Consider the following 56,032-nt stretch of genomic DNA (forward strand, 5'->3'; position numbering starts at 1 on the left):
TCAGCACAAAATGGGGGTCGAGCCCCATCTGTCGGCAGACATAATCCAGTGATTTCCCCTGGCAGGACTGATCGATCCCCAGAGATTCAAGTACCCCCTGCACTTCGGGATGCTCAATCACCCATTCAACGACACTGGATTCAAGTTCAAGACTGGTCATCATTTTCTTCCCTGGTACGGGACCGCGGTTCATCAGAGAAACCTGATTTACATTCTATGATAGCAAATCTGCCGCGGAATCAAACGCGTGTTTCTCTCGGGGCTCAGGAAGCCAGCGCGTCCCGCTTTTCCTGAATCAGTTTGATATGGTGCGGGATATGCCCCGTGATCCGGTCGAGCAGAGTCCACAGCGACAATTCCCCATCACGGGTATGAATGCCCGTGCGTTCGAACTGAGCCGGTTCCAATGTCTTCAGGATTCGTCCCATATGATTCCGTACCGCGGAAATCAGCTGCAGTTCCTCTTCCAGATCGCGCTGCTCATACGCCAGTTTTTCAGCGAACTGATCGGGATCGCCTCCCGGCAATGGTGGATTCTCTTCTACCAGCACCCACTTCATCCGGTCCGCATACACAGGTTCGAAGTCCGCGATGTGACAGACCACCTGTCGCGTCGACCATTTTCCGGGAATTGGGGCAGCATCCAGTTCAGCGTCAGTCATCCCCTCGATGGCCTGTCGTAATTGTTCCGGTCCGGCCAGGTAGTCTTCGATCCGCTGTCTGATATCCATATGAGGTGCTCCTGCAGAATGTGTGACGGGAGTGAAATCGGTTGATCACTGCTGGTGTCGATTATGGGGATCTTATTCCCGTTCATCAACTCTGGCAGCGGTCAGGAGTACAAAACCGGTTCACTCCCCGTCATTACCTGCGGGGCGGACGCTGTCTGCTGCCGAACTCGGATTTACCGATGCCCCCCTTGATGGTGCCATCCGGATTTTCTTCTGCGGTTTTCCCCAGAATGATATCAAAGTTCGCAGCCAGCTCTCCCAGCTTCGAATCGGGCAGCGGTTTGAAATCGACCAGAATCGTTTCCCGCTGCTGAGGATCGCGGATCTGACGGTAGACGCCATCTTCCGCATTCATCTCGTGCCCTTTGACCAACAGCTGCGTAGTCAGAATCCGGTGTCCGTTCTGACTGATGGCAACATGTATGTGCGGCGTACGGAATCCCCGCCCCGCCCGATAGGGAACCGGCTTGATCGTGCGGAAATAATACTTCCCCTTAGAATCAGTCAGGAAGCGGCCGTAGCCCTGAAAGTTGCCGTCACGCCCCTCTTTATTTTCGCCACGCGTGTGAATGTAAGAGGCTTTGTTGTCCACCTGCCAGATTTCGACAAACGCATTCCGCAGGGGATTCCCTTTGCTGTCCAGAACTTTGCCAGTCAGGTGCGTGACCTCTCCCACCGCAGGCGTGATGGAATCGTTAATCACCAGCAGGTCATTGTCCGTATCCAGGGGCATCCGATCCGGGTAGAACGGTCCTTCGGTCATGGATGGCGTCCGGATCAGTTCCTCTGCCATCAACCCGGGGGTGGTAAACGCCGCCAGGCTGAAAGAAGACCATTTAAGAAAATCCCGCCGACCAGCGCTTGTCGATTGACGTTGCATTACATGCTCCCTGTCTCTCAGAGTTAAAAAAGTTTATCTGTCAACCATTTTAACATTTAACGGGTATTTTCGGCGAATGTTTCGTCAAAAAAAGCGATTTCCGGCAAATTCCCAGAAAGATCATCCATCCACAATGGCGGATTTCTTCCGACTTTAAGTATCCCTGTAACGTCCGGTCAGAACTGGGCAGTCAGCTCTTTCATAAGGTCTACGTCAAAGGTGTTTGGAATGGTCACGAGCAGCGTATTATGCCCGTCGTCTTCGAATTTGAGAGAATTACGGGGCATGTTTCCGCCAGCAGCTTTAACGAGAATCACGTTCTTATCCCGGATCAGGAAAAAATGATCTTCCAGCCCCTCTTCACCGACAGTCACAAAGTTGAGCACCCCTTTCTTAAACCTCACAGACTGTACGCGATGGAAGAACGTCGTTTTTGCCAGGGGATGCTTTGTCTCAGCATTGAGAGCGTTATGCCGAGTGGGGAGTTCAACGACGCCCGGCGTGGCGTCGGGTGGGTCTTCGCTCAGAAAAAGGACAGACAGGCAGAACAGGATTACGATCAACGATGAAGTGGTGGTGAGCATATCTTTCATTAAAGCCATTCCCCACTTTCGGTGCCCGCGAAAGTTGATTGAAGTGAAAGTTCAAATGGATTACCCGTACTACGAAACTGCTGTTCTCAGTAAATCACTCCTGTAAGACAATATTCAGATCCCGTGAGTTGCACGTTTTTGTGCATCATTTCCATTTTTTTATTAATCTCAGTAAGTCGCTGTCAGAGTTGTGATTGCCAGCTGACAAATGGAAGTTCGCCGGTTAGGGATCAATCTTAAAAAAAGAAGCGACTTTTTCTGTCATTCGTGAAATCAGCCAGCAGCGAAACATTGTCTCCCGGATTCCGCTGGTTACTACTCCCGCCAGCAGACGTTTGTTAAGATGGCGAAAGAAAATGCGAACTGACCAACGGCCCCTGTGGGATTTCGGGGCTGTGATTCAAACTTATCCCTCGCTCATCTTGAAATAAGGAACTGCACCGTGAAGACCTACCATCGACTCACCTGCCTGGCCCTGATTACCGGTCTCTGCTGGAACCTGGCCAGCACCGGTCCGGCAGACGCCGCACCACCCAAGGCACAGAAAACCCAGATCAGCCGCGCCAGCCGCGAAATGGCCAGCGCCGCCAAACGCTTCCTCGCATCGCTGTCCGCAGAAGAACGCAAAGCGGCGACCTTCAAAATGGACAGCAAAGAACGCGATCAGTGGTACTTCATTCCTGACTTCGCCATCAAAGAAGACGGGGGTCGCACCGGACTGCCGATGACGAAAATGTCACCACAGCAGAAGATCTTCGCTGTCACCCTCCCCGCAACAGCACTCTCGCACCGCGGCTATCTCGAGATGAATTCCATCCGCGCCCTGGAGCAGGTTCTGTTCGAACTGGAAGGGAAAGACTACCGGAACCCGGAACTCTACTACGTCTCCATTTTCGGTAATCCCGATCCCAAGGGAACCTGGGGCTGGCGGTTCGAAGGGCATCACCTCAGCGTGAATGTCACCATCGTCGACGGCGAAAAATTTTCCGTCACCCCCTCCTTCTTCGGATCCAACCCCGCCACCGTCATGCAGGGCCCCCTCAAAGGCGTTGAAGTTCTCAAGGAAGAACAGCAGCTGGCTCTGAATCTGGTCAAATCCTTCAATCCGGATCAGCTGGCCATCGCCACAATTGATACCGCTGAAGTAGACAAGAAACTGCTCGCCAAAAGCGTAATCAAGGAAGTCCTTACCACCGACGATCCTGTCGTCGACAAAGGACTCGTTCCACACAAAGGCATTCAGTACGCCGACCTCGACCCGAAACAGCAGAAAATGCTGCTGCGTCTGGTCAACGCCTACCTGGGCCGCTTCCGTCCGGAACTGCTCAAGGGAACCCGCTATCTCGGGAATCTGCGGGATGGCGACCACCTTTACTTCGCCTGGAGTGGCGGTCAGGCCCGCGGCCAGTTCCACTACTACCGCATCCAGTCCAAGGTCTTCCTGATTGAATTCGCGAACACCCAGAACGATGCCAATCACGTGCATGCGGTCTTCCGCGAATTTGACGGCGATTTTGGTCGCGACCTGCTCAAAGAGCATTACTCGAAGCAGCACAAGAAATAATTCTGAGTTCAAACTTCCCCTCACCAGGCCCGATCCGCGTACTGCGATCGGGCCTGTTTCGTTGAGGAGAAGTCATATGGACGGAATTTGATCTACAGGTTAATTTACCCCCATGGACCAGCGCCCCGCCCCTTCAACCAGCTCGAACGCAAACCAGCCTGCGACTCAGCAGAGAGGTTCGCTACCCCGTCGCGTCCGGATCGGTCCCTGGATCAACGCGATTCTGCTCCTGCTGTTTCTGTTGCTGTTCCCGGTCATCATCGCCACTTATCATGACTGTGCGATCTGCGGCATGAAACAGACGCAATGGCGGGTCGTGGGCACAGGCTGGTTCCTCTCCTCGCGAAATCAGCCGACATCCTGCAGCGACTGGTACCGTACACACGTGGAACCGCAACATCAGCATGTCTGGGTCCGCAGGACCTCCGCGGGTGGGTTCGATCTCTTTGGCTGGCAGGTCGGAACCTGGCAATCAGGCAGGCTGGCTTCAGGACAGTTCAGCTGGCTCCCCCTCGGACCGCACACACAAAAGCAAATCTATCAGAAATGTCCCCACCCGGCCCAGGCCCGAACGTTGTTTCTCAAGCTCGCCCGCTTTGATAAACGCACCGGAACAACCATCAATCACCAGGACGAACTCTTCACCCGCCTCAACACCTGGATCGAATCCGGCCTGCAAGGCCCCTGGCCATTTGAGGAAGCAGATCTGCGTCTCTCCCTGTCGCGCAGTCCATTCAGAAAATAATTCGGTATGACGTTATGTTTTAGAAGTAGCCACGGTGTGCTGACCTCTGTTTATCGTAGAAAATGATCACGCCGTAGGGCCATCTTGCTGTAATGCGCTTTCGTCATCTTCATTGAGGTAGCACTCTCCATGGCAGTATCGACAGGAACGATCGTCGTGACCGCCGGTCGTGTAACGATGATGCGCAGTTTTGTCCAATCCAGTACCTTTACAGACCGGACAAAGACGCCCCTTGCTTCGACTTTTGTTTGACTTACCAGACATCATCTCATTCTAAAGAAATCTGTGAGATTAAAAAGAAATATCTTTCGACGATCCCCGAACAACTTCAATTACATCAAAATTCAACCCGAACCTTTTCCCGGTTCTGTTGTCTGCAGATTATCTCCTGCACTGCCCCGTTCAGGGTAGCCCAACCACTTCCTGCGAAATCAAAACCGGCGGAATGAAGATGAGTCGAACTGTTCGCGAATACCAGGCTGACGATCTGCAAGACCTGCTCGCTGCCTGGGAGAGTGCCACGCGTCTGGCACACCCGTTTCTCACCGATGATTTCCTGGATCAGGAACGGCGGAATATCCCCGAGCTCTATCTGCCCAACGCTGAAACCTGGGTCGTTGAACAGGACCAGCGTGTCATCGGTTTTATCGCTTTGCTCGGCAACGAAGTGGGTGCGATCTTCGTCGATCCCCCACACCAGGGCACCGGGGCCGGTCGGGCGTTGATGGATCAGGCCCGGGAGTTACGGGGAAACCTGGAGGTGGAAGTGTTCGCTGCCAATGCAATCGGACGCCGCTTTTATGAACAGTACGGCTTTCAGCCTCTCTCGGAATCCGTCCACGAACCGACGGGAAAAACACTGCTCAGACTACAATTCCAGACCGCGATCACTTAAGCTGACGCCAACACATCCTTTCGTCTGGAGCCCCCTTCATGCCTGACCACGAGCGTCTCAACTACGTCGAATTCCCTGCCCGGGATCTCCCTGCTACCAAAGCCTTCTTCGAAACCGTCTTCGGCTGGTCGTTCACCGACTATGGCCCGGAATACACGGCCTTCGCGGATGCTGGCCTGGAAGGCGGCTTTTTTCAATCCGACCTCTGCTCCACCACCGATGCGGGCGGAGCACTGCTCGTTTTCTTTAGTCAGAATCTGGAGGAGACGCTCAGTAAAGTGGAAGCAGCGGGGGGCAAGATCGTCAAACCAATCTTCTCCTTTCCCGGCGGCAGGCGTTTCCAGTTTCAGGAACCCTCGGGCAATGAACTGGCCGTCTGGTCGGAGAAGTAACTCCTCTCTCACATCGCTGTCTGTATTCCCAAGACAAATATCGATCCACTGAGACGACTTGCGTAATATTCACGCGAACACTACCATGAAGCCGTCTTAATTTTAGTGTGTCGGACACGGGACTGCTATTGTTTCGGTGTCCCTACTTCTCTCGATTGATCTTTCTTCAGAATACAAACAGTAATGACAGAAGACGAAGAATCAGGCGCAATCCTGGTGCTCGACTCCTACATTGTCGGCCCCTGGTACAAGATTTTCCTGATCACGGAAAGGGAACTGCTGGCTGCCACCATGAAATCAAAATGGCAGCAGGAAGTCCTCGACCAGCTCAACCAGGGATACGATCCGTTTGAAGTTCTCCAGGGGCACTCCCCCCTGGAAAACCCGGTGAGACGGACTCCCCTGGCCGACATTCAGGCCCTGGAATGGTCCGAAGGCTTTTTCGGTCAAATTGCTTTTAAAGGCACCTCCAGCCTGAAGGTGCACTATTACGATACGATCAAACAGAAAAACAGGCGGTTCAACCTCCGCTTCAACACCGTCGACCGACGCAACGCATTCGCTCGCAAACTCAAATTTCATACGGGAGACTGGGACGAAATACAGGCCCCCTTACCGGCCTGGCGGTGTGGGATCCCCGCCTTGATTTTCCTGTTCTTTTTTGGAGTGATCCTAAGCTTCCGGGCGGCATATCGCTTTCTTACCTACGGTCCCCGGCTTTCCGATGTGATGGAGGATCTCGGAGCCAATTTCTTGCCGGCACTCCAGTTCGCCTATGGTGACGAAATCTACCTGCTGGCTGTCATTCTGATTCTGCCACTGATCTGGTGGGCGATTACCTGCGTCAAACGCCCCACACGCACTGTAGCCCGACCAGTCGATCCCGGGTTCTGACCACAAAATCTGGTTTATTCCGGGGAGGTTGACAATGTGTGCTATACTATAGTGAACAGCCCCTGCGATCCCACTTTCGCCCGGCTGAAACAGAACCCGCTCCTGACATCCAAGGAAAACAGAAAGGCTACGCTATGAACTGGTACATGGCTGTCATCCGGAAATATGCTGAATTTAACGGCCGGGCACGTAGAAAAGAATATTGGATGTTCGTATTGATGAACTTCCTGATTGGGATCCTCATCGGAATTGTCGGCGCTATCATTGGAGAAACGGGCGGGCTGATCTCCGTCTCCCTCTCCGGCGTTTACACATTGTTTATCTTCCTGCCCTACTGGGCGGTAACTGTTCGCCGTTTGCACGATACTAATAAAAGTGGCTGGTGGATTCTGATCAATCTGATTCCCGTCTTCGGCCAGATCATCATGTTCATTTTCAAGGTCATCGACAGTGACCCCAACGAGAACGCCTACGGCCCCAATCCTAAGCTGGCCCCCGAGCCGCAGTAAAACGATACCACATTCCCCTGGCAGGTTGTCCGCAGTGTCTCCTGCCGGGGAGGTCGGTCCAGCCTTGGAAAAAAGACCTGCCCTAATTCGGAAAATTTTTCTGATTCCGGACTGGGCAAACCCAAATTTCGACGATATATATGCGCCAGCTTTTTACACATTCAATTCAAAGAGGTGCTCTGTGAAATAAAGACCGTGTGACCGGGGGGCTGCGCAAAGCCACCAACCTGCGGACACACTCCCTGACCGTGTATTTGAGAATTTTCCTATGATACACCCCAAAACTGAGCTGAAATTCATCAGCAACGAAATCGGTTATGGCGTTGTTGCCACCGAATTCATCCCCGCCGGCTCTATCACCTGGGTCCTCGACAAGCTCGATCGCGAGTTCAGTTCGAACGAGTTTCAATCGATGGACGAGATCTACCAGAACATCCTGGATACTTACTCGTTCCGCAATAACAAGGGGAATCTGGTCCTCTGCTGGGACAACGGCCGCTACGTCAACCACAGCTTCAACTCCAACTGTCTCACCACCGCTTACGACTTCGAAATCGCGATCCGGGATATCCACCCCGGCGAACAGTTGACTGACGATTACGGCTACCTGAATATCCCCTCTCCCTTCCGGGGCATCGATGAAGGCACCCGCCGCAAAATCGTGTACCCCAACGACCTGATTAAATACTACAAGGTCTGGGACCGCAAACTGCTCAAAGTCTTTCACCACATTCCCAGCCTGGAACAGCCGCTGAAACAGCTGCTCTCAGACGAGATGTGGGATGAAATTGTGGAAATCTCCCGGGGAAACCAGGAGATGAAGTCGATTCTCACGAATTACTATAACGGCGAGGAAGATCGACAACCCGAACTGCAGGAAGTCTGAACCGACAATCGATTTCCCCTGACCGCCCCCCATTTCTGATCCCGGTACCTGACACAGAAGGCGGCGTGCGTTAGGATGGTTACACCACTATTGTAAACCACCTTACTTACGATTTGCCTCTCTGTTTCAGGAATACCGCCATGCGAGCCTCGTCCCTCACCTCCCTGATTCTGCTGACAACCCTCAGCCTGACTGTCGGGTGTGATAACCAGCCACCCCGCTCGGGTGAGATGGTCGAACGCGAAGGCGAACCCGCAATAACCTACGTCAAATCAGATGATCCGAAAATGGTCGCTGCGATCGATAAGGCCCGCGGCAGCTTCAACCAGTTCCAGACGGCATTCGAGAAACAGCAGCCCGGTCAGGACTTCTTCTCAGTAAAGTTACTCGTGGAAGATGGCGAACACCAGGAACATGTCTGGACGACTCCGGTCCGTATCGAAGCCGGCAAATATTACGGCACCCTGGATAACGAGCCTTATCAGATCAAAAAATATGTCGTGGGTGATGAGATCAACATTCCCGTGGATCAGATTTCAGACTGGATGTACGTGGATGATGGTAAACTGGTCGGCGGATATACCTTACGTGTCGTCCGCGACAGTTTGACCGAAGAACAGCGAAAAGAGTTCGATACGACCATCCCCTTCAAAATTGAATAGCCCCCGCACGGAACCGGTGTCCGTCGACTGACTTTGCCCCTGTGCCCCGCCCGCAGAAAGCAGAGATGAGCGAGTTTCCTTATATCCGTTGCCTGGGTTGTGAAGAGGCCATCTTCGATCCCACCCGCGCTGTCTGCCCCGGCTGCGGTCGCTGTCCGGTATGTGGACTCAGACGCGTAAAACCGGAGATCAAAGACTGCCCGGAGTGCGAACTCCCCTATTGCACCTGTTGTGGCCGCTGCCCCAAATGTGCCGGACTCCGCTACGCAGAAATCGACACTCCCTGCGAATGCGGACACCCCCACAATGCCGAAAAGCTGGAAGATCTGATCCGCTACGAGTCAGTTGTCGGAGCCGAGTCCCGCCCCTTCGACTGGGGTTGCATCCTGGTCATTCTCGCCCTGGTCACGGTCATCCTGCTGATTCTGGCAGCCCTGCGGTAAATCAGGCCTGGAAAATGAACTTATAGAATCTGTACCTCAACTCACTTTATCCTGTTCAACCGAAATTCAGGAAGATGCGAAAACGACTCCGTAAAAAGAAACATCTGGGGGAATTCAAGGAGTGGTGCGTCACGATGGAAGTCCACCTCGATCCGGGAGTCGATTATCAAGCATTTCTCGATGCCTGGATTGAAAGAGCCATTGAAGGCAATCAGTGCCAGTTTGGTGGGGGCGGCAAGTCTCCGCTCCTGGAAGGCATCATTCAGCTTGGTCTGGCAAGTCACGGTCTGCAGGAACGCCTGACTGAAATACGCGACTGGCTGGAGCAGCACTCTGCTGTGCAGGATTATCGATTCGGCCCTCTGGTCGACTGCTGGTATGATTCTGGCGACGCAAACTGAATTCGAATTTTTTTTGAATTATCTCTTGACCAATAACAGACAGGTCTGTATATTTCAATTATGAATAAGACACCCAGAGCATCCAGTGCCCGCAAACGCATCGTCGAAACAGCCGAAAGACTGTTTTATGCAGAGGGTATCCGCGCCGTCGGCATCGACCGGGTGATCGCAGAAGCGGGTGTCGCCAAGATGACACTCTACAATCATTTTGCATCCAAGGACGACCTCGTCCTGGCGGTGCTGAAATATCGGGAGGAACAATTTGACCTGTATATCAAACAACGGATGATGGAACATCAGTCAGCCGGCTTGAAACCGCTGCGTGCCTTCTTCGCTGCCTTAAAAGACTGGTTCGAATGTCCGGATTACCGTGGGTGTGCTTTCATCAACGCCACCTCGGAACTGGCTGACTCGAACCCGGCGGCAACCGAATTCTGTGCCGAGCATAAACGTCGTTTCAAACAGCAACTGACTGACATCATCATCGAGTCCGAAGGAGACCAGGCCGGGGCAGTCGCACCCGCGATTTCCGTCCTCGTCGAAGGGGCCATCGTCACCTCAGCCAGCGAAGGAAATTCCGAGGCAGCTGAAATCGCCGAAGCGGCTGCCTTTCAACTGATTGCCGGTGTGCTCTCGCAGTAAGCTTCACTTTTTATTTTACCACTAATTATACAGACCTGTCTGTTTACAAGAATTTGCGTTTCACTGTTACTTTCACTTTAAAAGGAGAACGATCATGCCACGTTTAACCGCCCTCACCAATGCAGCCGCTACCGACAAAGCCCGCACCTTGCTGGATGCTGTTCAACAGAAACTGGGGATGACTCCCAATCTGATGAGAACCATGGCTCACTCCCCCGCAGTCCTCGAGTCTTATCTGCAGTTCAGCGGACTGTTGAAACAGGGAGCCCTGACAGATCAGCATCGGGAGCAGGTCTCATTGACCGTCGCGGAAGCGAACGAGTGTGACTACTGCCTGGCCGCTCATAGCACCCTGGGGAAGATGGCAGGGCTGAGTCCGGAACAGATCCGGGACAGCCGCGCAGGGGTCGACAGCGATCCGCAGTCGGCTGCCCTGCTCAAGTTCTCCCGGACAATCGTCCACAAACGGGGTCAGGTTTCTGACCAGGATCTGCAGGAAGTACGTGACGCCGGTTTCAGCGACGAACAGGTCGCGGAGATCGCCGCCAATGTGGCCCTCAACATCTTTACGAACTACTTCAACAACATCGCCCAGACCGAAGTCGATTTCCCGGAAGTCGAACCGCTCTGTGCGGGCAACGCCTGCAGTCACTGAGAGTCTGCAGTCATTTTCCGGAAGGGGATTCGCTCTCGAGCGCATTCCCCTTCCCTCTTTTCATCTCTGTTTAGCAGACAGGTATGTCATGCACTCGGTTCCCAGCGATATCGCCTTTACTGAATCAGTCAAAGCATTACAGTCCCGCAACGGTTCCCGCTCCCAGTATGCCCGGATGGAACAGGGGTCAGGCTGGCAGACGAAAATAACCGACGATCTGCAGGACTTTCTGTCGCACCTCGATATGTTTTACCTGGGTACAGCCAGCCGCACCGGGCAGCCTTACATTCAGTATCGGGGCGGTAATCCCGGCTTTCTCAAAGTCCTCGACGAGTCCACACTCGGCTTTGCCGACTTCGCGGGCAACCGTCAGTTCATTACCCTGGGGAATCTCTCAGAGAACCCGCAGGCCTTTCTGTTCCTGATCGATTACGTCCACCGTCGCCGCGTCAAAATCTGGGGCACGGCGCGCGTCGTGGAAGACGACGCAGAACTGCTGACGCATCTGCACGACCCCACATACCCGGGACGGGTCGAACGGGCCATCCTGTTTACGATCTCAGCCTGGGACGTCAACTGCCCGCAGCACATCCATCCTCGTCTGCCCCAGCAGGAGATCCTGCCACTGCTCGAACAGCTGCGCGAAGAAAACCGCCAGCTCAAAACAGAACTGGCCCGACTCCAGTCGCAACCGGAATCAAGCCAGTAAGAAAATCAGAGGTCTGGTTCAACAAACGGTGATATCAGCATTAGAAGCTGTTATCACTGGCGTTACCAGAGCCGGTGTTTGTCCCCGTACCGTTCTGGGGAGTCCTCGATTGCACATCGTAACCCTGCAGGGCATTGTCGATGGCAGAGTTATTCGAGAAGGTTGCGGTGTTAGCACCGGAGAAACTCCAGATCGAGAAACCAGCCCCGCCGTTATTCTGGGCAGTGTTGCCGTCCAGTGTGCCACCGAAGATGGGATCAACAAAGTCAAACCCATACTCCGCATTTCCAATCGAGGTATTATTGCTGAAGGTTCCACTCACGAACGGATCATCAAAGTCAAAACCGTCTTCCTGGTTCCCCTGGGCCAGGTTATTGATAATCGTTCCGCCATTCACATCTTCAAAGTCAAAACCATCATCCAGGTTGTTGAGAGCAGAGTTACCGCTGATCAGGGTTCCCACACCAACGGTATCAGCAAACTTAATCCCGTTGACACCGTTCTGGCTGGCACTGTTTCCGGTGAACGTCGCATTCTCAACATCGTCATTAAACCAGAAACCGTTCAGATTATTCTCGTTGGCCACGTTTCCGCTGAATGTCCCGCCGTTGACATTATCATCAAAGTAGAAACCGGCGTCATTCAGATTCGCAATGTTATCGGTAAAGGTTCCGCCATTGATTTTTCCGTAGAACGCGAAGCCGGCGTAATCATTGCCAATCGCCTGGTTACCACTGATGGTCCCGCCGTCAACACCATAGAAGTCAAAACCAAAGTTATAGTTTTCCCGAGCGATGTTATTTGAGATTTCACCACCGGTCACATCGTCATCGAAGTAGAACCCGTCTTCACCGTTATACTGAGCGGTATTCCCGGTGAGCGTTCCCCCCTCGAAGTGATCGAAATCGAAACCATCGGTCACGTTCAACTCAGCCAGGTTGTTGCTGATCGTCCCCCCGATGACCCGGCTGAAATAATATCCATATTCGTTCGCCCGCGACGTGTTACCCGATACGAGACCACCGGTCATATGTTCGATTTCCAGACCATCGTTGCCGGTCACGACTCCGTTGGCAGTAAATGTGTTATTGGTGATGGTACCATTCGTGTCGCCATCCAGGTGCACACCATCTTCGAACGCCCCATTGATACTGTTGCCGGTAATCGTGAAGCCGCTCAGGTTATTCCCGTAAATCCCGTTGCGACCGCCGGTCAATGTCAATCCCACCATTGTCGAGTTATCCGCCATGGTGAAGATATCATTGATCGTATTCACCCCTCTGACAGTTGGTTGCCCGCCATACTGAAAGCTGGTGACGGCTCCCGAGCTACAACCTACCACATTCACACTGGTACCGCCGGCCAGTGCCAGCTGTCCATCGTTGAAGACAAAACCGGTCGCGGTATCAATCGTGCCGGCACTCCCGTCAAACAGAACCACGCTCTCCGCACCAGCCGCATTGAATACCGCCTCGGCGTTCGCGGTATTGGCATCGATGACGGTGATATTCTCCAGCGACTGACCGTTAAGCTGCAGCTTCGCACATTCCTCTGGTGCCTGTCCCTGATTTAACACGATGTCAATGTCACGCTGAATCGGGTTAACCATCCGACGCTGGAAGCGGGTCAGCTTCTGACTGTCTCCATTGCCGGGCAGCGGAATTCGCACGGTCAACAGCCCTTCCCCCTGCGAACCTCTGACATCGTCATGCTGATACTGTCCCGCCAGTACCACACGCGAACCATTCCCCAGAAAGGGCAGATCGAACATCCGGAATTCCACGCGGGCCCGGGGGCCGGTCATTTTATCGAAGTTGGGGGCATTATTATCAAAGTAGTAACCGCCTACATAACCTCTCAGTTCTGCATCGATCGGCATCTGATCGAAAGTCTTCAGCAGCCGCCCGATTTCCAGATCGGTTCCCCAGTAGGCCCGTTCTTCACCAGCCCGCACGACCACGTTATTCCCACTCAGATAAGCCGTCGAGAGACCATCCACGCGCTGTTGTTTCTGATTGGGGATATAACCGTTTACCCGGAAGTCCCATTCAATGCTCATCAGCTCGATGCCGAAACTTCCCTGGCGGAAGATGTTATTGTACTGACTGCGACGGACATCGTAGAAGCCGTACATGCCCGCGATCCACTGATCGTTGACCATCTTGCGGTAGGCCAGGCCGAAATTCCCCTCAGCAGAAGAATCGTTGAAGATATTCCCGCGGAGATCCGCGAAAAACAGACTTTCCTCGTCTTGTGCCAGTGGAATAAACAGTAGCCCCTGTCCAACATCACGGTAGCCGCCGGCTGCCCCTGAGAAATCAAAATAGGCGCGATACAGATAATCATCTTCCTGGAGCCATTCCGGATCCTGACCATGTGCGTACGCAGGTGCAAACAGACCTGGCGCAGTCAGGAGCAGCAGGGCTAGAAGTCGAGAGGGAACTCTAGCGTTCATTGTCATCCTGTCAGTGGGATTGTTCCGAGATTGATCAATTCCAGTCTGTAACGATTAAAATGGTGGCTCAGGTTCTTCTTCGACTCCTGCGGGATTTCACTCGCTGAAGAAATTTCCAATTATGTATAACTGTTCTCCGACTCCTCTTGCCAGAACCGGTCAGGTAAAATATACCGGTTATAGGGTCGAGGAAATTAAGCAGGCGGATCGTATTCTCAATCCATAATCAAGCGAGGCTTCAATGTCGTTTCCCGCATTACCCCAGATCGAAATCGAACAGAAACTCCTGGCCGTCGTCTCCGAGACATTGGACATTCCTCTGAAAAAACTCTCGCTGGATGATCGCATCATTGAAGATCTGCGTGCCGACAGTCTGGACCTGACGGAACTCATGATGAGCCTGGAAGACGCGTTTCAGATCACGATTCCCTATGATCTCAGCGATCCCATCCATAAAGAGATCTTCACCCGCCAGCCGTTTCGACTCTGTGACCTGGTGGAACTGGTAACCCTGCAGATGGGAACGCGTGCTGTACCTCGTGCCAACTGGTTTCGTCAACCAGCCACTCAACCCGGGAAGGGACAGCGCGTCCCTTTCACTCAACTGGATGGCATCGGCAAACGGTCTGCACTGACGGAACCCGACTTGTTCGTCCCCCTGGATTCCACGCGTCCCTGTACCATGTGGCGCAGACGCACCGATGGCATGCGCTGCATCCACATTCCAGCCGATACCGTATTATTGGGCAGCGACACTCCCACAGCCAACCCCGATGAACGCCCCCTGCATGAGGGGGAACTCGATTCCTTTCTGATCGACGCCGAACCGGTCTCGACCACCGCCTACTGTCGCTTTCTGAACTCCATCGGTCAGCTCCCCGAATCGTTCCTGACCGACTGGTTTGTCCTCGATCCGGAAGATGACCGAGACGAGCATATGTTGATTCAGCATACCTCATCCTACGGCTGGCAGCCACTGCTCGGCACAGAAACCTGGCCGATGATTCTGGTCTCCTGGTATGGCGCGAACGCCTATTCGCTCTGGGCCAACAATCGGCTCTGGAGCAACTACCGCGACGAAGCCAACGATCCCGAGGGAAGTTTTCTCCCCACCGAAGCCCAATGGGAATACGCGGCCCGCGGCGCCACTCCGCGTGTCTATCCCTGGGGTGATGCAGCCCCCACCCCGGAAAAACTGCGCGCCGGCCTGCATCGGCAGAAATCGGATTACACAGCCCAGACGCTCCCCCTGGCTGCTGTCAATGAAGAGTTGGGCATGTCCCCCTTCGGCCTGCATCACATGGCGGGCAACGTCTGGCAATGGTGCCGCGACTGGTACGACGAATCTTTCTACCAGCACCCCGAGGCGACAGAGCCGAATGCCTGGAATCACCATCCCACACGCGTCCGCAGCGAACGGGGCGGCAGCTGGGTCGGCCCGAACCTTCTCTGCCGCAGTTCCTATCGCCGGGGCCGCCCCCCCATCGCCCGCGGCCGCTGCCTCGGCTTCCGCTGCGTCAGCTCGGTTAGTGATCTGCCTGCAGCGCATCCCTGATCACACAAGGTTCCTGCAAGCATTGATCAGACATTAACATAGCGCGAAAACTTGAGCCCCGCTGTCTTTGCCCAGCGACGCAGGACGTTACGCTCTCTCGGATTTGGCAATCGATTCGCCTTACCCCGCACTTCACTGATCAGGTTGTTGTCTTTACGGACCTCAATGGTAATCGCCTTTTTGAAACCCTGCTGAAGCTCAATCTGCATCGACCAGATCGAACTTTCGCCGCCGGTACAATTTCCAATATAACTCGCGACACAATGCTTCATCTGGTTCCCTTCTGTAACCAGATCATCGCTGGTTAATATCTCGCGGATCATCCAGCGATTTTCATCTTCAAAATCAAACTCACGAATTCCGCTAGCATCCCAGGTACATTCGGGAATTTTACTTTTTTGTTCCTGTTCACGGTGCCAGTCGGCAACATCCCGCAATAAAGAACGCGGAGTCCGTCCCTTAATGGAATAATCAGGTGCAGGGGCATCAACTTCATCATACACACCATTATCACCAGGTATTGTGAAGACTCCAAAACGCTGATACCGTAAGAATTCAACGATAGACTGAATCTGTCGGCGATACAGACTTGCATGATGAATCAGCCATTGAATGACCGTGGTCCAAAACTGGTCATTTGATAATTCTTCGGGAAAAGGGGACTGCATGATTGCCCGGCCCAGACCAGGATCTCCGCCCATCCCCAGAACCTGTCCCCAGCGCAGCGCCTGTAAGATCGTAAGATCCTGCGGCGCCTGCATAAAAAAGTGCGCCATTTTTTTCGAATAGGAAACCGGCAAACGGCAGTTTCGGATATTCTGTCCTTGTCCGACTTCGAGATACCACTCCCTCCAGTCCTCGCACTCCGGAGTGTAATTTACCAGCCAGACGGAATCGAAAAAACGAGGCATCTGGTATTTGACGAACAGGTGTCTCAAAAGCGACGAAAACTGTCGCCGGGCGCTTGTACCTCTAGGTTTCCAGGTTTCAATCGGTCGAATCCAGTAACTCGCTTTGGACGCAATGAAAACCAGTGCGTCAATGTATCGCACTCCCCAGGGATATCTCTGCTGAGTTAATGCTACTCGATCCAATATAAACTTCGTTTTACTGCAATACAGGTGGGAGACCAGCCTCATAAATGAATCGCGTGTCATTTCGCTATGGTTGATGCAGGGACTTTCCTGATCATGCAGTTGCCAGATCATTCTCAATACAGGATCAGTAATGGATTTTTTACTGACCTCCTTAGAACAAACAGCCTCCAGCTTATCAACAATCGACCGCTGTTCCTGTTTTCTCTGTCTGAGAGAGTTGATAGCTATCTGGCGACAGAAATAAAGCAGTTCCTCGCGCCGCTGAAACCGCCTCTTTCGGAGACTGGTGCGAAATCCATTCTCGACGCACCACTGGCGATAATCCTCTGGTGTTTCTAAGCCGAGGCTTTGCAGATGCGCGAGCAATTCAGCAGCGGCATTCTGTTTTGTGTACGTTCCTTTTCTGTGGGACATGACTGACTGTCGTTTCTGTAATAAATGAAATCAAATGTTTGAACCTTTGTCTGTGTTTCAGAGTCGATCTGAATAACATCGTTTCCTCCTTTCGAAATAAGAATTGGGGTGAACTTTGATCTACGACACACTACCCGATGGCAGGGTTCACAATTGAGAGGAACAACAATGCAAGCCATCATCTTCACTGGTATTCCAGGCGCCGGAAAAAGCTCTTTTTACCGACAGAAGTTTTTCGCAACCCACGTGCGCATCAGCCTCGATCTCTTGAAGACGCGGGCTCGGGAAACACGTTTCCTGGAAACCTGCCTGCAGATCGGCCAGCAATTCGTGGTCGACAACACGAGCCCGAGCCGCGAAGAACGTGCCAAATACATACAGCTGGCCCGCCAGGCCGGCTTTACCATCACCGGTTATTATTTTGCCTCCCGCGTAGATCCCTGCCTGCAGCGGAATGCAGAACGCGAGCCCCCCGCGCGGGTTCCCGACGTCGCAATCCTGTCTGCAGCCCGACGCTTGCAGCGTCCGTCGCTCGAGGAAGGCTTCGACCAACTGTTTTATGTCAGTCTGCAACAGGGAGTATTCCAGATTGAGGAGTGGAACGATGAACTTTGATGAACTGGATCAGAAGATGCGGGTCTATGAAACCGCTGCGGACACCTGCGTTCTGCCCGATATGTATATGGTCGCCCGGCTGGATGGTCGTGGATTTACCCGGCTCACGAAAGAAGTCTGCGCGTTCGAACGCCCCTTTGAAGCGCAGTTCCGGGACATGATGGTCCGAACCACCAAAGCCTTAATGAACTGCGGATTCCGTATCATCTATGCTTTTACAGAAAGCGACGAAATCTCCCTGCTCTTTGATTGTGAAGAGCGTCTGTTCGGGCGAAAGCTCCGCAAATTGAACTCCCTGCTGGCCGGGGAAGCCAGCGCCCAGTTCTCGCTGCAACTGGGACAGGTCGCCACGTTTGACTGCCGGATTTCACAGCTTCCCAACCGGGGCCGGGTGATCGACTATTTTCGCTGGCGCAGTGCCGATGCGGCTCGCAATGCCTTGAACGCACACTGTTACTGGTGTCTCCGCAAAGAGGGACGCGACGCCCGACAGGCCACCCAGCAGCTATCCGGCCTGACCTTCGGCCAGAAAAACGAACTCCTGTTCCAGCGGGGCATCAACTTCAACGATCTGCCCGCCTGGCAGAAACAGGGAATCGCGGTCTACTGGGAAGAGTTTGACAAACCGGCCGTCAATCCCCTCACCGGGGAAGCGGTTGTCGCCCTCCGACGGCGAATGACCATCAACGATCAGCTGCCCCGTAAAGCAGAGTACACTGAGTTTCTGACGCAACTGCTCGACGCTTCCTGATACACGCTCCCGGCACAACTGCTGCCGGGAGTGTAATTCTGCTGCCTTACACGGTCTCGTTGAATGTCAAATGCTCCTGGTGTGCCCAGCGGTTTAAAACCTTTCGAACCGTCGAGCTCGGCTTACTGTTGTTTTTACCGCGTGCCTCAAAGATCTCCTTCTTCCCTGGCAGAACTTCAATCGTCAACTGACGCCGTCGTCGCTGACCGGCTTTGACTTTCATCGACCAAATCGTCGTTTGTCGCCGGACACATTCATTCAGATACGTCTCCACGCAGTGCTTCATGATCTTGCTTTCAATCTGCAGTTGGCGTGGCGTGAGAACTTCCTCGATACTCCAGATCTGCCCTTCGAGTTCGCACTGGAATTCACCTATCGCGCTTCTCCGCCAGGGGAAATCGAGCGGGTCGACCTCCGGCGGAGGCATCACCCCATTTTCGATCAGATCCGATTTCCAGTGAACCATGTGCCGCCGGAGCGACATCAGCGAACGCCCCTTCAGAGAGAAATCGGGTTGCACCGGAAAGGGACCGGCCCCTTTCCCCCAGACCTTCTCAGCAGGTTCAATTCGTTGCTGAAAAAGAAAATGGACGATTTCGACAATCTCATCCGCAGAAATTGGCTGATGCTTAACCAGAAATCGAAATACCGAATCCCAGAAACGCTGATCTTGCAAGGGATAACAAAGTGGGGTCCGTGAAATCAGAATCCGCGCCAGCCGCTCATCACCTCCCAGTGCCCGAATGCGTGCCCAGTTCAGTGCAGCAAAGGGTGACAGATCAGCGGGGGAGTGCATATACAGGGCCCCCATTTTTTTAGTCAAGCTTTGAAATAATGGATTGGGAAACTGCCGCACACTCCGGCCTTGTGCCAGGTGCAGATAGAGATCCAGTTCCCACGCTGCCTCGTTTTCATTCCACCAGGCGGCGGTCAGAAATTCGGGGACGGGATACTGATCGAACAGATGATGCACCAGAGACCGCAGTTGAACCAGGGGGCTGCCCGCGGGTACTCCCCAATCTTCCGGATGACGGTTCCAGGCAAAGCTACGCCGCGCCATTCTCTTACAGGCTGCGATCACCGCCTGGGCGTTTACGGGAGCCAGAAAACCACCATGCTGCTCAGCGGACAACAGTCTGGTCTGTGAACGAATCACGCGAATCAATCGCCAGTATTTTTTCCGATGCGCTGTTCGCATGGCAGCCGACTGCGCAATCAGCGCATCCACGCAACGGGCGGCGTAGTGTTTTCGGTTTTGAGAATTCATGGTTACCGTACTGAGAAAAAGGAATAATCAGACCTGCGATGCGCATACACCGCCTCCAAAGTCATACCCTTGGCGTAAAACGCCATTGATATGCTCACTTGAGATTCGTCAGATCAAACCCGTATCGATTCGCATGAAGATCACCTCGTGGTGCAGAGTGCCGGACAGGCACTGCAGAGAACCAGGCTCAGGCTCTCGTGTCATTATTGGGGAGTCCCTTTACAACAGGCCTCCATTTTCTCATCGACATAGACACAGACTCCGAACAACGGTTCGGCTTTATCATGAAATCAACCAGGTGAATCCTCCCCCGCAAAGTAGAACGCAACTATGGAAATGCGATCTACGTCACTCCCTGGTTCGGTGATGACAGACAAGACAATGAGTTGCAGCGATTAGCAGCTTATTTACCGAAGTTATGCGCTGTACCAAATCTGCGTCGCATTGAAAAACGGAACTGGAAGAATCGGGAATACTAAAGTGTCACTGGTAACTGAGGTTTGTCTTCAGTTATTATGAAAACAACGTTGTCTTAAAAGAAGCACGATGTACTGCAATGACAGATCCGCATTATCCCGAACTGACGGCTACCGATAGCCTGGCCTTGCTCCTGTGTCAGAAACTGGGCGAGACAGACATCATGCTGCGCGTCGTTCCCTACCAGGAAAGCATAAAAAACCCCTCTCTAGCCCCCGATGAGCAGAGCGTTTTGCTCAAGTATTCCCGTTGGAACGTCACTTTCGCAAACACAGAACGCTCGATCTATCTGACCTGCGCTGCAGACAGACGCTTATTTACCTGTCATTGCAGCGAATACGAAATCCCCAGGGCGCGACTGCAGACGTCACATCTCGAAGAAGTGGCTCATCTGTTCCGGCTCTGGGTACTGCAACAGATGGATTCTGCAGATCTGGCGCATGCACGCGGCGTCGGTTCGGTACAGGTCTTCCCCCGCATATCGGCACACAAAGTTGTCGATGAGCGATGGGCCAAATATGACACGCATCTCGCTGATGATCCCCTCGGCTTGAACCTGTTTGATTTTTATCAGGTCGCAAAAGCCACCCCGGAGTTGCGACAACTCTTCCCCTTTACCAGCATGTGGAACTTATGTTTCAGCCGCTGCACACATTACCCATTCACCCGGGATTGTCCGCACGTCAGAGCCAAACAGAAATTCAAGTCTCATGCAGTGGTCCCGGGTTACTACGAGGTATTTCTACGGGAACGCTATCTGGGAGAAGGTCCCGCGGTCATCGCAGCGCGGATTGTCGTACGCTATCTACCCCGCAACTGTGGCCCCGCCCTGTTATGCACCGAAACGAACTTTCAATATTTCAGCGAACCCCTCTGAAATGCACGTGTCTTCCTTCTCAAACCACTCTGTTCTCTGACCTATCGGAGGTGTGCTATGAACTATTCCGAATTCGATGATCGGCCATTTTTTTGAAACGATGAGCAAACGCCGCACAGGCTTCCCGTCTGAAACACAAGTCAAACGGGGCATCCGCATCGTGCATGGCGACAAGCTGCTCGAAGAAAAACTAGGTCGCAACGATTTATGCCCCTGCGGCTCAGGCCAGCGCTTCATAAAGTGCTGCCTCACGCGGGGCTGCTTTTGACGGCGTGAACCGCAATCACTTTTTTCAGAGAATAACAACCGTGCGCAGGAATTACTGTGCGCCGGTTTTCCGTCACTGAGTTTTCACGTCAGCCGTTTTCTGCCAGAATCGACATAGAGAGTCTGCGCATACTGAAACGGCTGAAGCTGATACATCCCCTTCACTTTTGTTAAAGAGAGTCCGGACCGATGGGCAGTTCCCACGATCAATTTGTGAAATATCCGCGGACACCTCATCTGTTCGGCTCTACGGGGACGGCAGACGACAAACGGCTCAGCGAACAGGCTTCGCTGCAGTTCATTGCCGATCCGTCTCTCATCGTGGAGGAAAAGATTGACGGCACCAACGTCGGACTCCATTTCGCTCCCACAGGAGAACTCGTTCTGCAGTGCCGGGGCCACCTGATTAACGAAGGCATGCACCCGCAATACGATCTGTTCAAACAATGGGCCATGGTCAAACGGCCGGTCCTGGAACAGATGCTGGAAGACCGGTTCATCCTGTTCGGCGAATGGGTCTACGCCCGGCACTCAATTCATTATCGCAGCCTGCCGCACTACTTCTTTGAATTTGACATTTACGATAAAGTACAACAGGTCTTTCTCAGCCTTGCCTGTCGACTGGAACTGCTCGCAGGCACCGGCATCGAAACGGTCCCCGTGATCCATACCGGCCCGCTGGCACGCAAAGACCTGGAGACGCTGATTGGCCAGTCTGCCTTTGACAGTGTCTTTGACAATCCACTTACCAACAACACGGACAACCTGATGGAAGGCGTTTATCTCCGCACCGAAGCGGGCGCAGCCGTCACCGGCAGGTCCAAATTTGTCCGTCTCGAATTTGTAGAAAAAATCAAACAGAGCAGCCACTGGCAACACCAGGCCATGGTTCCCAACCTGCTCTCCAGACAGGCAGATATCTGGTCATGAACTGGCAGACACTGACAACATCGACTCTGGATGAGATCCTGAACTGGGCTGCCACGCAGCCCTGGTGCCAGGCGATGTCGGACTGCGCGCAGGATGCCCGGTGGCACGCCGAAGGGGATGTCTGGACGCATACCCAACTCGTCTGCCGCCAGTTGCCCCAACTGACTGAGTGGTCTGGCTTATCAAACCGGGAACAGTCCATTCTGATCTTCACCGCACTCCTGCACGACGCCGCCAAACCGCTGACCACGCAACTCGATCCCGAAACCGGCCGACTGCGTTCGCCCAAACATGCCGTGAAGGGAGAATACCTGGCGCGAAATGTTCTGCGCGATCTGGACTGCGACCTGGAAACCCGCGAAATCATCTGCCGGCTGGTCCGCTATCATGGTCGTCCCGCTTTTCTGCTGGAAAAACCGAATCCGGAGCAGGAAGTCATTTTCCTCTCCTGGCTGGTCAACCATCGACTGCTCTACCTGTTCGCCCTGACCGACACCCGCGGACGAACCACCGACAGCATGTCGCGTCCCGAAGAACATCTGCGGTTCTGGAAAATGATCGCCGAGGAACAGCACTGCTTCGATCAACCCTACCCGTTCGCCAATGATCAGGCGCGCTTCCTGTTTTATCACTCACCCGAACCGAACGTGCATTATGTGCCTCATGAAGAGTTCAACGGCACGGTCACCATGCTCTCCGGCCTGCCCGGCGCAGGGAAAGACACGTGGCTCTCACGGCACCACACGGATCTGCCCGTCGTCTCGCTGGATGACGTGCGCGATGACCTGGGGGTTGAGCCAACAGACAACCAGGGAGAAGTGGCACAACTCGCCCGGGAACGCTGTCGCGAACTCTTACGGAACAAGGCTGATTTCGCTTTCAACGCCACCAACCTGACCCGGCAGATCAGAAAACGCTGGCTGCAGCTCTTTGCCGACTACGGTGCCCGCATCGAACTGATCTACCTGGAACCGCCGCTGGAGACGATATTGAAACAGAATCGCCAGCGTCCTCAGCCGGTCCCGGAAAATGTCATACGACGCCTGGCAGAAAAAGTCGAACCTCCCACACTGACCGAGGCTCATACAGTGACTTACAATGCACATTGAATCTTTCTCTACAGTTGGAAATCCAACATGCTCTTATCTATCACAACGACACATCAACCCGCCAGTGATCTGAGCTACCTGCTCCACAAACACCCGGACCGCTTTCAGAGCTTTAAACTGAGTTTCGGCAACGCTCACCTGTTTTATCCTACGGTTTCCGAAGAAAAATGCACCGCCTGCCTGCTGCTGGACGTCGATCCGGTGGGGATGGTCCGCGGCAAAGGACATCAGCAGTCGTTCCTGCTCGACCAGTACGTCAACGATCGGCCTTATGTCGCTTCGTCTTTCATGAGTGTCACCCTTTCACAGGTCCTGGGATCCGCGCTTAACGGGCGCTGCAAGGATCGTCCGGAACTGGTCAGCACGCCGATTCCACTTACGGTACAGATCGCCGTCCTCCCCGTACGCGGCGGCGAAGATCTGATTCGCGAAATCTTCGAACCACTGGGTTACGAAGTCGCCATCCAGTCTTATCCACTGGATGAACAGTTCCCGGACTGGGGCGAGAGTCCCTGTTATTCCGTCACACTGACAGGTACGAAAACACTTTCGGAACTGCTCAACCACCTCTACGTCCTGATTCCGGTCTTCGACAACCGCAAACATTACTTCGTCGGCGAGAACGAACTGGAAAAGCTATTAGAGAAAGGGGCGGGCTGGCTGGCCGACCATCCTCTGAAAGACCAGATCAGTCGTCGCTACCTGAAGTTTAAACCGAGCCTGTACCTCACAGCCCTGGCACGTCTGGTCGACGAAACCGAGACCGAAGATCCGGAACTGGAAAACGAAAATGATGAAACAGCAGAAGAACCTCTCGACAAAGCGGTTCCGCTGAACCAGCAGCGACTAGGCAGCGTAATGGCCGTCCTGCGGGCTTCCGGTGCGCAAAGTGTGCTCGACCTGGGCTGTGGCGAAGGAAAGCTGCTCCGCGAACTGCTGTCCGATCGACAGTTCGAACAGATCGTCGGTCTGGATATCTCGGTGCGCTCGCTGGAGATCGCTGCGAAACGTCTCAAACTGAAACGGCTGCCGGAACGACAGGCGCAACGGGTGAAGCTGCTGCACGGCTCGCTCACTTACCGCGATCGTCGGCTCGAAGGTTTCGACGCCGCGGCCCTGGTTGAAGTGATTGAACACCTCGATCCGTCCCGCCTGGCGGCGCTGGAACGGATGCTGTTTGAATTCGCTCGCCCGAAAACCGTCGTGCTCACCACACCGAACCGGGAATATAATGTGATGTGGGAAACCCTGCCCGCCGACCAGCTGCGTCACGCCGACCACCGGTTCGAATGGACGCGGTCCGAATTCCAGACATGGGCCACCGGCATTGCAGATCAATTCGGTTACGCTGTCCGCTTCCTGCCCGTTGGTCCGGAAGACAAAGCGGTGGGTGCACCCACACAAATGGGAGTGTTTGAACGTAATGAGTAAGAATAGTAATCCACCATTTGATTCTTCGATTACCTGGGCACGGGTCCGCGCTATTTTCAATAACCCTGATCCACCAGATAAAGTCTGGCAGTCGCAATTTGACGGATTCGATGAAAAACTGGAGCAATTGGCGCAGACTCCCTATGACCAGATCGATTTTGGTGACTTATGGTACTATCACCATGATCTGGCATACATGAAACTACAGCCGGAACTGTTTGCCTGGTTATTTCCAGTCTGCCTGATGGACTGGGATCAGACTCTACAGAATTCAAAATCCTGTTCGCATGGTGATTCCGAATTTCATTATGGAATTCTGCAAGGGAATGTTTTCGAAACAATGCTGACCGGCAAACAACTTGAAGAGGTGACTCTTTTTTTTCGAGACAGTCTTCTTAAAAGTGTCACTTCTGAAACCAGACTGCAGGTAATTCGAAATGATGTTCCTACTGCAGGCTGGATCTTTCGATTCAACTCTCTGGGGCTGATCCTACCGGATATCAGTCCGATCTGGGAAGGACTCTGGTCCCTGGAACATCCCGGTCAGGCGATAGCCGCGATTCAATACTTTTCTGCATTACTCTATTTCGATGACGAAAACCCTCTGTTTAAATCATGGGAGAATATCGAATTAAACTTCTGGGAAAACGACTCGTTTATTTATGGATCCGGATGGGCCAATAACAATACAGATTATCTGACCACAAATCTGACCGTCGAATTTGTCAATGATTTAATTCGACAAGCGGCTGTTCTGCTAAGCAATACGACTGAGTCACAGATGGCGGAACGTATCAAAAATGATTTACCCGGTTGCCAGGCTCTACTCCGAGAGCGAGTGAAAGAATTCCCTGAGTTACTGCGAAACCCTGATTCCAAGGGATGGACTGTCTGAAACTGTGTAAAGATGTTTCAGAACCATAATGAATATCTATTTTCAAATACATATTAAAGATCTATCGATTTACCAATGGACATCTCAATCCCCAAACTCTCACTCGTCGTGCTCGTCGGCCCCAGCGGGGCGGGCAAAAGTACGTTTGCGCGAAAACACTTTCTGCCGACCGAAGTCATCTCTTCCGATTTATGCCGGGGGATGATCAGCGATGACGAAAACGACCAGAATGTCACGAAGGAAGCCTTCGAACTGCTGGGTTACATCGTCTCCCAACGCCTGAAAGCAGGACGGCTGACCGTCGTCGACGCCACCAACGTCCAGCAGGAGGCCCGCGCGCAGTGGGTCGAACTGGCACGGAAGTACCACTTTCTGCCGGTCGCTATCGTGCTTAACCTGTCCGAAAAGATCTGCCATGCACGGAACCAGGAACGTCCCGACCGTTCATTTGGATCTCACGTGGTCCGCAATCAGCGTTCGCAGTTAAAACGTAATCTGAAACGACTCCGTCGCGAGGGTTTTCGTTATGTGTTTGAAATGAACTCGGTCGAACAGATCGACGTTGCCCGCCTGGAACGCGTTCCCCTCTGGAACGACCGTCGTGAGGAACAGGGCCCTTTCGACATCATCGGCGATATTCATGGCTGCTGCGACGAACTGGAACTGCTGCTCAAAGAGTTGGGTTATGCCCAGACCTCCGTTGAGGAACCAGAGCCCCTGTGGGGCGATGCCTGTTATGCGCATCCCGAGGGTCGCAAGGTTGTCTTTCTCGGCGATCTGGTCGACCGGGGTCCGCGTTCGCTGGATACGGTCCGGATTGTACGCAACATGGTCCAGCAGGGGACGGCACTCTGCGTGCCCGGCAACCATGACATGAAGCTGCTCCGCAAGCTGAAAGGGAAAGATGTCAAACTGACGCACGGACTCGCAGAGACGGTCTCTGAAATCGAAGCCATGCCAACAGAGACGCGGGAACCGTTCTGCCAGGCGCTGGCCGAATTCCTCGACAGCCTGATCAGTCATTTCGTGCTGGATCAAGGTAAACTGGTCGTCGCCCATGCTGGTATGACAGAAGACCTGCAGGGACGGGGCTCGGGTAAGGTCCGTTCGTTCGCCCTTTACGGCGAGACGACAGGCGAAACCGACGAATTTGGCTTTCCGCTGCGCTATAACTGGGCCGCCGAATACCGGGGCGCTGCGCATGTAGTCTACGGTCATACTCCTGTTCCCGATCCGGAGTGGCTCAACCGGACCGTCAACATCGACACAGGCTGTGTCTTTGGTGGTCGCCTGACGGCACTCCGCTATCCGGAAAAAGAGTTCATTTCCGTACCGGCGAAAGAAGTCTACTGCGAATACGCCAAACCCATGTATCGGGATACGGATGCAGCATCACAAACTGCTCAGCAGCAGTACGACGACCTGCTCGACCTGCAGGATGTTACCGGTAAGCGGTTTATCAGAACGCGTCTGCAGACGAACATCACCATTCGCGAGGAGAACGCGACCGCGGCCCTGGAGGTCATGAGCCGCTTCGCCGCCAATCCGAAATGGCTGATCTACCTGCCACCGACGATGTCGCCGCCGGAAACCTCCACGGAACCGGGACTGCTGGAACATCCGGCTGAAGCATTTGCGTATTTTCGCAACCAGGGAGTCCCCCAGGTGATCTGCGAAGAAAAGCACATGGGTTCGCGGGCCGTGGTTGTCGTCTGTCGCGATCAGGAAACAGCCCGCCAGCGGTTCGGCGTGCAGGAAGCAGAACGCGGCATCGTTTACACACGGACGGGGCGGCGTTTCTTCAATCAGTCTGAACTGGAAGCCGCCTTCCTGGAACGGGTCCGTCAGGCATTGAGTGCCGCCGACTTCTGGAATGAGTTCCAGACGGACTGGGCCTGCTTCGACTGCGAACTGATGCCCTGGTCGGCCAAAGCCCAGGCGCTGCTGCAGTCGCAGTACGCAGCCGTGGGTGCCGCGGGAAAAGCAGCGTTACCCCCGGTCGTCGCTGCACTGGAACAGGCAACAGCACGACTGACTGCCGACGAAGCCTCGTATGCTGCAGAAATCGCAAGCCACTTCCGTCATCGGGAAACTGCGATCGAGGAATTCGTGCGCGCCTATCGCCACTATTGCTGGCCCGTGGAAACACTGGATGACTTGAAGCTGGCTCCGTTTCACCTGCTGGCCACCGAGGGCAGAGTTCACATCGACCAGAATCATGACTGGCACATGCAGACCATTGCACGCATCTGTGCGCAAGATGAGAAACTGCTGCTGGCAACGCCATCGTTGAAAGTCGACCTGACCGACAATGACAGCGTGCAGTCCGGCATCGACTGGTGGTCGGGGTTGACAGGCACGGGAGGAGAAGGGATGGTGGTCAAACCCCTGGAATGGGTCCAGCGGGGGCCCAAAGGACTGGTACAGCCCGCAATCAAGTGCCGGGGGAAAGAGTATCTGCGGATTATCTATGGTCCGGATTACGACGCGGAAGAAAATCTGACTCGCCTGCGTAAACGGGGTCTACACCGCAAACGATCGCTGGCACAGCGTGAATTCGCCTTGGGCATTGAAGCCCTGGAACGATTTGTGAACCGGGAACCGCTCAGGCGGGTCCATGAATGTGTGTTCGGGGTGCTGGCTTTGGAAAGTGAGCCGGTCGATCCCCGACTGTAAAACTTCGCCCCAAGCGAAAACAGGAAGTGAAACCATGAACAAGCGCGTCCACTATCAGCCGAACCTGATCTATTCTGACGGCACACAGGTGGTCACAGTCCGGGATATCATCGGGCCGAACGGTCGTACTCAGCATCCGCGGGGATCGGTTGGTGTGGTAGTGCGTGCGCCGCGTGATCTGGATCACTCGTATCGCGTTAAGTTTCCCGATGGTGTCGAAGTCGCCCTCAAAGCAGACGAGCTGACACTGCTCGCTCAATTCAAAGAGGGGGAGATCGGCAACAGCGAGATCAACGCAAACCGTAGCGACCTGTTCTCCCGCGTGATCTTCAAGTGCATCATTGGCTCCCGGGCCTTTGGTCTTGAGGATGAGCAGTCCGACACCGATTATCGCGGCGTCTACCTGCCGCCCGCGGAACTGCAGTGGTCGCTGTACGGTGTTCCCGAACAGTTGGACTGCCACGAAACGCAGGAAACCTACTGGGAGCTGCAGAAGTTTCTGGTCCTGGCTTTGAAAGCGAACCCGAACGTCCTGGAGTGCCTCTATACTCCCCTGGTCGAACAGGTCACGCCCCTCGGCCGGGAACTGCTGGATCTGCGGGAAATCTTTCTGACGCGCATCGTCTATCAGACCTACAACGGTTATGTGATGTCGCAGTTCAAAAAGATGCAGACCGATATCAAGAACCAGGGGAAGGTCAAATGGAAACATGTGATGCACCTGATCCGGCTGTTGATCTCGGGAGTCACCCTCCTGCGTGAAGGCTATGTCGTCGTCGACGTGGGACCACAGCGGGAGCAGCTGTTGGCCATCAAGCGGGGAGAAGTCCCCTGGGACGAAACCGAGAAATGGCGGAAGAGCCTGCACAAGGAATTTGAACAGGCGCTGGAGCAGACCAGACTACCGGCCCGCCCCGATTATGAAACTGCGAATAATTATCTCATCAAAGCGCGTCGACTGGCGACGCAGGAGGTACTGCCGTGAACTTCGATCCCCGACTTGAACAACAGCTTAAGGAACATCCTTATCCCCTGCTGTTCGCTACCATCAGCGGATCACATATTTATGGCTTTCCTTCTCCTGATTCTGATTACGATCTCCGCGGCGTACACATACTGCCGCTGGAGACCGTCATCGGTCTGAAAGAAGGTCAGGTCACGGTGGAGCGTTCGCGTGTCGATGACGGCCTGGAAATCGATCTGGTCACACACGATGTGGGCAAGTTCTTTCAACTCATGCTCAAAAAGAATGGTTACGTGCTGGAGCAACTGCTCTCGCCGCTGGTTCTGCAGACCACTCCCGAGTATGAAGAGCTGAAAGCACTGGCGCCCGGCTGTGTGACGAAGTATCACGCATACCATTATCTGGGTTTCGCAGCCACACAGTGGAAACTGTTCCAGAAGGAAGATCCGCCCCGGGTCAAGCCCCTGCTCTACGTATATCGGGTCCTGCTCACCGGTCTGCATCTGATGCGCACTGGCGAACTGGAACCGAACCTGATCCTGTTGAATGAAGAATCGCGGTTATCCTACATCCCCGAGCTGATCGAACGCAAGCTGGAAGGTTCTGAACGTTCCACGCTGGATGCCGCCGACATGGAGTTCCATAGACGCGAATACCAGCGGCTTGTAGGCGAACTGGAACAGGCGATGGAAACCACCAGCCTGCCCGAAAAGCCAAGTTCGGGTGATGCGTTAAATGACCTGCTGGTCCGGATCCGTCTGGCTCAGCGCATAGAATCCTGATCGGACTATTCGAACCAGAAACTGAGAGACGCTCGTTTTCGTTTGAGAACGAGCGTCTATCTAATTCACGGAGCATGAAATCTGCCGCTTCGACTCGTCTGCAGAAACTCGAACATTTACATTTGTATAAAGCAAAACGTTAACAACTTTTTTGTTAAATTCCTGTAAAATACGTAATTTTCGCTGACTCATTTCTGTTGAAGTCAACTTCTCTGAGTAAAATCGATTGGAAACAGGACAGATTTCCAGCACCAGCGTTCACCCAGGTGCTAAGTGACAGGAACAAATTCATGCGATCTACAACTCTATTGTTGATCACGCTTTTTATCTATTGTGCCACCGGACTTTCTATAGAGTTAACTGCACAGGAACCAGAACAGGTAAAAGGCGAATACTACGGACTGAAATTTGACGGCCGAGACAGCTATGTCACTCTGCCCCATCTGAATTTCACCGCATGGAATACCTTTACCATCGAAGCCTGGGTCAAAGACTGGACCGGCCGCATCTGTTGCGAAGGTAAGCAGGGAGATCCCGAAAACAGCATCTGGATTTCCATCCGGGCCAGCCGCCATTCTGCAGGCTGGGAAAGTAACAACGGGACCAATTATTCTACCCGCGTCGACCCGAACTCGGTTGAAGGCTGGGATCATGTCGCCATGATTTATACCGGCACCGAGCAGGTCATTTACGTCAACGGCAAAGAAGTACATCGACAGAACGCCCCCAAGCCAGGCCCGTTCGTTGCAGATCGAAAATTCTTTCTCGGTGCTCAGGAAAAATGGGACGAGGAACAAACCAAGCCGGCAGCCCTGTTCGGCAAGGGAATCATGCGGATGTTTCGCGTCTCGAATGTCGTCCGTTATGACAAGGAATTTACTCCTGCTCAATCATTTACACCGGACGCGAATACAGAGCTGCTGCTCGACTTCTCAAAGCCAGACCAGACCACGCTTGCGGATGTCTCCAAACACAAACGGAACGGTACCATCCACGATGCCAAGTGGGTTCTGCTGACTGAAGAATAAGTTCAGTCTGCCTGCGACTGGTTGCAGTCCGTCAAATTCACCATCTCCGGACCACAGCAGCCCGACTGTGCGTAGAGTTCATCTTTCGCATCTGCTTTCAACACGACGAACACTTCCCACTTATGACCATCGGGATCCACGGCCCAGACTTTGTCCTGCACAGCATAACAACAGGTCGTCGCCTCTTCCGTAATGGTTTTAATCCCGGCGGCCTGAAACCGTTCGATGGCAGCATGCACTTCCGCTACGGATTTCACCTGGACCCCAAAGTGAGCCGAACCCCCTTCAACGGTGACGTCCCCATCTACTTCATTCAGGGTCAGATTTACCGAAGGATCCACCGGTTCAAATTTCGCATACCGTGGACGTTCCTTGCTGGGGGCCACCCCCAGCAGCAGTTCGTAAAACTTTTTTGACTGCGCCAGATCGGAAACCGTCAAGGCGACATGCACACGGAAATTACCCGGAAAGTCGACAGCTGATTCCTGAGTCATAATCATCTCCCTCGTATTGAAAGTGAACCTAAGCAGATTCGTCGGCCAGAAAGGCCTGGATTTTGGTTTTGATTTCATCCCGCACACGACGGAATGTTTTCATTTTTTCTTCATCGGTTCCCGTCGCATCAGCGGGATCATCAAACGGCCAGTGCAGGGTTTGGGTCGCTCCCGAGAAAACCGGGCAGGATTCTTTTGCGTTATCACAGACCGTCACCACCAGGTCGAACTGTTGTTCGGTAAACTGATCGAGATGCTTACTGGTATTCTCTGACAGATCAATGTCCAGTTCCCGCATCGCTTCGATCGCCAGGGGATGCACATAACCCGAAGGCTTCGAACCAGCCGACTCCGCCTCCCACTCTCCTTGCCCTAAAAACTCCCAGAGCTCTTCGGCCATCTGGGAACGACAGGAGTTACCGGTACATAACACTAATACGCGTTTCATCATAGTTCCTTATCAAGATCCAACTTTATATTTAGTTTGAATATCCGTTGTTAATCATCCAGCGGTTTGATTGATATCAGTTTCAGAATTCACCGCACTTGTCTGATGTGGAAACCAGTCCTGCGTTTTGAGACAGAACCTGACCAGCGCGAGCATGAGCGGCACTTCAATTAATACTCCCACCACGGTTGCCAGCGCTGCCCCCGAAGAAAGTCCGTAAAGCATTGTGGCGGTTGCAATCGCAACTTCGAAGTGATTGGAAGCGCCGATCATCGCAGTCGGTGCTGCGTTTTCATAGCTAAGCCCCAGTACTTTTGACAAAAAGTATCCCAAGGCAAAAATCACAATCGTCTGAATCAACAGCGGGATCGCAATCCAGAGAATCGTCAGGGGATTACTGAGAATCGTTTCCCCTTTGAAAGAGAACAGCAGGATCAGAGTGACCAGCAGAGCGGTAATCGTGACTGGTGTCAGCGTATGCAGAAACTTTTCCTTGAACCAGACTTCCCCTTTAGTGGCTATTAACCATTTTCGAGAGAAGAACCCGGCAACCAGCGGGAACGCGACATAAACTCCAATGGAAAGCAACAACGCCTGCCAGGGAACAGGCAGTTTTCCCACCCCCAGCAGAAAGCCGCCCAGAACACCGAATAACAACAGCATCGTCAGCGAATTGATCGCCACCATGACCAGCGTATGTCCATCGTTGCCTTTCGCCAGAAAACCCCAGACCAGCACCATGGCGGTACAGGGAGCGATCCCCAACAGAATGCAGCCTGCCAGGTAACTCCGCCAGAGCGGCACTTCCAGCATTTTCACCCCATCTACCAGCACGACTTTGCCGGATCCATAAACGGCTCCCACAGAAAGGTCCAGTCCGAAGGGCATTTTGACATAATCCACCGCATCGGGGCCAATGAACTGGTAAAACAGTGTTCCCAGGAAAAAACTGGCAATCGCATACATCGTAAACGGTTTAATCGCCCAGTTGATAAACAGAGTCAGGCCGACCGGACGCACTGCTTTGCCGGCTTTCAAAACTTCGGCAAAATCGATTTTCACCATGATCGGATACATCATGAAAAACAGGCAGACCGCAATCGGAATCGACACCACAGGAGCTTCGTTGACATAGATCGCCATGCTGTCCAGCTTGAGGGCAATCCCGGGAGCCAGTTTCCCCAGTACAATCCCAGCCACAATACAGAGTGCGACCCATACCGAAAGATAGCGTTCAAAGAAGCTGATTCCCTGGCCAGAAGTAACTCTCTCGCTGTTGGCGTCTGCAGACATTTCGTCTCTGCTCCTCATGCTATCCATGGCAATTACGCCATATAACCATATTTAGTTTAAAAAAATTACTTGAGTGACTGTTTCCGAGCTTCCAGGTCTGACAGTAACACCGTTTCCATACAGGAAAAGAATCCATCCAGACAGCCGCAGGTCACTCGATAATAATTGAGCGCCCCTTGTTTGCGCGCCGCCACCAGTCCCACATCTTTCAAGATTGCCAGATGCTTGGAAACCGTGGACTGATCTGCCCCCACCTGCTCAGTCAGATCTCCCACACATAACTCCTGATTCTGGAGCAGATCCAGCATCAGCAGCCGACTGGGATGAGCCATCGCCTTGGCGATTTTGGCTCGGGCTTCATATTGTTGGCGTGTTTTTTCGTCCATGGCAATATGACCATATTACCCTTCAGCATCCTATACGTCAACACTGAATACCAGAATGGTTTAATCGGAAAACTGAGCCTGGAGAAATCTCTGAAGCACCGGCACATGACTGCGTTCCGGTTCTTTCACGGAAGTCACCAGCGTCAACCGGGGTTGTGAGAATTCGGCGATCCGCTCCTGCAGTTCAGGCAGTCGCTCATCCAGTTCCACCCGATAGCGTACCGTGAACTCTTGATATTGATCGGAATGACTGTGAAACCATTTCCGTAATTCGGTGGAGGGAGCCAGTTCTTTCGCCCAAATATCAATGGCGGCTTTCTCTTTGGCCACACCACGGGGCCAGAGACGGTCCACGAGCACCCGCAAGCCATCTCCGGCTTGGGCCTCCTCGTAAACCCGCTTGATCTGGATCCTGCTGGTCATGGGATCGCTCTTAGAGAGTGTCTGGGATCAGGCGTCAGGTACTTCGAGGCGACAGCAGCCGAAGTCGAGGTGCTGTTTGCCCGCTTTGCTGACGGCGGCTACTTCAGGGTGCAGATTGTAGACGACGAACCGTCCCTCTTTGCGTTTTGTGACCAGTCGGGCGTGATACAGAATGCCCAGGTGATGCGAAATATTGACCACTTCTTCTTCGAGTGCTTCGGCAATCTGACTGACAGTCCGTTCGCCATCACGAAGCAGGTCAATGATGCGGAGCCGAATCGGCTCTCCCAATGCTTTCAGTTTTTCAGCACACAAGTCGGATTGGAGCCGATCTTTAGACATGTTGTTACCATCGCTGCAAGACAGGAAATCCTCCCCTGTTCCTTCATCAGGCGGACAGCCGCGGCAATCAGCCTGCGCGGGGATTCTGGACCTGATTGTAGCATAAACACCGCGCAGGGACAGCTCCAGTAAATGGGAAACCGGTTTTCTGCCACTTTTCCCCAGTTGCTGTACAGCCTGTGTAATTTATCAGTGTGGTCTGTTTTATTCCTATCACCGTGGACTAAGTTAAAGAATCGCTTCTACGGATCTCAGCTGGAACAGGAAATCGGACTGGCTGCAGCCTCGATTTCAAGCACCGACTCTGCCAGCGAAGAGGCCTGCAACTGCTGATAGACATTAGCCGGCAACATTGTCTGACGCCCTCGCTTCAGCGTCAAACCTTGATCGAGTGACAGCTCAGCGAAGGGCCCCAGATAAACCACATTCACCTGCGATTCACTGACTGGTTCCGGCTTGCGCACCTGCAACCTGGTCTCACGCAGCTCGGCCTCCCCTACTGTAAAACAGGGCTGTCTGCGATATGTCGTCAGGCTGATCCTCTCAAAGCCCGCCGCTTCGAGATCTGCGAGCAGCGATTCCAGAACGGGAACCTGCTTCACCACACTCGCAGGTCCCGCGAGGTTAAGAGCTTCAGTCACCCGCCGGTCCCCCGTCAGACAATGCAGGTTGAGTGTCCCTCCCGGTTTCAGACAGTTCGCAACCTGTTTCAGAAACGGTCGCACCTCGTCAGCGGTCCCCTCTGCATTGAAGCTTCCCTGTAAGGCGACATCGTCCAGAGACTCAGGAGTTAAATCGGCAGGGATCTCCAGGGGCTGGCCCAGACGATGCGCCCACTTCTGTTGTGCGTTCTGATCCCGTCCTGTTGAACAGACAATTGCCTTGGAAGTTGGTCCAGCAGCATTCGCTTTCGTTTCCCCGCGCACCGCTTCCGGCACCTGTCCTGCTCCCCGGTGTTCCAGATCTCCTTCCAGCAGATACATCTCCCACAGATTCTGATCCGGATCATGTAACCAGAATTTCGACTGTTTTGCATAACAGCACTCAACCCCCTCTTCACGTTGACTGGAGATACCTGCCAGTTCGAGTCGGCGCTGCAGTGCCACCAGTTCTTCGGCGCTGTTCAACCGAAACCCCAGGTGATTCAATGCCCCGCGTTCTCCGGGATCGACCGGCTCCAGCGACAGTGTGAGTGGCGGATTATTTAGCTCAAATTTGGCGTAGTCTTCCCGCTGTTTTGTCGCGGGAATGCCAAACACCTTCGCAAAAAAGGCAACGGAGCGTGGAATGTCAGCGACATTCAGGGAGATATGAAAGTGAACCGGTTGTTCTGTATCAGAGAATGTCATGCTATGAAACTCCTGTCGAAGAGGATTTAATTTGTGGAAGCGGAGTCAGCCAGCCAATTACCGCGGCGCAGAACAGGCAAGCCGCCAGCAGATACAATAAGGAGTGATAAGAACCTGTCAGCGTCTTACACTGTGCAAACACCAGGGGGCCCAGTGCCGAAGCCAGCACGGTCATCATCTGTGCCAGCCCCTGAATTCGTCCCAGGTGGTTGCGTCCATAGAGAGCCGGCCAGACCGAAAAGAACATCACAGTCAGTATGCCGCCAGCGGAAGCACTCACGATAACATAGCCTGCCACATCGCCGCTGGTCTTCAGTCGAGTCAACCAGATCATCGAACCGGACAACATGAATAACGAGAGCGCAAGCAATCGATTGAATGACCATTTCAATCCGAGAGCGCCGGCGAGCAGGTTACTGAGCATCCCGACGCCGGTTCCCAATGCGAGTGAGTTATAATAGACCTCTTTGCTGAATCCCTGATCGGCCAGGATTGACTCATTAAATAATGAAATCCCCGAAACGATCATGCCATACAGAGAGATTCCGGAGGCGAACACCCAGAACGCCGGCGTTCGCATGGCCTGTCGCAGTGTATAACTCTGTTGTTCCGGTTGGTTCTCGGGTGATCTGCTTTCTGTTGCATCCGCAGGTGGTGCCTGACGGTCGCGGGTGATGAGTCCCAGCACAACAGTCGCTCCCAGAATGATCCAGCCTGTCCCGGACCAGAAGACACGCCAGTTGAGGTCGGCACACTCCCGCCCCAAAAGTGCCGCCGCGATGAATCCCACCGACATCAACACTGAATAGATCGCCATCGGCAGACTGACCTGTTTATCAAACCATTTGCCGACGATCGTGATACTCACGACCGACAAGGCACTCTGCCCGAAGCCGCGGGTCAACATGATCGCCAGAAACAGCAGCCAGACCGATGTTACCGTGGACATCCCCACTACGACGGCTCCCAGCAGGCCCATCACAACCGTCAGCGTAAGCCGAATTCCGTAACGGTCAATGCACTGCCCAACCCCCAGGCAGAACAGTGCTCCCCATAGCGTCGCCCACAGGTTGATCATTCCGTAACTGGCCCGTGTCAACTGAAAATCCGGATCATTCAGCAGACGCTCTGTAATCATTCCCAGTCCATGAGTACGCCCCGGGAGTGTCGCCACCATAGCGACAGCAGCCACCACGACCATCAGCCAGCGATAGCCTGAAAATCCGGAAATGGAGGCTGGCAAGATTTCGGATTGTGGAGGGATGCGGGTCTCAGTTGACATGAACTCGACTCATTTAAACCAGGTGTTCGTGAGGCCATACTCCGCATAACGCTTGCGCAGATATACCTGAAATTCTTCGTAATGTGCTGTCCGCTGCTGTCCCCCATCTGAAAATGCGTTGTAACTCAGGTACAACTGACGTCTCCAAGAGGGGGACAGATTGGGACCGGAGCGATGCGGAGTGAAACCATCGAAAATCGCTATGTCTCCCGGTTCGAGTTCCAGGGGCACCACCCGGGACTCATCCACCGTTTCAGCGGGCAGGCGATGATAGGTACCATCTTCCGGCGAAAGAGAGCCTTGCTGATGGTAGCCGGGAAAGACTTCTGTGCAGCCATTCGAAGCATTCGCGGTATCAAGCGGAATCAGTACGGTCAGAAAACTGCGTGGAAAACCGGGCCAGGCGATCCAGTCCTGATGCAGTTCATACCCTTTTGTTCCCGGTTGTTTGAAGATCAGCTTATCCTTGAAGAGACAGGCTCGTTCCCCATACAAATCGTGCAGCACATCCAGCAGTCGCGGATCGAAAGCAGACTTTCGGATCAACGGACTGAGATCGATCACCGGGTCAAACGTTTCCCACAAACAGTCGCGGTCATCATGGGTCTGCTGGAAACGACAGCGTAAATTATGCTTATCAATCAGATCGCTCTGGTAAGTCAGTTTCCATGCTTCCTCAGAGAGGGCCTGCATCTCTTCCGCCTCGAATAAACCGCGAAGAATCAGGAAACCATCCTGCTTCCATCGAGAATACTCAGAGTCCCGTAAAACGCGTCGTTCTTCAAGCTGCACCATCGTGTCTCCCGCCGTCAGGTCTGATGAATTTGGACCGGTAGTAAAACTCAACGCTCCGTTTCAGAACTCACCCAGCACTTCCCCACCAGATCGGGTAGACAGACTCCGCCAGAGATTCCCGTCGATGCTGTCACCGATAAAGCGGACCGCACCGTCACAGAGCAGCAGATTCACACCTCCCGTATGATTGCTGCGGGCCGCTTTCCAGCCAGAGGCGATGTATCCCTCGCTGGCAGTCGCGTTGGCCACGCAGTCGTAGTTCTTGGAATTGGGGCCATAGTAGTGGTTATAGGAGGCGCAACGTATTTCGCCCGAATACCAGGCGAACTGGCGTTCGTTAGACTGGTTCCACGTTGTCGCAGCAGCGCAGTTGGCATCACTGATCAACGAACCGAAAGCCAGATTTCGATAATATTTTTTCTCCGAACCAGGGGCGGCTCCCGTTGTCTCCGCCCCCTCTCCGATCAGACTCTCTGACATCGCCGCTGTGTTGCTGGTCCCGTCAGTAATATCACGAAAACGGGTACTGGAGTCGGCATAGAAGACGCCATCTGAACGATAGGGGGAACCATGCTCTACGCCACCGGTCGCATCCAGACCACTGCCCATACTGGCTGCATAATTCGTGGGTCCGATTCCCCCGGTCACACCATAAGCGGTAGACACCTTGCGCGAAATATCAGAGGGACAGAGATAGAGATTGATTAACGTCGAGGCCGCCAGTTGGTTATTATTGTCGGCGATGATCCAGGCACTCCCCGAATTGGCATATGTGGGGGATTCCAGATTCAGCAGATTGTAAACGGCCGTCTGTTCCAGGAAGGGAGTCAGATAAGCCATCACACCCCAGTTCCCCTGGAAATAACCGATATATCCACCCGAGCCTGGTTTTCCCCCGGGAATCAGGTTCGGTGGAAACACGCTGTGTGCACTCGCATAATTGTGCAGGGCGATTCCCAGTTGCTTGAGATTACTTTTACATTGCGCCCGCCGGGCAGCTTCCCGTGCCTGCTGAACTGCAGGCAACAGCAACGCAATTAAAATGCCGATGATCGCAATCACGACCAGCAGTTCAATCAAAGTAAAACCGCGACGCATCTGCGGTCGCACCTGTTCTCTGTTCTGACTCATCATGTTCTCCAATGCAATTAATATTACATTCTTATGATCGTCAGAATATAGATCGCTCCTGCAGGTGTCAATGATCTATTTTTTTTATTTTTCTGATGAAACCGCTTGGCCATTAAGGTTGCTGATTTAGAGAGATATTTGTCATAAATCATCCCTTTTCATTTTTTCCAGGTAAACAAACCCTTAATAAACCTGCCCGCGGAACAATAATAGAAGCAGGACTATTACTAACCCAGCCAGCACTTTATCAATCTGTGGTTTCAACAACATGACCTGGATGGAATGGTACAACACACTCTCCAAACCGGAATGGACGCCGTCCCCGGGAACCATCAGTCTGATCTGGCAGATACTCTATCCGATCATCCTGATCTCATTCGGTTACGTCTTTTACCAGACAGCACGGCGTCGCTATCCTGCAGCAACAGTAATGCCTTTCGCGATTAATCTGATTGCCAATCTGAGCTTCACCCCGCTGTTTTTCGGTTTGAGAAATGTGCCTCTGGCTACACTGGATATTCTGGTCGTCTGGTCTACAATCCTCTGGATAATTTACTCGATCTGGCCTCGCTCCCGCTGGGTCGCGTTGGCTCAGATCCCTTATCTGATCTGGGTTTCCATCGCTACGACGATCCAGGTCAGTATTTTCTGGATGAATTGAGGAGCCTGGAAGTCTGGTGTCAAAAACAAAATCACAATCATCGATCAGACTGGGGCTCTGTTGTCAGTTTCTGGAAGAACCGATTAAATTTCGGAATACCACAGTCAAATCCAACAGCCAGATGGAACGGACCGCCGCCCTGGAGAAACTGGCGCGACTCTGTCGGGAAAATGCAGAGGCACTGCGGTCGTCGCTGGAATACTGTGCCGCGCACAACATCGGCTGCTTTCGCATCAACAGTCAGATACTCCCCCTGAAAACTCACCCTGAGTGTGGCTACGACATGCAGGACCTGCCCGAGGGGAAGGCCATCGTCAAGCTGTTCAAACAGTGTGGCCAGTACGCCCGCGAGCATCAGATTCGCACCTGCTTTCATCCCGACCAGTTTGTGGTACTCAACTCCCCGCGCGAGGAAGTTGTAGAACGTTCGATAGCAGAGCTCGAGTATCAGTCCGAAGTGGCAGAATGGGTCAATGCGGATGTGGTCAACATTCATGGCGGGGGTGCCTACGGAGACAAGGAAAGTGCCCTGACACAGTTCGCGGAGAACTTTAAGCGTCTCTCGAAACGGGTCCGCAGCAGACTGACCGTGGAAAATGACGACACGACTTACACTCCCGCGGATCTGCTCCCGCTCTGCCGGAAGATCGGCATACCGCTGGTCTACGACGCGCATCATCACCGCTGCCTGCCTGATGAGCTCTCAATTGAAGAGGCTACCGAACAGGCAATTCAGACCTGGGATCGCGAACCGATGTTTCACATTTCCAGTCCCCTGGAAGGCTGGAAGGGACCGAAACCCCACCGGCACCATGATTACATCAATGTGCGTGATTTCCCTACGTGCTGGGAAGACCACGAGTTGACCGTCGAAGTCGAAGCCAAAGCAAAGGAACAGGCAGTGCTGAAACTGATGCAGTCACTCCGCAGAAGTAGAAACTGATTTTCGTGTTGACAGACAGAATCCCAGACTGATCAGAAAAATCAGCCACTCACCGGTCGCCAATGAGTACGTCGTCGCGCCGATTCCCTCGAACAGGAAAAAACTGGCACAACGAAATAAGACCAGGCAACCATGCACGATCAGACAGACCGTCAACGCATACCGCGTCACAGCGGCCTGCCAGAGGGGCCAGAGAAAGATCAGGCCTAAAGCCAGTTCCAGACCGCCATACACCACCAGGAACTCCGACTGCCCGGAGCCTCCCTCCAGCGTAAAGCCCACCGACTGGGATGTGGATGCAGGGGTGATCGCACACCAGAGTGCAAGCATCAGATACAGCCCCCCTACCAGGGCCAGCCAGACTCGAATCATCAGTTAAAACTCCCGTGTATTAAGGATACGCTGAATATCTCGAGAATAGACGATCCTCGTCCCATGGTCAAACTGTGGTGAACCTGATCGCGTTTCCGACTGTCTTATTCGCAAGGCATACCAGCCAATGAGGGTCTGCTCGGAATCCCCGCAGTTGCCTGTTTCTCTCTGCGTTGTTTTTAGCTCAAGCTCGATTCACCTGAAAGTCGATAGACCACGACATGAAATCCATCATCACACTTTGTTGTCAGATCTGTTGTCCAGGAACGGCTTTCGTTCTTTGGGAGAGGGTGTGTTGATTGTTATCAAAACCTGATCAGATCTGATCAAAGTACCATATCTCATCCAAAGGGTTGAAAGCCATCGCTTTCAACCCTTTTCTTATTGGCCTCGTTTCAATCCCGGAAGGGTTGCTGCAATGAATAGTGACGCATGGATCACCGTGTGTATTGTGGGTTTCCTGTTTATCTCGCTGGTAAAAAATCTGGCTCCCCCGGACCTGTTGTTTCTGAGTGCCACTACCATCCTGGCAATCCTGGGAATCATTTCTCCCCAGGAAGCCTTTGTCGGATTTTCCAACTCCGGAATGCTGGCGGTCGCAGCCCTGTTTGTGGTTGTGGCCGGACTGCGTGAAACCGGCATTCTCGATCTGATCGGGCATCACGTCCTGGGGCAGTCACGCAGCGAACGCAGTGCTTTACTCAGGCTCTCGGGAGTTGTGCTTCCGCTGTCGGCGTTTTTGAATAACACGCCGATCGTCGCGATGTTTGTTCCCGTAGTCATCGACTGGAGTCGTCGGCACCGTATTGCCCCCTCCCGCCTGCTGATTCCACTCTCCTACCTGGCCATTCTGGGAGGCACCTGCACCCTGATCGGCACTTCAACCAACCTGGTGATTAATGGACTGATGCTGGAAAGTGGATTACCGGGTATGTCACTTTTTGAAATCGGCAAAATCGGTGTCCCTTATGCCTGCATTGGGATCGCTTACCTGTTCTTTGCGGGACACGTCTTGCTCCCCGAGCGTCAGGAACTGCTGGAACAGTTAAGCGAATGTCAGCGGGAATACCTGGTCGAAATGGAAGTGCAGTCCGGCTGTCGTCTGATCGGCCAGACCATCGAACAGGGCGGTTTACGCCAGTTGCCGGGCCTGTTCCTGATAGAGATCGATCGCCGCGGAAAGATTCTCTCCCCTGCAGGTCCTGAACAGATTCTGGAAGCAGGTGACCGCTTAATCTTCACAGGCATTGTCAGCAGTATCATTGAATTGGAAAAAATCCCCCATCTCATCCCCATTGCCGATCCAGACTACGAAATCTCGCCCCGCAAACAGCGTAGACGCCGACTGTGCGAAGCTGTGATTTCCGCCACCTCGCCCCTGGTGGGAAAATCCATCCGCGAGGCCGATTTCCGCGCCACTTATGGAGCGGCGATCGTCGCCGTTCATCGCGCCGGGAAACGTATCGAACAGAAAATCGGTGATATCAGTCTGCAAGCCGGCGATACTCTGCTCCTGCAGACTCCGCTTCATTTTCTGCGTGCCTACCGCCACGATCCGGCGTTTTACCTGATCAGTGATGTCGATGACTGGCGTCCCATCCGGGCAGACAGAGCCTGGATCGCCGCCCTGCTCTTCTTCATCCTGATGGGCCTGATGATTTCAGGTGTCATGCCGGTGGTACTCTCCACCATGCTGACCGCGGTTCTCATGGTTCTCCTGGGCTGTCTCTCTACCGGTGATGCCCGTCGGAGTATTGAATGGCAGGTGCTGATCACCATTGCCGCAGCATTTGGAGTCGGCACAGCACTTCAGAACTCCGGTGCCGCTACCGAGATTGCCAGTGCGTTTGTCGCCTCAACGCAAGCCTGGGGACCAATCGCGGCCCTGGCGGTAATCTATCTGCTGGGATCGATCCTCACAGAGCTGATTACCAATAATGCTGCTGCCGTTCTGTTATTTCCGTTTTGCCTGGAGACAGCCCGTCTGTATGACGCCAGTCCGCTGCCGTTTCTCATCGCCCTGATTCTCTCTGCCTCCGCCAGTTTCATGACACCGATCGGCTATCAGACCAACCTCATGGTCTATGGCCCGGGCGGCTATCGCTTCTCTGACTTCATCCGCATAGGCACACCCCTCAACCTGCTGCTCTGGATCACCGCGGTGATCCTGGTTCCCTGGATCTGGCCATTCTGAGACGGGCAGTGGTATGCCCTCCATCGACTGTTATAATGAACTGGTATTCTCTCGGTTCAGGGATGTTTTATGCTGGAAAATATTGCCTACATTGTCGCAGCCGTCTTCTGCGAAATCTATCTCATTCTGATGATCCGTGGTCTGTTTTCATCACGCTCACAGGGACATCAATTTTCACACCTCAAGAATCTGGATTCTGCCATCGCAAGTTACAGCAAGCTGATTCATAAGAATCCTCGCGATACCAAATCCTACCTGGCACGTTCCAGCGCTTACATCCAGCAGGAGCGTCTGACAGAGGCACTTGCCGATTGCGATATGGTCACACTGTTGGAGCCAGACAACCCCTATGCATTTTTAAACCGGGGTGCGATTTATGGTCTACAAAATGAGCATGAGAAGTGCATTGATGAAACAACCCGCTGCCTCGAAATAAAACCTGACACATTCAATGCCCTGATCAATCGAGGACACACGTATGCCCGACTCGGCAACATCGAAGCAGCTCTGAATGACTTATCGCAGGTAATTCAACTGGCCCCTCGTAAACCAGAGCCTTATTTTGAACGGGGTAACTGCTTCCTGAATCTCCATAAGTATTCGGAGGCGATTGAAGAATATACACAAGCCCTGCAACATCGAGACAAAACCTGGGAGTACTATTACCGCTGGGATTGTCACCAAAAGCGCGGAATCGCCCATACAAAACTGGGACAGTTGAAACAGGCACGTGAAGATTTTGACCTCGCCTTAAAACATTGCCTCTTCCACGAGGCCATTCGACTCGACCCGCAAGATCTCGACAACTACCTCCAGCGGGGAAATCTCTATTACTGTGCTGAACAGTATCAGAACGCCCTGCTGGACTTTCTGCAGATACAGAAACAGACCATGCTTACTCCGGATCAGCAGGCCATTCTGGGGTTCTGTTATTTGAAGCTGGGTGAAGTGCAACAGGCAAAAACCATCTTCAGGCAGGCACTGGAACGCAATGCTTACAGTGCCGACATCGATCAGAACCCCGGTGATCCCGGCAATTATCTCGATCGCGGCATAATCCGGTTTGAGCTGCAGGAATATGAAACAGCGATTGACGATTTTAATCACGCACTGAAGTTGGGTGAGAAGTCCGTAGAATTGCTGGCTGCACGGGGATCAGCCTGTCTGAAACTGGGCAAATATGACCTGGCGAAGCAGGATTATGAAACCGCACTTTCGCGCGCCCCCGACTGTCCGACCGCTTATTTTTGTCTGGCCTGGATGCTGGCCACCTGCCCTGAACCTCAATATCGCAATGGCCCCAAGGCCCTGGAACTGGCGCACCGTAATCTGGAGTTACTTCCTGAAATAAACTGGAACTCCCTGAGTGTACTCGCAGCCGCCTCTGCGGAGTCCGGCGACTTCGAAGAGGCGATCAAGTGGATCACCCAGGCCATGGAGTTGGCCCAAAATGAAGATAAAACGGATTGTGAAAAACAACTGCAATGTTATGAACGAAATCAGGCCTATAGTGATCTCGCCCCCTGATGCGAGGTGTTGTCGACCTTCAGTGCGTGATATCCATCGTTTTTATGCGACTCTGGCTTGAACATCCACAGGGTAATTCATTACAAAAGGCCCCCCACAGCCTCCTGTTTCAGATAATTGAAAATCAACTCACACGGATGTGATCACAACATGACCAGCAACACGTTCTCCCCCGGCCCCACTCCGGATTCCGTCAAAGCCGCTGATGGCTCAATCCATACAGTCCCCACAGGGTGGACCCTGCTCCCTCCCGGCGACGCCGGTCTGACGCGACGAGTCAAAGCTGCGGGAGAATTCTGGAGCGTGCAGGAAAAGAAAGGCCGACGCACTTTTTCGAAAGGGATCTGGGCCCCCGCAGAGACCATCACCCGGATCCAGGCCGACCTGGCAGCAGAGCGTGCCACTCCCGCTTATGCAAAAAAGCAGGCTGCGGCTGCCGCGCGCCGGGAACAGGAACAGTCCACCTATGTCGACGATTTCCTCTCTGCGGTACTCTCCTATCTGGACTTCCACCCGACGCATGAGCAGATCGCCCATCAGATGGCACAGGCAATCACGGCGCACGCAACTCCCGTCGGCAGCGGAACGGTGGCTCGCACGAAACGGATCCCCCTGGAGCAACGTGCGGAATCAGCTGTTATCGCCTGGATGCGGCACCAGACAACCGCTTATGACGAAATGGTCATTCCCCGCGTGAAAGGGAAACGACGCGAAGTCCGGCGGATGCTGGCCCGTCGCTCCAAGGAACTGCTGAATGAGTATCGCAGCCCTTCCACTCCTCCGACAGACTGCCCCCTGCACCGCGCCCTTGCAGAGTGGGAAGCCGATGGTTTAAAGTGAAGGTAGTCAGATCACTCTTTCCGGGCACGCCGCTCATCAGCGAGAGAGGCTGTTGTCAGGTAGTGAACTGTGTCATTCCGGGTCCACCAGAAGGAGCAGTATAATGAGTCTGCAGCAACTGATCGAAACAGCCTACGCAATGGTCGCAGACGACAAGGGCCTGCTGGCCATGGACGAAAGCACGCCCACCTGCCACAAACGGTTCGCGAAACTTGATATTCCCCAGACCGAAGAATTCCGTCGGGATTACCGCGAGCTGCTGGTCACCACCCCCGGGTTGAATGAAGCGATCAGCGGCGCGATTCTGTATGATGAAACCATCCATCAGCAGACCAAAGACGGCAAACCTTTCGTACAGGTGCTCCAGGAAGCCGGCATCATCCCCGGTATCAAAGTCGACAAAAGCACGACGTCTCTGGCCGGATTTCCCGGAGAGAAAATCACCGAAGGACTGGATGGTCTGCGGGAACGACTCGCGGAATACGTGCAGCTAGGCGCCCGGTTCGCCAAGTGGCGGGCTGTGATCACCATTGGGGAAGGCACACCCTCAACCGGTTGCCTGGAAGCCAACGCTCACCTGCTGGCACGCTATGCATCCTTGTGTCAGGAAGCCGGTCTGGTTCCCATCGTGGAACCGGAAGTTTTGATGGACGGAGCCCATACCCTGCAACGCTGTTTTGAAGTGACCGAACAGACACTGCGACTCGTCTTCGCCCAGCTCGCAGCACAACGGGTACTGCTGGAGGGCATGATCCTCAAACCAAACATGATCGTCCCGGGTCTGCAATGTCCCAAACAGAATTCCGTCGAGGAAGTCGCCGATGCAACAGTCAGCTGTTTCCGACGTGTGGTTCCCGTCGCAGTTCCCGGCGTCGCGTTCCTCTCCGGCGGTCAGTCAAGCGAGCTCGCCTCCGAGCGTCTGAACATGATGAATACCAAGTACAAAACCAAAGTTCCCTGGGCACTCTCCTTCTCCTTTGCCCGCGCCATTCAGCAGCCCGGCATGGAGATCTGGAGCGGAGATTCCGCGAATGTCGCAGCGGCGCAAAAATCGATGTATCATCGTGCCAGCTGTAACCGCAGTGCCCGACGTGGAGAATATAGTACCGAAATGGAATCGGTGACCGCGTAAATCTTAACCGAAAGTAAGGAGACTCATGACCGTGAAAACCGGCCGTTATCGACATTATAAAGGGAACGACTATCTCGTTATCGGAGTCGCCAGACATAGTGAGACCGAAGAAGAGATGGTCGTTTACAGTGCGGATTACGGCCAGTTCGGTCTCTGGGTGCGTCCCAAGGAAATGTTCCTGGAAAAAGTCGAGATCGACGGACGCGTCATTCCCCGCTTTCAGTTTATTGGTCCCGAGTAGACTCTACTCGGCTTCCGCCTGAATGTCGGCCACGCCATCGCGACCCACGTGCACGTGGATTACGTTCGGATGACAACAGACCGGACAGTCCTCTACGTATTCCTGCTCGGCCCCCTGTGAAACATCAATCGGTATAACGATTTCTTCACCGCAGGCATCACAAATATAACTGGCTTCTTCCTGCATCGCTCGGGTCTCCTGTTACCATAATTGACGAAGCACAACAGTCGCAGTTTCCAATCTGCTATAAGCTGGCCTGACTGGATTATACACCGTCACTCTAACCGGAAGTGATGCCGATCTGAAAAATCTTAGATGATGTATTGGATTCTGAAAGAAGTCCGATCAGATTACCCGGAATTCTATCTAATTGGGTTCGGCAATGTTAAACTGACATAAGTAACTGGTGACCATTAGCGGTGCACCCACAAGGTACTTAGTTTCGAAGATTTCCTCTGGACTTCTCCCGAAATGATTTCATCCAGCCTTCCTTCAGCGGAGAAGATTCACATGGCAAATAAGAAACAACAGAAAAAGAAAGATCGCGAGAAACGGGTCGCTAAAAAGAAGCACCTGGAGAGCGTCAAAAAGAAAACTCAGGAAAAAACAGACCAGGAATCGAAACAACCGATTCCCGCTCGTACTAAAATTATGCAGTCAGCCGTTCCCAAAGGCGACCAGGGAGCGAAGGGCAACCAGAAAAATACGTTCATGCACAGACGGACCGGCGGCTGAGAATCCTGCTGACTTCGAAGCCATCAATGTTTGAGGGATATTTAAGCAATGAGTCTGGTTACCAAAGCATTTCATTCTAATGCTTCTGCAGCTGTCATCCTGATTCGAGCCATGGTTGGCCTGATCTTTCTCTCAGAGGGTATTCAGAAATTTCTTTATCCCGAAATTCGGGGGGCCGGCCGATTCCTGAAGATCGGTCTCCCCTCACCTGAGTTCCTCTCTTATTTTGTTGCCGGTTTTGAAATCGTGTGCGGCATTTTAATTGTACTGGGGCTGTTCACGCGGCTCGCAGTCCTGCCCACGATTACGATCATGCTGGTCGCCATTTTCTCAACGAAGATTCCTATGTTAGCGGAAGATGGCTTCTGGTCGATGGCTCACGCCGCCCGAACCGATTTCTCAATGCTGCTTGGTTCAATCTACTTGCTGATCGTGGGAGCCGGCCCGCTTTCAATCGATGCCGTGCTTTTCTGGAAAAAGTCCCGCCAGCAAGCCAAAACGTGATCTGATCAATTCTCATGTTACGGTGAGTCACAGTTATGCGCGAAGTCCTGCCTCGACTGCTCTGGATCGGTAATGCCCGGGATGCACGCGACTTAAATCAGGTTCTCGATCTCGGCATTACCGCGGTTGTAGAACTGGCACGGGAAGAGCCGCCCATCAGCTATCCCCGCGAAATCGTCTATTGTCGCCTTCCCCTGATCGATGGTGACGAAAACCAGACTGTGGTACTGCAGACCGCTTTGACCACCGTGGCCCGCTTCATTTCCGCCGATCTGCCAACACTGGTCTCCTGCAGTGCCGGTATGAGCCGCTCCCCCGCAATCGTAGCCGGGGCACTGTCGCTGGTGAATGGCTGTTCTTTTGCCGATGCACTCCAGCAGGTTGCTGCCTCAGGTCCCTGTGACGTCGCCCCGGGACTCTGGAATGAGATTCAACAGTTGCTCGAGGAAACGGAACCGGGCAGCTAATCCGGTTGCTGATACCGTCCCATGAAATAGATCAGGCGAGTCTGACGGTCACGGATCAAAAACAGAAACGGATGATCGGCTCGAAAAACTTTGGGAGGTTCGTGTTCCATCGCACAGCCTGCGGCTATGATGACCCCTGTCGCAGCCGCTGCTTCAGTTCCCTGCTCGTTAACTTCCACAAACGTCTTGTGCAACACCGAGCCGATAAATAGGCCCTCAGGGTCATCAGTCATCCCGGAAAAGTCTGCAGTATCCGGCCCAAACGCCTGTTTCATCCCCAAAGCTTCCAGCGGCGCATTCAGCTCATATTCCAGCTCCAGTTGAAAGCGGGGCAGACTGACAATGACTTCACGATGATTCGTGCTCAGCCACTGATCGAGCGTCTCCGAATTCAACTCGGATTCCACTGTTTGCAATGTCCCCTGCTCTCGAGGCAGGATAATACACATGCTGAAGTCGCTCCCCCCTCCCGGGATTTCCTGTGCTGTCATATAAAAACTGCCATCTTCGGCTTCCACAGACTGCATGACGACATTCTGTTGACGGTAAGGCAGTTCCAGCACCTGAACCATTTCATTTTCATAGTAGCCGAAGGTGTCCGTCTGATGCATCATCGGGACTGGCGTCTGCTTCTCGGCCGAGATGTGAAATGGTTCATCCCGTGTCAGTTCCGGATCGAACTCCTCTTCCCAGGTTCCCTTGAAGTAGATCGCGTTGACCAGAACCAGCCTTGTCAGTTCATTAAAACTGAGGGGTGACGCCACTTCCGTGATTTTGCCACGCGTCTCCTGGCAGACCCACTGATTGATCTGAGCTGCCGCATCTCCAGGATTCCCCTGAAAATCGACGCTCTGCAAACCGCCGCCGTAATACTCGCGAACCGTATCCAGAAACGGAGTGAGAAACTGATAATCAGCCTGCCCCCAGAGCTGGTTGGCAACGTTCAGCTCCACGCCTCCGGTGCGGGTCTCAGTTAACAAATGGTGAAACGATTCATGCAGCTGCTGTCCTTCTTGAGTCAGTCGCAGCGCCCGTTTCATCTCCTCCGCGGTTTTCCCCCGGGCGCCTGCGAGTGTCATCGCGAGCGCAGTGGAAATACTGGCCGGGGAAAAGAACAGGTTTCCGGAATTAACCTGTGACAGTTCAGCAAACAGGGCGCAGGCAAAACGGTTTCCATCATCGACGATAGTGCGCAGTTCACAATAGCGCTGTTCGGCACTGATTTGACGTTTCTGATCCATAAGACTTACTCTTCCAGTTTCTGGCCATCAATCAGCTTCTGCATCTGCTGCTGCAGATGTCCATCCGGTTCGATTTCTACCGCCTGTTTGAGGAGCTCGCATCGTTGTGACGCGTCTCCCCAGGTGGCCAGAGCAGCGACCGCCATCTTTCGATTGCGGATCACGGGGCTCTTCAGTCCGGCTTCAATTAGCGTTTTTCCCTGTCCCGGGAAACGACGGAGTTCCTGTAAAATATAATCGAGGCAACCATGCTGTTTAAAGTCATCGCCCAGCCCCAGTGCATCACCGGGTCCACTGGCAATTCGATTAAGATCCAGCTGCTGTTCCGCGAAGTCCAGAACCTGTGTCAGCTGAGGTTCTTCACAGACCAGCAGCAGGTGGAACCAGCGTCCAGCGTCGTCCGGCTGTTCCTGCAGTCGGTCCCAGTGGTGATCCCAGGTTGGCAGCTTTAAAACCCGCGCCGCCTGATTTGCCTGGAAAAACTCATAGTCGTCTTCGCTCTCCAGTCCCTGCCTGACCCGGGTCTCCCATTCGGGACGCTCCAGGATCCGTTTGCAGGCTGCCTCTAATCCCTGGCGACATTCACGGTACCAGCCCCGTTCACTGCGCACTTCCCAGTCGGCTTCCTGGTTAGAGAGATAGAGTTGAATCGCGCGTATGTGCAAAAAATCATCCAGGGTTACAGGCGCTTCCTCGATCTGCTGGAGATACAGTTCAACCGCCGCTGCACCATCCTCGTAGTCGTCCATATCTTCAGCGGGACCGCCATTGATCAACGCTTCTATCAATTCGCCAGCCGCTGTCAACAATTCTCGATCCTGGGCTGAATCATGTAACGCGGGCAGCAGACCGCCGGTATTAGCACAGATATAAGCCAGGTACTCTGTCAGCACGGAATTACGGAATCCCTCTCGGAGCAGCCAGTCCCTGATTTCTTCATTCTCAGTTTCTGCCAGCCGCTCAACGATGTGGATTCGCCCCCAGCCAAACACGTTCTGTGCCAGCTCCCACAATGCCTGCTCACTGTCGTCTGCAACGTTAGTCAACGCCACAGCACAAAACAGCGTAAATTCATCGTGCCGTCCCAGGATATGAAACAGCTCCGAATTTTCCTCAACCTGGTAGAGCCCCAGCAGCGCGATTCCAAATTTGACCGTTTCCCGATCCGTAGTCTCGGTGGCAAAAGAATGTGCCAGTTCGTACAGTCGATCATGTTTAAGCTGAGGCTCATTCAGCAGACGCGTGATAACCGCATCAATCAGCACCACAATGTGCTCTTCCACAATGTGTTGATAGAGCCGGTATTTGTTGATCGCCGTCGGTTCTTCGCAGCAGGTCAGTAGCAGCCAGATCGTTTTCTCAACCCGTTCCTCTGAGTTGCTGCCTCCCGTATGATGAGTCATGACTCCATCCAGGGCGCCTGCTGCCCAGCGCAGCTCCAGTTCTTCGTTCACCCGCTCTTCATCGGGCAACTGATAGCCTGCTTCCACGAGACCGGGCTGTCCTGAAACGATGTGCAGACAGAGATGATCGTAGATGGAGGGGCGGATATCCCAGGGCAGCGTTTCGGGGAGCTCGCGCGCATCGTCATCTTTTTCCCCGGAATTCTGATCGAAAGCAACCATCCTCTTTAACACAGTCCTCTTTTAACACAATATCACAAACGACACTTCCGTATATCATTTTAATGTAATAATGGGTTCATGACACGAACCAGCAGCCTGCGGTTCATGAATTTATGAACATTTAAAAAAGAGGTTTTAATGATGTGTACAGAGATCAGTCAAGGCAGAATGCCCACTTTCAGGAACTCTCTGTTCAGACTTTCGCCACCGGGGAAGTTATCCCCAGTCCCACGAGAATGGATTCTTCCAGATCCTTGCCACTCACCGGCCTGGAGAAATAATAGCCCTGGCCCAGACAGCACCCCAGGTCCTGCAGAAGTGCCAGCTGTTCGGTATTTTCGACCCCTTCTGCAATCACTTCCAGCCCCAGCTTTTCGGCCAGAATGATGAGAGCGTGAATCAGTGTGACCTCACGGTCCCGGTCCGATTTCTTGACGAATTCCCGGTCCAGCTTTAAGGCATCAATGGGAAAGTCACACAGGCATGACAGTGAAGAATACCCGGTCCCGAAGTCATCGACGTCCAGTTTGACCCCCAGTTTTTTCAAGCCGTTCAGGGTGGCAATCGAGGCCTCCCGGTCGTGCATGATCATACTTTCGGTCACTTCCAGGTGCAGACATCCTGCGGGCAGATCATATTTCTGCAGAGCCTGTTCAACCACGGATATCAAAGTCGGATGTTCCAGCTGTTTCCGTGAGACGTTCACATGCATATTCTCTGGTGCGTGCTCTCCCAGACGGTTCCGCCATTCCGCCAACTGTCGGCAGGCTTCATCGATCACGAAGTTACCAATGGGAATGATCATATCCATCTCTTCAGCGACCGAGATAAACTCATCGGGAGGAATCATGCCTCCCACCGGATGGAACCAGCGAATCAGCGCCTCGACGCCCCGCAATTCCTCTGTTCCCAAATCGATAATCGGCTGATAGAAGAGCGTCAGTTCATTACGTGATAACACATCGCGGAGCTCATTCTCCACATAGAGCCGCCGTTGCGCCTTCTCCCGCAGTACGCGGTCGAACACAACCGGTCGATCCAGCTTCTCCGCTTTCGCTTCATACATCGCCAGATCCGCATTACTCAGCATCTCGCTGGCAGAACTAACGGGATGCTCGCTGGTCACGATCCCGATACTGGCGCTGGAGTAAATCGTATATCCGCCCAGATTGTACGGTTCAGATAAGGTGTTGATCAGCCGCTCCGCAACCCTGGTCGCATCCTGAGGCGATTTCAGATTTTCCAGCAGAACGACAAATTCGTCACCGCCAAGTCGGGCGGCCTGGATCGTATCTGTAGCTCGTACCGATTTCCGCAGACGAACTGCAATCGCTTCGAGCAGTTTGTCCCCGACGTCATGCCCCAGACTGTCGTTGATCAATTTAAAGCGATCAAAGTCCATGAAGAGCAGTGCATAGTGTTTTTCCGGCTGACAATCGATCACCCTCTGGATCGATTCCAGGATCGAAACACGGTTCGGCAGTCCTGTCAGGGGATCATGATGTGCCAGGTGCTGCATCCGCTGCATCAGACGTTTCTGCTCGCTGATATCAATTCGTAGTGCAAGGTAGCCACTGATCTTGCCCTGGTCATCCTGGAGAGGCACGATTGTGGTATTCACCCAGTAGAGCGATCCACTTTTGGATTTGTTACAGATCTCACCTCGCCAGACATTTCCCTGCCCGATTGTCCGATACATCTCACGAAAAAATTCATCAGTGTGCTGTTCGGAGCGCAGGATACGATGGTTTTGACCAAGCAGTTCCTCGCGGCTGTAGCCCGAGATCTGGCAGAAATTCTCGTTGACATCCAGGATCTTACCCCGCACATCGGTCATCGCCACGATCCCCGCCTCATCGACGGCGTCGCGAAATGCCTGTAGATAACTCAATTCGGAGTTAAGATCTGTCAATTTGATGAGCCCTTAATTCAGTGTCGTTCCCCATAGGGACCTGCTTCTGAATCTAAAACGATTGAATACTCGGTTTTGCTCTGAATTCCTTTCTTTCAGTTTCGCTGTCGCATTCACAAGTACAGCGATTCCCTCCTGACGTGCGTTGAAAGTTTAGGCCACCCCAGCAACGACTTAGGTAAAATACGGGGGAATTACACGATTCAAGGATGCGATTATGCGGGTCAGCCCGGTTTTAAGCCGCATAGTCAGCTCCAGGACGAACGCAAGTATTCAAGACATTGTCATCCAAATAAAAAGCCACTGGCCCATATCAGAACCAGTGGCTTCCCGATTGAATCGATTGTCCGGCGGTGAATTGTCTGTTCAATCTGCCAGCTTCTGTAGCATCTCTGCCAGTTTTGCTCCGACTCCACTTACAGACTTCTGCTGATTTTCATCTTTGATCTGGCCGTTTTCATTGAAGGCTTCGTGGGCCTTGGAAACCGCGACCTGATCCGGCAGAACCACCACGCCGATGTTTCCCAGAATCGAACGGACGTGGACCAGTCCCCGCAGGCCTCCCAGGGCTCCCGGTGAGGCTGATACCAGTGCGGCTACCTTACCCCGATAAGCCTGGAGTGGTGTTTCATCGCCGACTTTCCGTGAAACCCAGTCAATCGTATTCTTCAACAGTGGCGTAATTGAGCTGTTGTATTCAGGTGATGCAATCAGCAGACCATCGTGCTCGAAGAACAGCTGCTTCAGTTTCGCAGCAGCATCGGGTTCTCCCGTACTCCGTTCCAGATCTTCATTGAACAGAGGCAATGGATAATGTTTGAGATTGACCACTGTCACTTCAGCCCCTGCTGCCCGGGCACCCGCCACTGCGACTTCGAGCACACGCTGATTATGAGAATTCTGTCTGGTACTGCCTGCAAAGGCTAGAATTTTAGGTGACGCCATGAGTCTCGCTTCCTTCTGAAGATGCATGATGAATTGAATGAGAGTAAGCAGAATCAACTGCTATCTTACTGAACCTGGTCTTAGAGATCGAATGTTTTTTATTCTAAGCTATAACTGTCCTATCCCCGTGACTTCTTGCGCTGATCGAGACTCATCTGCCCCGGACCGTTGGCCATCAGAAACAGCATCGTCCCCATCAATGCCAGGTTCTTCATGAACTGAATCAATTGAGCCTGCTGTGCCTGGGCATCTTCCAGTGTCCAGAAGTCATGGAAAAAGTAAGTAGCCAGTACCAGGAACACCAGCAATAGGCCGGCACCGATGCGAGTCTTGAAACCAAGAATGACAGACAGACTCCCGGCAATCAGAAACACGATCGCCCCCGCCAGCATGACCTGGGGTGCGGGAACCCCTTCCGAAGCCATGTAGCCGGCCACGTTATTGAACTGTGGAATTTTGTTTCCGACAGCACTCATCAGAAAAATGGTCGCGATCATGATTCGCCCTGCTAAGCTCGTCAGTCCTGCCAGTGGATTTTGAGACATCTTCGGTTCTCCCTTAAGTTTTTCTTGTCGTGATTTTCAGTTGTGATTTTAATTGTCAGTTTATTTCAGATCAAACAGCATGATCTCGGCATCGTCAGTTGCCTGGATCTTCAAGCTTCGGGTGTCACTTACGGCGGCACCGTCGCTCACATCCAGAGCAATATCATTCAACAGCACACTTCCCCTCAGAACCTGCAACCAGGCATGCCGTCCTTCCGCCAGCTCGTATGTAACGGTTTGCTCTGCTTCAATCTGCGAGAGATAAACCCGCGCGTCCTGGTGGATCCGCAACGAACCTGCTTCAGCCTCGGGCGAAGCCACCAGCCGCAACTGATTCTGTTGCTCACTCACGGGAAATTGTTTTTGTTCATAACTGGGCTCGATCCCCTTACTTTCCGGGAACAACCAGATCTGGTAGAGGTGCACCGGCTCAGTTGCGGACGGGTTGAACTCACTGTGAGTAATCCCGGTCCCCGCTGACATCCTTTGGAACTCGCCGGCTCGCAGGACTTCACCATTGCCCATCGAATCCTTATGTTCAAGAGCACCCTCCAGAACATAAGTCACAATCTCCATATCCCGGTGGGGATGCGTTCCGAAGCCCTGCCCCGGTTGGACTACATCCTCATTCATGACCCGCAGCGTACGAAAGTGAACGTGCTCCGGATCCTGGTAACCAGCAAACGAAAAAGTGTGATAAGTGTCGAGCCAGCCATGATCGGCATGGCCCCGTTCCTCAGCCTTGCGTACACGAATCATTGTAGAGCCCTTTCTCCTATTTACTTAAATCCCATATTATTTACATGTAAACTATTAGACTAAAAAAAATCAGCCTGAAATCCTGGCACCAACACAACAGTTCTGTCGCGCTTTGACCAGCAGCCGATTCAATTCATGCAGTTCATCTTCAGCCAGATGCCCTAACAGTTCCTCATGCAGCGCACTTAAAGGTGCATCCATCTCATCCAGCAGATCTTTTCCTTCTGATGTGATCTCCACGTAAACCACCCTTCG

The 56,032-nt window shown here is 53.3% G+C and carries 63 protein-coding genes (2 of these 63 only partly in view); 37 read left to right on the top strand and 26 right to left on the bottom strand.

All coding sequences use genetic code 11. From position 1 onward, the window contains the following. The 4 genes from RID21_RS25100 to RID21_RS25115 all read right to left on the bottom strand — a co-directional run. Positions 1-160, bottom strand: the 5' portion of a protein-coding gene (locus tag RID21_RS25100; protein ID WP_145046390.1) for a hypothetical protein. It extends 47 nt beyond the left edge of the window; the window shows 160 of its 207 coding nt (coding positions 1-160); the start codon lies at positions 158-160; its stop codon lies beyond the left edge, outside the window. A 103-nt stretch (positions 161-263) separates the two neighbouring features. After that, positions 264-731 (bottom strand): DinB family protein, encoded by a 468-nt coding sequence (locus RID21_RS25105; RefSeq protein ID WP_350193718.1) that lies wholly within the window; start codon positions 729-731, stop codon positions 264-266. A 133-nt stretch (positions 732-864) separates the two neighbouring features. Next, positions 865-1,611, bottom strand: coding sequence for a dioxygenase family protein (locus RID21_RS25110; protein WP_350193720.1), 747 nt, complete (start codon positions 1,609-1,611; stop codon positions 865-867). Between the two features lie 176 nt (positions 1,612-1,787). Further along, entirely contained in the window at positions 1,788-2,204 is a 417-nt protein-coding gene (locus RID21_RS25115) for a hypothetical protein (protein WP_350193722.1), read from the bottom strand. 442 nt (positions 2,205-2,646) lie between these two features. On the opposite strand from RID21_RS25115, the gene RID21_RS25120 reads away from it, so the two are divergent. The 13 genes from RID21_RS25120 to RID21_RS25180 all read left to right on the top strand — a co-directional run bounded on the left by RID21_RS25120 (position 2,647) and on the right by RID21_RS25180 (position 11,601). Next, positions 2,647-3,768, top strand: a complete 1,122-nt coding sequence (locus tag RID21_RS25120; RefSeq protein ID WP_350193724.1) for a DUF3500 domain-containing protein — start codon at positions 2,647-2,649, stop codon at positions 3,766-3,768. Between the two features lie 112 nt (positions 3,769-3,880). Beyond that, positions 3,881-4,513 carry a hypothetical protein gene (locus RID21_RS25125; protein ID WP_350193726.1) on the top strand — a complete coding sequence of 211 codons (633 nt, stop codon included), beginning with the start codon at positions 3,881-3,883 and terminating at the stop codon, positions 4,511-4,513. A 451-nt stretch (positions 4,514-4,964) separates the two neighbouring features. Beyond that, entirely contained in the window at positions 4,965-5,408 is a 444-nt protein-coding gene (locus RID21_RS25130; protein ID WP_350193728.1) for a GNAT family N-acetyltransferase, read from the top strand. A 38-nt stretch (positions 5,409-5,446) separates the two neighbouring features. Continuing rightward, positions 5,447-5,800, top strand: a complete 354-nt coding sequence (locus RID21_RS25135; protein ID WP_350193730.1) for a VOC family protein — start codon at positions 5,447-5,449, stop codon at positions 5,798-5,800. Positions 5,801-5,983: 183 nt separating this feature from the next. Then, the gene (locus RID21_RS25140; RefSeq protein ID WP_350193732.1) at positions 5,984-6,694 is read left to right on the top strand and encodes a hypothetical protein; all 711 of its coding nucleotides are present in this window, start codon (positions 5,984-5,986) and stop codon (positions 6,692-6,694) included. 134 nt (positions 6,695-6,828) lie between these two features. Next, on the top strand, positions 6,829-7,203 hold the full coding sequence (locus tag RID21_RS25145; RefSeq protein ID WP_350194477.1) for a DUF805 domain-containing protein: 375 nt from the start codon (positions 6,829-6,831) through the stop codon (positions 7,201-7,203). Positions 7,204-7,471: 268 nt separating this feature from the next. Continuing rightward, a complete protein-coding gene (locus RID21_RS25150) occupies positions 7,472-8,089 on the top strand; it encodes an SET domain-containing protein (RefSeq protein ID WP_145042338.1) in 618 nt (205 codons plus the stop codon). Positions 8,090-8,229: 140 nt separating this feature from the next. After that, positions 8,230-8,751 carry a YegJ family protein gene (locus RID21_RS25155; protein WP_350193734.1) on the top strand — a complete coding sequence of 174 codons (522 nt, stop codon included), beginning with the start codon at positions 8,230-8,232 and terminating at the stop codon, positions 8,749-8,751. A 65-nt stretch (positions 8,752-8,816) separates the two neighbouring features. Further along, positions 8,817-9,194 (top strand): hypothetical protein, encoded by a 378-nt coding sequence (locus tag RID21_RS25160; RefSeq protein WP_350193736.1) that lies wholly within the window; start codon positions 8,817-8,819, stop codon positions 9,192-9,194. A 74-nt stretch (positions 9,195-9,268) separates the two neighbouring features. Beyond that, a complete protein-coding gene (locus tag RID21_RS25165) occupies positions 9,269-9,595 on the top strand; it encodes a 50S ribosome-binding protein YggL (RefSeq protein ID WP_350193738.1) in 327 nt (108 codons plus the stop codon). A gap of 60 nt (positions 9,596-9,655) precedes the next feature. Next, positions 9,656-10,237, top strand: coding sequence for a TetR/AcrR family transcriptional regulator (locus tag RID21_RS25170; protein WP_350193740.1), 582 nt, complete (start codon positions 9,656-9,658; stop codon positions 10,235-10,237). Positions 10,238-10,331: 94 nt separating this feature from the next. After that, positions 10,332-10,892, top strand: a complete 561-nt coding sequence (locus RID21_RS25175; protein WP_145441883.1) for a carboxymuconolactone decarboxylase family protein — start codon at positions 10,332-10,334, stop codon at positions 10,890-10,892. Between the two features lie 88 nt (positions 10,893-10,980). Then, complete coding sequence (locus RID21_RS25180) at positions 10,981-11,601, top strand: pyridoxamine 5'-phosphate oxidase family protein (RefSeq protein ID WP_350193742.1); 621 nt, start codon at positions 10,981-10,983, stop codon at positions 11,599-11,601. 40 nt (positions 11,602-11,641) lie between these two features. Here RID21_RS25180 and RID21_RS25185 read toward each other — a convergent pair whose 3' ends face one another. Next, complete coding sequence (locus RID21_RS25185; protein WP_350193744.1) at positions 11,642-14,056, bottom strand: right-handed parallel beta-helix repeat-containing protein; 2,415 nt, start codon at positions 14,054-14,056, stop codon at positions 11,642-11,644. Positions 14,057-14,297: 241 nt separating this feature from the next. Between RID21_RS25185 and RID21_RS25190 the strand changes: the two genes are divergently transcribed. Next, positions 14,298-15,611, top strand: coding sequence for an SUMF1/EgtB/PvdO family nonheme iron enzyme (locus RID21_RS25190; RefSeq protein ID WP_350193746.1), 1,314 nt, complete (start codon positions 14,298-14,300; stop codon positions 15,609-15,611). A 26-nt stretch (positions 15,612-15,637) separates the two neighbouring features. On the opposite strand, the gene RID21_RS25195 is transcribed toward RID21_RS25190, so the two are convergent. Continuing rightward, positions 15,638-16,522 carry a PcfJ domain-containing protein gene (locus RID21_RS25195; protein WP_350193748.1) on the bottom strand — a complete coding sequence of 295 codons (885 nt, stop codon included), beginning with the start codon at positions 16,520-16,522 and terminating at the stop codon, positions 15,638-15,640. A 279-nt stretch (positions 16,523-16,801) separates the two neighbouring features. On the opposite strand from RID21_RS25195, the gene RID21_RS25200 reads away from it, so the two are divergent. The 3 genes from RID21_RS25200 (at position 16,802) to RID21_RS25210 (ending at position 18,488) form a co-directional block, all read left to right on the top strand. Further along, positions 16,802-17,047, top strand: a complete 246-nt coding sequence (locus tag RID21_RS25200) for a hypothetical protein (RefSeq protein ID WP_350193750.1) — start codon at positions 16,802-16,804, stop codon at positions 17,045-17,047. Between the two features lie 243 nt (positions 17,048-17,290). Next, positions 17,291-17,737 carry an AAA family ATPase gene (locus RID21_RS25205; RefSeq protein WP_350193752.1) on the top strand — a complete coding sequence of 149 codons (447 nt, stop codon included), beginning with the start codon at positions 17,291-17,293 and terminating at the stop codon, positions 17,735-17,737. After that, on the top strand, positions 17,727-18,488 hold the full coding sequence (locus RID21_RS25210) for a tRNA(His) guanylyltransferase Thg1 family protein (protein ID WP_350193754.1): 762 nt from the start codon (positions 17,727-17,729) through the stop codon (positions 18,486-18,488). Before RID21_RS25205 ends, RID21_RS25210 begins: the two co-directional genes overlap by 11 nt. A 46-nt stretch (positions 18,489-18,534) precedes the next feature. Here the strand turns inward: RID21_RS25210 and RID21_RS25215 are convergent, their stop codons facing one another. Then, positions 18,535-19,755: a PcfJ domain-containing protein gene (locus tag RID21_RS25215; protein WP_350193756.1), complete on the bottom strand. Its 1,221-nt coding sequence runs from the start codon at positions 19,753-19,755 to the stop codon at positions 18,535-18,537. A 556-nt stretch (positions 19,756-20,311) separates the two neighbouring features. On the opposite strand from RID21_RS25215, the gene RID21_RS25220 reads away from it, so the two are divergent. From RID21_RS25220 to RID21_RS25265, 10 genes are all read left to right on the top strand, one after another. Further along, positions 20,312-21,109, top strand: a complete 798-nt coding sequence (locus RID21_RS25220) for a DUF6193 family natural product biosynthesis protein (RefSeq protein ID WP_350193758.1) — start codon at positions 20,312-20,314, stop codon at positions 21,107-21,109. Between the two features lie 100 nt (positions 21,110-21,209). Then, complete coding sequence (locus RID21_RS25225) at positions 21,210-21,377, top strand: SEC-C metal-binding domain-containing protein (protein WP_350194479.1); 168 nt, start codon at positions 21,210-21,212, stop codon at positions 21,375-21,377. Positions 21,378-21,565: 188 nt separating this feature from the next. Continuing rightward, a complete protein-coding gene (locus RID21_RS25230) occupies positions 21,566-22,306 on the top strand; it encodes an RNA ligase family protein (RefSeq protein WP_350193760.1) in 741 nt (246 codons plus the stop codon). Then, complete coding sequence (locus tag RID21_RS25235; RefSeq protein WP_350193762.1) at positions 22,303-23,415, top strand: AAA family ATPase; 1,113 nt, start codon at positions 22,303-22,305, stop codon at positions 23,413-23,415. Before RID21_RS25230 ends, RID21_RS25235 begins: the two co-directional genes overlap by 4 nt. Positions 23,416-23,442: 27 nt before the next feature. Next, a complete protein-coding gene (locus RID21_RS25240; protein ID WP_350193764.1) occupies positions 23,443-24,846 on the top strand; it encodes a 3' terminal RNA ribose 2'-O-methyltransferase Hen1 in 1,404 nt (467 codons plus the stop codon). Next, positions 24,839-25,741: a hypothetical protein gene (locus tag RID21_RS25245; protein ID WP_350193766.1), complete on the top strand. Its 903-nt coding sequence runs from the start codon at positions 24,839-24,841 to the stop codon at positions 25,739-25,741. The genes RID21_RS25240 and RID21_RS25245 overlap by 8 nt, the downstream gene beginning before the upstream one ends. A gap of 75 nt (positions 25,742-25,816) precedes the next feature. Then, entirely contained in the window at positions 25,817-28,417 is a 2,601-nt protein-coding gene (locus tag RID21_RS25250; protein ID WP_350193768.1) for a polynucleotide kinase-phosphatase, read from the top strand. A 34-nt stretch (positions 28,418-28,451) separates the two neighbouring features. Continuing rightward, positions 28,452-29,402, top strand: a complete 951-nt coding sequence (locus tag RID21_RS25255; protein WP_350193770.1) for a nucleotidyltransferase domain-containing protein — start codon at positions 28,452-28,454, stop codon at positions 29,400-29,402. Beyond that, entirely contained in the window at positions 29,399-30,163 is a 765-nt protein-coding gene (locus tag RID21_RS25260; RefSeq protein ID WP_350193772.1) for a nucleotidyltransferase domain-containing protein, read from the top strand. Before RID21_RS25255 ends, RID21_RS25260 begins: the two co-directional genes overlap by 4 nt. 290 nt (positions 30,164-30,453) lie before the next feature. Next, complete coding sequence (locus RID21_RS25265; protein ID WP_350193774.1) at positions 30,454-31,191, top strand: LamG domain-containing protein; 738 nt, start codon at positions 30,454-30,456, stop codon at positions 31,189-31,191. 2 nt (positions 31,192-31,193) lie between these two features. Here RID21_RS25265 and RID21_RS25270 read toward each other — a convergent pair whose 3' ends face one another. The 10 genes from RID21_RS25270 to RID21_RS25315 all read right to left on the bottom strand — a co-directional run bounded on the left by RID21_RS25270 (position 31,194) and on the right by RID21_RS25315 (position 39,134). Then, positions 31,194-31,685, bottom strand: coding sequence for an ArsI/CadI family heavy metal resistance metalloenzyme (locus RID21_RS25270; protein ID WP_350193776.1), 492 nt, complete (start codon positions 31,683-31,685; stop codon positions 31,194-31,196). Positions 31,686-31,713: 28 nt separating this feature from the next. Continuing rightward, a complete protein-coding gene (locus RID21_RS25275; RefSeq protein WP_145188815.1) occupies positions 31,714-32,133 on the bottom strand; it encodes an arsenate reductase ArsC in 420 nt (139 codons plus the stop codon). Positions 32,134-32,187: 54 nt separating this feature from the next. Further along, a complete protein-coding gene (arsB, locus tag RID21_RS25280) occupies positions 32,188-33,426 on the bottom strand; it encodes an ACR3 family arsenite efflux transporter (RefSeq protein ID WP_350193778.1) in 1,239 nt (412 codons plus the stop codon). Positions 33,427-33,491: 65 nt separating this feature from the next. Next, entirely contained in the window at positions 33,492-33,812 is a 321-nt protein-coding gene (locus RID21_RS25285; protein WP_350193780.1) for an ArsR/SmtB family transcription factor, read from the bottom strand. Between the two features lie 60 nt (positions 33,813-33,872). Further along, positions 33,873-34,235 (bottom strand): DUF488 domain-containing protein, encoded by a 363-nt coding sequence (locus tag RID21_RS25290; RefSeq protein ID WP_350193782.1) that lies wholly within the window; start codon positions 34,233-34,235, stop codon positions 33,873-33,875. A 27-nt stretch (positions 34,236-34,262) separates the two neighbouring features. Continuing rightward, a complete protein-coding gene (locus RID21_RS25295) occupies positions 34,263-34,577 on the bottom strand; it encodes an ArsR/SmtB family transcription factor (protein ID WP_145042370.1) in 315 nt (104 codons plus the stop codon). Positions 34,578-34,828: 251 nt separating this feature from the next. Then, positions 34,829-35,926 (bottom strand): ArsI/CadI family heavy metal resistance metalloenzyme, encoded by a 1,098-nt coding sequence (locus tag RID21_RS25300; protein WP_350193784.1) that lies wholly within the window; start codon positions 35,924-35,926, stop codon positions 34,829-34,831. Between the two features lies 1 nt (position 35,927). Then, positions 35,928-37,208, bottom strand: coding sequence for an MFS transporter (locus tag RID21_RS25305; protein ID WP_350193786.1), 1,281 nt, complete (start codon positions 37,206-37,208; stop codon positions 35,928-35,930). A gap of 9 nt (positions 37,209-37,217) precedes the next feature. Next, positions 37,218-38,003 (bottom strand): phytanoyl-CoA dioxygenase family protein, encoded by a 786-nt coding sequence (locus RID21_RS25310; RefSeq protein WP_350193788.1) that lies wholly within the window; start codon positions 38,001-38,003, stop codon positions 37,218-37,220. A gap of 60 nt (positions 38,004-38,063) precedes the next feature. Further along, positions 38,064-39,134, bottom strand: coding sequence for a DUF1559 domain-containing protein (locus RID21_RS25315; protein WP_350193790.1), 1,071 nt, complete (start codon positions 39,132-39,134; stop codon positions 38,064-38,066). 268 nt (positions 39,135-39,402) lie between these two features. Here RID21_RS25315 and RID21_RS25320 point away from each other — a divergent pair, with 268 nt between their 5' ends. Both RID21_RS25320 and uvsE read left to right on the top strand, forming a co-directional pair. Continuing rightward, entirely contained in the window at positions 39,403-39,795 is a 393-nt protein-coding gene (locus RID21_RS25320; protein WP_350193792.1) for a TspO/MBR family protein, read from the top strand. Positions 39,796-39,811: 16 nt separating this feature from the next. Next, positions 39,812-40,738: a UV DNA damage repair endonuclease UvsE gene (gene uvsE / locus RID21_RS25325; protein ID WP_350193794.1), complete on the top strand. Its 927-nt coding sequence runs from the start codon at positions 39,812-39,814 to the stop codon at positions 40,736-40,738. Here the strand turns inward: uvsE and RID21_RS25330 are convergent. After that, a complete protein-coding gene (locus RID21_RS25330) occupies positions 40,715-41,110 on the bottom strand; it encodes a DUF4345 family protein (RefSeq protein ID WP_350193796.1) in 396 nt (131 codons plus the stop codon). The two genes, uvsE and RID21_RS25330, sit on opposite strands and share 24 nt — an antisense overlap. Positions 41,111-41,528: 418 nt before the next feature. On the opposite strand from RID21_RS25330, the gene RID21_RS25335 reads away from it, so the two are divergent. The 5 genes from RID21_RS25335 to RID21_RS25355 all read left to right on the top strand — a co-directional run bounded on the left by RID21_RS25335 (position 41,529) and on the right by RID21_RS25355 (position 47,044). After that, complete coding sequence (locus RID21_RS25335) at positions 41,529-43,304, top strand: SLC13 family permease (protein WP_350193798.1); 1,776 nt, start codon at positions 41,529-41,531, stop codon at positions 43,302-43,304. 69 nt (positions 43,305-43,373) lie between these two features. Further along, entirely contained in the window at positions 43,374-44,831 is a 1,458-nt protein-coding gene (locus RID21_RS25340; protein ID WP_350193799.1) for a tetratricopeptide repeat protein, read from the top strand. Between the two features lie 150 nt (positions 44,832-44,981). Next, on the top strand, positions 44,982-45,671 hold the full coding sequence (locus RID21_RS25345; protein WP_350193801.1) for a DUF2293 domain-containing protein: 690 nt from the start codon (positions 44,982-44,984) through the stop codon (positions 45,669-45,671). Between the two features lie 103 nt (positions 45,672-45,774). After that, positions 45,775-46,803: a class I fructose-bisphosphate aldolase gene (locus tag RID21_RS25350; protein WP_350193803.1), complete on the top strand. Its 1,029-nt coding sequence runs from the start codon at positions 45,775-45,777 to the stop codon at positions 46,801-46,803. A gap of 25 nt (positions 46,804-46,828) precedes the next feature. After that, positions 46,829-47,044 (top strand): DUF1653 domain-containing protein, encoded by a 216-nt coding sequence (locus tag RID21_RS25355; protein WP_350193805.1) that lies wholly within the window; start codon positions 46,829-46,831, stop codon positions 47,042-47,044. A 3-nt stretch (positions 47,045-47,047) separates the two neighbouring features. Here RID21_RS25355 and RID21_RS25360 read toward each other — a convergent pair whose 3' ends face one another. Continuing rightward, complete coding sequence (locus RID21_RS25360; RefSeq protein WP_350193807.1) at positions 47,048-47,230, bottom strand: CPXCG motif-containing cysteine-rich protein; 183 nt, start codon at positions 47,228-47,230, stop codon at positions 47,048-47,050. Between the two features lie 324 nt (positions 47,231-47,554). Between RID21_RS25360 and RID21_RS25365 the strand changes: the two genes are divergently transcribed. The 3 genes from RID21_RS25365 to RID21_RS25375 are packed head-to-tail and all read left to right on the top strand — an operon-like array spanning position 47,555 to position 48,750. After that, a complete protein-coding gene (locus RID21_RS25365) occupies positions 47,555-47,779 on the top strand; it encodes a hypothetical protein (protein WP_350193809.1) in 225 nt (74 codons plus the stop codon). Between the two features lie 48 nt (positions 47,780-47,827). Beyond that, positions 47,828-48,283 (top strand): DoxX family protein, encoded by a 456-nt coding sequence (locus RID21_RS25370; protein ID WP_145441945.1) that lies wholly within the window; start codon positions 47,828-47,830, stop codon positions 48,281-48,283. 35 nt (positions 48,284-48,318) lie between these two features. Continuing rightward, positions 48,319-48,750 (top strand): dual specificity protein phosphatase family protein, encoded by a 432-nt coding sequence (locus RID21_RS25375; RefSeq protein WP_350193811.1) that lies wholly within the window; start codon positions 48,319-48,321, stop codon positions 48,748-48,750. Here RID21_RS25375 and RID21_RS25380 read toward each other — a convergent pair. From RID21_RS25380 to RID21_RS25410, 7 genes are all read right to left on the bottom strand, one after another. Beyond that, complete coding sequence (locus RID21_RS25380; protein WP_350193813.1) at positions 48,747-49,991, bottom strand: serpin family protein; 1,245 nt, start codon at positions 49,989-49,991, stop codon at positions 48,747-48,749. The genes RID21_RS25375 and RID21_RS25380 overlap by 4 nt on opposite strands. Before the next feature lie 5 nt (positions 49,992-49,996). Further along, on the bottom strand, positions 49,997-51,616 hold the full coding sequence (locus RID21_RS25385) for a hypothetical protein (RefSeq protein ID WP_350193815.1): 1,620 nt from the start codon (positions 51,614-51,616) through the stop codon (positions 49,997-49,999). Positions 51,617-51,809: 193 nt separating this feature from the next. Continuing rightward, positions 51,810-53,528, bottom strand: a complete 1,719-nt coding sequence (locus tag RID21_RS25390; RefSeq protein WP_350193817.1) for a putative bifunctional diguanylate cyclase/phosphodiesterase — start codon at positions 53,526-53,528, stop codon at positions 51,810-51,812. A gap of 366 nt (positions 53,529-53,894) precedes the next feature. Further along, positions 53,895-54,473, bottom strand: a complete 579-nt coding sequence (locus RID21_RS25395) for an NADPH-dependent FMN reductase (protein ID WP_350193819.1) — start codon at positions 54,471-54,473, stop codon at positions 53,895-53,897. Positions 54,474-54,592: 119 nt separating this feature from the next. Further along, positions 54,593-55,018: a DoxX family protein gene (locus tag RID21_RS25400; RefSeq protein ID WP_350193821.1), complete on the bottom strand. Its 426-nt coding sequence runs from the start codon at positions 55,016-55,018 to the stop codon at positions 54,593-54,595. Between the two features lie 60 nt (positions 55,019-55,078). Continuing rightward, entirely contained in the window at positions 55,079-55,777 is a 699-nt protein-coding gene (locus RID21_RS25405) for a pirin family protein (protein ID WP_350193823.1), read from the bottom strand. A 69-nt stretch (positions 55,778-55,846) separates the two neighbouring features. Next, positions 55,847-56,032: the 3' end of a MarR family winged helix-turn-helix transcriptional regulator gene (locus RID21_RS25410; protein WP_350193825.1), read on the bottom strand. The gene runs 306 nt beyond the window's last position; 186 of the gene's 492 nt are visible here — the last part of the coding sequence; its start codon lies off the right edge, out of view; its stop codon occupies positions 55,847-55,849.

Source organism: Gimesia sp. (assembly GCF_040219335.1).
Lineage (GTDB): Bacteria > Planctomycetota > Planctomycetia > Planctomycetales > Planctomycetaceae > Gimesia.

Coding starts and splice junctions, on each gene's coding strand:
- RID21_RS25230 (WP_350193760.1), top strand. CDS start 21,566: ATGGGCAGTTCCCACGATCAATTTGTGAAATATCCGCGGACACCTCAT.
- RID21_RS25365 (WP_350193809.1), top strand. CDS start 47,555: ATGGCAAATAAGAAACAACAGAAAAAGAAAGATCGCGAGAAACGGGTC.
- RID21_RS25345 (WP_350193801.1), top strand. CDS start 44,982: ATGACCAGCAACACGTTCTCCCCCGGCCCCACTCCGGATTCCGTCAAA.
- RID21_RS25305 (WP_350193786.1), bottom strand. CDS start 37,208: ATGTCAACTGAGACCCGCATCCCTCCACAATCCGAAATCTTGCCAGCC.
- RID21_RS25240 (WP_350193764.1), top strand. CDS start 23,443: ATGCTCTTATCTATCACAACGACACATCAACCCGCCAGTGATCTGAGC.
- RID21_RS25125 (WP_350193726.1), top strand. CDS start 3,881: ATGGACCAGCGCCCCGCCCCTTCAACCAGCTCGAACGCAAACCAGCCT.
- RID21_RS25155 (WP_350193734.1), top strand. CDS start 8,230: ATGCGAGCCTCGTCCCTCACCTCCCTGATTCTGCTGACAACCCTCAGC.
- RID21_RS25245 (WP_350193766.1), top strand. CDS start 24,839: ATGAGTAAGAATAGTAATCCACCATTTGATTCTTCGATTACCTGGGCA.
- RID21_RS25250 (WP_350193768.1), top strand. CDS start 25,817: ATGGACATCTCAATCCCCAAACTCTCACTCGTCGTGCTCGTCGGCCCC.
- RID21_RS25290 (WP_350193782.1), bottom strand. CDS start 34,235: ATGACCAGCAGGATCCAGATCAAGCGGGTTTACGAGGAGGCCCAAGCC.
- RID21_RS25200 (WP_350193750.1), top strand. CDS start 16,802: ATGCAGTTGCCAGATCATTCTCAATACAGGATCAGTAATGGATTTTTT.
- RID21_RS25350 (WP_350193803.1), top strand. CDS start 45,775: ATGAGTCTGCAGCAACTGATCGAAACAGCCTACGCAATGGTCGCAGAC.
- RID21_RS25285 (WP_350193780.1), bottom strand. CDS start 33,812: ATGGACGAAAAAACACGCCAACAATATGAAGCCCGAGCCAAAATCGCC.
- RID21_RS25165 (WP_350193738.1), top strand. CDS start 9,269: ATGCGAAAACGACTCCGTAAAAAGAAACATCTGGGGGAATTCAAGGAG.
- RID21_RS25175 (WP_145441883.1), top strand. CDS start 10,332: ATGCCACGTTTAACCGCCCTCACCAATGCAGCCGCTACCGACAAAGCC.
- RID21_RS25275 (WP_145188815.1), bottom strand. CDS start 32,133: ATGAAACGCGTATTAGTGTTATGTACCGGTAACTCCTGTCGTTCCCAG.
- RID21_RS25145 (WP_350194477.1), top strand. CDS start 6,829: ATGAACTGGTACATGGCTGTCATCCGGAAATATGCTGAATTTAACGGC.
- RID21_RS25150 (WP_145042338.1), top strand. CDS start 7,472: ATGATACACCCCAAAACTGAGCTGAAATTCATCAGCAACGAAATCGGT.
- RID21_RS25110 (WP_350193720.1), bottom strand. CDS start 1,611: ATGCAACGTCAATCGACAAGCGCTGGTCGGCGGGATTTTCTTAAATGG.
- arsB (WP_350193778.1), bottom strand. CDS start 33,426: ATGTCTGCAGACGCCAACAGCGAGAGAGTTACTTCTGGCCAGGGAATC.
- RID21_RS25340 (WP_350193799.1), top strand. CDS start 43,374: ATGCTGGAAAATATTGCCTACATTGTCGCAGCCGTCTTCTGCGAAATC.
- RID21_RS25255 (WP_350193770.1), top strand. CDS start 28,452: ATGAACAAGCGCGTCCACTATCAGCCGAACCTGATCTATTCTGACGGC.
- RID21_RS25270 (WP_350193776.1), bottom strand. CDS start 31,685: ATGACTCAGGAATCAGCTGTCGACTTTCCGGGTAATTTCCGTGTGCAT.
- RID21_RS25400 (WP_350193821.1), bottom strand. CDS start 55,018: ATGTCTCAAAATCCACTGGCAGGACTGACGAGCTTAGCAGGGCGAATC.
- RID21_RS25130 (WP_350193728.1), top strand. CDS start 4,965: ATGAGTCGAACTGTTCGCGAATACCAGGCTGACGATCTGCAAGACCTG.
- RID21_RS25170 (WP_350193740.1), top strand. CDS start 9,656: ATGAATAAGACACCCAGAGCATCCAGTGCCCGCAAACGCATCGTCGAA.
- RID21_RS25300 (WP_350193784.1), bottom strand. CDS start 35,926: ATGACATTCTCTGATACAGAACAACCGGTTCACTTTCATATCTCCCTG.
- RID21_RS25215 (WP_350193756.1), bottom strand. CDS start 19,755: ATGAATTCTCAAAACCGAAAACACTACGCCGCCCGTTGCGTGGATGCG.
- RID21_RS25205 (WP_350193752.1), top strand. CDS start 17,291: ATGCAAGCCATCATCTTCACTGGTATTCCAGGCGCCGGAAAAAGCTCT.
- RID21_RS25190 (WP_350193746.1), top strand. CDS start 14,298: ATGTCGTTTCCCGCATTACCCCAGATCGAAATCGAACAGAAACTCCTG.
- RID21_RS25185 (WP_350193744.1), bottom strand. CDS start 14,056: ATGAACGCTAGAGTTCCCTCTCGACTTCTAGCCCTGCTGCTCCTGACT.
- RID21_RS25235 (WP_350193762.1), top strand. CDS start 22,303: ATGAACTGGCAGACACTGACAACATCGACTCTGGATGAGATCCTGAAC.
- RID21_RS25265 (WP_350193774.1), top strand. CDS start 30,454: ATGCGATCTACAACTCTATTGTTGATCACGCTTTTTATCTATTGTGCC.
- RID21_RS25395 (WP_350193819.1), bottom strand. CDS start 54,473: ATGGCGTCACCTAAAATTCTAGCCTTTGCAGGCAGTACCAGACAGAAT.
- RID21_RS25320 (WP_350193792.1), top strand. CDS start 39,403: ATGACCTGGATGGAATGGTACAACACACTCTCCAAACCGGAATGGACG.
- RID21_RS25330 (WP_350193796.1), bottom strand. CDS start 41,110: ATGATTCGAGTCTGGCTGGCCCTGGTAGGGGGGCTGTATCTGATGCTT.
- RID21_RS25220 (WP_350193758.1), top strand. CDS start 20,312: ATGACAGATCCGCATTATCCCGAACTGACGGCTACCGATAGCCTGGCC.
- RID21_RS25295 (WP_145042370.1), bottom strand. CDS start 34,577: ATGTCTAAAGATCGGCTCCAATCCGACTTGTGTGCTGAAAAACTGAAA.
- RID21_RS25315 (WP_350193790.1), bottom strand. CDS start 39,134: ATGAGTCAGAACAGAGAACAGGTGCGACCGCAGATGCGTCGCGGTTTT.
- RID21_RS25225 (WP_350194479.1), top strand. CDS start 21,210: ATGAGCAAACGCCGCACAGGCTTCCCGTCTGAAACACAAGTCAAACGG.
- RID21_RS25385 (WP_350193815.1), bottom strand. CDS start 51,616: ATGGTTGCTTTCGATCAGAATTCCGGGGAAAAAGATGACGATGCGCGC.
- RID21_RS25195 (WP_350193748.1), bottom strand. CDS start 16,522: ATGCCTCGTTTTTTCGATTCCGTCTGGCTGGTAAATTACACTCCGGAG.
- RID21_RS25380 (WP_350193813.1), bottom strand. CDS start 49,991: ATGGATCAGAAACGTCAAATCAGTGCCGAACAGCGCTATTGTGAACTG.
- RID21_RS25405 (WP_350193823.1), bottom strand. CDS start 55,777: ATGATTCGTGTACGCAAGGCTGAGGAACGGGGCCATGCCGATCATGGC.
- RID21_RS25370 (WP_145441945.1), top strand. CDS start 47,828: ATGAGTCTGGTTACCAAAGCATTTCATTCTAATGCTTCTGCAGCTGTC.
- RID21_RS25105 (WP_350193718.1), bottom strand. CDS start 731: ATGGATATCAGACAGCGGATCGAAGACTACCTGGCCGGACCGGAACAA.
- RID21_RS25355 (WP_350193805.1), top strand. CDS start 46,829: ATGACCGTGAAAACCGGCCGTTATCGACATTATAAAGGGAACGACTAT.
- RID21_RS25160 (WP_350193736.1), top strand. CDS start 8,817: ATGAGCGAGTTTCCTTATATCCGTTGCCTGGGTTGTGAAGAGGCCATC.
- RID21_RS25335 (WP_350193798.1), top strand. CDS start 41,529: ATGAATAGTGACGCATGGATCACCGTGTGTATTGTGGGTTTCCTGTTT.
- RID21_RS25135 (WP_350193730.1), top strand. CDS start 5,447: ATGCCTGACCACGAGCGTCTCAACTACGTCGAATTCCCTGCCCGGGAT.
- RID21_RS25360 (WP_350193807.1), bottom strand. CDS start 47,230: ATGCAGGAAGAAGCCAGTTATATTTGTGATGCCTGCGGTGAAGAAATC.
- RID21_RS25115 (WP_350193722.1), bottom strand. CDS start 2,204: ATGAAAGATATGCTCACCACCACTTCATCGTTGATCGTAATCCTGTTC.
- RID21_RS25375 (WP_350193811.1), top strand. CDS start 48,319: ATGCGCGAAGTCCTGCCTCGACTGCTCTGGATCGGTAATGCCCGGGAT.
- RID21_RS25180 (WP_350193742.1), top strand. CDS start 10,981: ATGCACTCGGTTCCCAGCGATATCGCCTTTACTGAATCAGTCAAAGCA.
- RID21_RS25210 (WP_350193754.1), top strand. CDS start 17,727: ATGAACTTTGATGAACTGGATCAGAAGATGCGGGTCTATGAAACCGCT.
- RID21_RS25310 (WP_350193788.1), bottom strand. CDS start 38,003: ATGGTGCAGCTTGAAGAACGACGCGTTTTACGGGACTCTGAGTATTCT.
- RID21_RS25140 (WP_350193732.1), top strand. CDS start 5,984: ATGACAGAAGACGAAGAATCAGGCGCAATCCTGGTGCTCGACTCCTAC.